This window comes from Agrobacterium sp. NPDC090273 (genome assembly GCF_044772305.1).
GTDB lineage: Bacteria > Pseudomonadota > Alphaproteobacteria > Rhizobiales > Rhizobiaceae > Agrobacterium.
Genome location: NZ_JBIVYN010000001.1, coordinates 842291 through 899961 on the forward strand (window position 1 = coordinate 842291; position 57671 = coordinate 899961).

The following is a 57671-nucleotide window of genomic DNA, read 5'->3' on the forward strand; positions in this document are numbered from 1 at the left end:
GTACCTTCTCAGAACCGGCGCGGCGAACCATTGCACCAAATCAGGGGAATGACCCCGGCAATCAATCGCCTGCCTCAGGGCTGCAGCTTTCGCACTCGCTGCGATCGCTCCACGGAAGGCTGTCTCGTCATGCCGCTACTTGTTCCTGACGAGGATCGTTCCTTCCGCTGTATTCATCCCGTATTGAAAGCGACTGCATGATGACGGCAACAAACGCGCCCACGATCAACGCGTCCACCGACGCCTCTACGGCCAGTTCTCCCCTGATCGAAGCCCGCAATGTCTCGCAACGTTTCGGCCCCAAGCCAGACCTCGCCGCGAAGATCGCGCTCAAGCTGAAGCTCGCCAAACCTGCGCCAATCGTTCACGCTCTAGATGATGTCAGCGTGACAATTCGAAACGGCGAGGTTGTCGGTCTTGTCGGGGAGAGCGGCTGCGGCAAGTCAACGTTAGGCAGAGTTATTGCCGGCATCACTTCGCCGAGCGACGGTCAGGTGCTCTGGAAAGGCGTTGATCGGAACACCATGCGCGCGGGAGAGCGTCATGAACTTGGCCTTGCAACCCAGATGATCTTTCAAAACCCGATGGCAGCGCTCAATCCCCGCATGACTGTCGAGGAGCTTCTCTGGGAAGCACCAAAAGCCCATGGCCTTGCGCCTTCATCCGAACGCAACGCTTACGTTGACAAGTACCTGACACTCGCCGGCTTCGATCCGGCAATGAAAAAACGTTATCCGCACCAGTTTTCCGGCGGACAGCGGCAACGTGTCAACATAGCAAGGGCACTCGCGGTACAGCCGCAGTTTCTTGTCTGCGACGAAAGCGTTGCAGCTCTCGACGTTTCCATTCAGGCACAGGTCATCAACCTTTTCATGGAATTGCGCGACAAGCTGGATCTGACCTATCTCTTTGTCAGCCATGACCTTGGCGTCGTCGAACACATCTCCGACCGGGTCGCGATCATGTATCTCGGCCGGATCGTGGAAGAGGCGCCGGTTGAGGAAATTTTCAGGCGTGCCAATCACCCCTACACACAGGCGTTGCTTTCCGAAGTACCACGCATCGAACCCGGGAAACGCCGTTTCAGGCCTGTGGAAGGCGAATTGCCAAGCCCGCTCAACCCGCCGAAGGGCTGCCACTTCCATCCCCGCTGCCCATTCGCGATGGATCGCTGTCGCATCGAAGCACCGGTGAAGAAGCAGGTCGCACCGGGACACCTTTCTGCCTGCCATCTTAACGATCAATGACTGCAGGAGCAAAACCAAAAGCCGCCTGGTCGTAGACTCTAGCGGCGAGCGCCTTCGCCAATTCAGCAGGTGGGACCTTTATCATAGGGATTGATGCGAAGGACGGCCAGACTACACTCGACGACGGCTGGCAGGGACAATCCAAACTGGACTGGATTTATCGTGCCATTGCGGGGGGGGGCTGACTGGCAGAGCCAGTGCCGCGTTTCTAACTGGCTGGCCGTGTCGCAGCCGTATCCAGCTTTGATATTGTGTGCACAGGGTACGCTCTATTTAGAGATGCGACATTCGTCACCTATTGGGATACTGGCGGTCAATGGCTGTCCGAGCATGCCGCACAATGGCATCGTGCGAACAGCCAAAACGGCAGGCATCGACCCCAATGATCGGCCTGAATGAGCAGCAGTCTCAAGCGGTGATCGCTCACAGCCTTAATCAAGAATGCTTATGCAAATTCTATTATTTCAATATATTTCAATTCACTATGATCTATATTTAATCTGAATTCTATATGACATATCGCTCATTAGTCCAGCAATTGCGACGGGTCTTGAGCCGCACAGGACCCATCAGGACTTGCGGGCGGCGGCGATGAGGCCGTCCAGCCAGTCCTGATGACCGTTGATCATCGGGTTTGGTCTTGCTCTGGCGAGATCTTCCGCTGGCTTGCCCTTCTGGGTTTCCTGGGTGAGGATGCGCACGCGGCCGCCATCGAGATCTTCGACGAGCCAGGCGTGATGGACGTCAAGGCGTGTGTCGCCCTCACCGGCCCAGCCATGCCAGGCAATGCGACCCGGATTGCCTTTTACCGGCGCGACATATTCGACGACTTCTGCTTCGACGGGAAAGCCGAAGGTTTCGAAATAGAAACGGCGACCGGTTTCAAGCTGTGGCCCCATTTCGTCGTAGAAGCGCACATTGGCCGAGTTGCTGTAATATGTCGGCCATGCCGTGGCGACACTCAGCAGTGGCCATATGGTCGCGGCAGTCAAACCGGCGACAATGACTTCGTTCGAGCAAAAGTTGTCCGTGAAGCCGGGAATGTAGTCTTCGGGCCATTCAATCGCGCTCATGCTGGTCAAATCTCTCTCCTCGTCTCAGGTGCGTGCAGAACCGTTGCGGTTCGGTTGCCTCCTGATGCCAGATGTGCAGAAATAAGAATAATCGTGATTTGTGATTACGGATATAAGTATGCGCGATATCAAATCTCTCGACATCAATCTTCTGAAGGCATTTGACGCGCTTTTTGACGAACGAAGCGTCACACGCGCAGCCGATCGGCTTGGCCTGACGCAGCCCGCCGTCAGCGGCGTTCTGGGCCGCCTGCGCGACAGTTTTGATGATCCTCTTTTCATCCGCACACAGCGCGGCATCATCCCGACAGCCAGGGCAAACGAACTTGCCGCCCCTGTTCGCCAGATCCTTGCAGACGTCGAAACATTGCTGCAGCCGCCGGTTTTCGACCCTGCGACGGCGCAGTTCACCATGTCTCTGGCGGCCACGGATTACGCGCTACAGGCGGTCGTTTTGCCGTTCCTGCCGAGGCTGCGTGCCGCCTCACCCGGCATCCGCGTTTCGGTCAGCCCCGTCGACAATGACAATGCGCAAGTACAGTTCGAGCGCGGAGAACTCGACCTCGCTTTGGTGACACCGGAAACAGCGCCGCAGGACCTGCATGCCCGCCGGCTTTTCCATGAAACATACGTCTGCGCACTGAGACGCGATCATCCAGCCGCGCGAAACGGCACAATCGATCTTGATCGCTTTTGCGATCTCGACCATGTGCTCGTTTCCTTCTCCGGTCAGCGTTTTCGCGGCGTCACCGATGATGCGTTGGCCGCCATCGGGCGAAAGCGCAGGGTCGTGCTGTCGATCACCAGCTTTCTCGCCTTGCCCGAGCTATTGAAAACGACGGATCTGATTGCCGTTGTGCCGAGCCGGCTCGTCAGCAACGACCCAACCCTGACGACAATGGCGCCGCCTGTCGACATTCCGGGCTTTTCGAAGATCGCCATCTGGCACGAACGGACCCATCGCGACCCCGGGCATCAATGGTTCCGGGCGCTGCTGTTCGACACGCTCCAGGCTTGAAGCTCAAGGCACGTGCGAGAGGATGTTTATGATCTTTCCCATCGGATCAAGCACGTAGAAACGACGCACGCCCCAGGGTTCGTCAGATAGAGGATAGACGATCCTGAAGCGGTGGATGGATAAAACCTTCGGTTGGGAGAAGTCAAAGAAGTGTCCAAAAGTAAAAAAAATAGTTTAGGTCAGCAATTGAATTATTTTCGACAATAGAAAAACTAAAAGCCAGACACAAAATATACGGATAAAAAATCCAATGATAATTCGGAAAGCCATAACAACAATCCAAGTCATTATACAAAGTAATTTAGACTGAATACTGTTCATTTGACGCATTCTCCAAATAAACTTTGCCGCACCTTTACGCGCTTGGCATCGCCATCCAGATCACGTGTCTGGAAATGTCTTTTCTTCTCGTTCTGCATGCGTCTCTGCCCGCAAACTTCAGCTCGAGGTAGCATATATCACTGATGCAAGCCATTATTGCGATCCGGAAATGCTGGAGAGAATGATATTGTTTTGTATGCGCACGCCATGAAAGACGAGCTTATTTTTGAGTTGTGGCTTGATCCAGAACCAGATGGTCAGGTGCTTCCCGGACTTTGCCTGGCAACACCATGATTAAAAGGTCGAAAGCGTGGGAGTTACTCCCTGCCCTTGCCCCCTGCTTTCCCTTGCTATGGACGGGTTAGTGACCTGTGGCGTCGCAGGTCATCTGGCTGACGGTGCAGCCTCGATCCGGCACAAGGCGATCGGCCGGGCGTCGAGCAAGCGGATTCCGCATGGCGCCCAGCATTCTCTCGCCGTATGGCCTTGCCCTCCTGCGCACCATGTCATTCATGACCTTGAACGACGGCCTGCTGTTTCCCAAATACAGGATCAACCCGCTGGTCCGGGCCCCTCTGGTGAAAGTCCCGGCGCTTTCACGATGTCGGACCTTATACCGACAATGACGCCGCACCACGAGGATGGATCATGATTGCAGATATTGCTGCATGGTTGTTCGCCATATTTGTTGTCGACCCGCTTCAGGCTGAAATGAAACAGCAGCTTGATCGCGGCAATGTCTCCATGGAGGCTGTTCAACAGTCACATCAGTGTTTGGCGACCCAGGTACCCCGTCTTATCGACAGAGCCGGAAATGAGCCGGGTTGGGCAATCACAACGGCTGTCGGCATTTCGACGGGATGGACGTCTCCAGATAACCTCTTTGAGGCAAACGACCCCAAATGTGCGGCGCTGCGCGCACTGATCAAATCCGATAACAACCGCGAAGCTGAAGGCTGACCAACAGGCGAAGTCATCGCGCTCTCAAGCGCAGTGCTTCGCCGTTGGCTTGCAAGACGGATCGCTTTGAACGCATTCGCCGGTCCAGACAGATGGACCGTTCGCGTCAGTGTGATGCCGACTTCGAGATGAGGTTCATGATCAACACGCCGCCCACGATCATCGCGATCCCGATATAGGCTGCGATATCAAGCGTCTGCCTAAAGATCACCACGCTGACTGTCGCAGTCAATACGATGCCCAAACCACCCCAAATCGCGTAGGCAATTCCCAACGGAAGCGTTTTAAGCGCGACGGACAGACAGTACAACGATGCACCGAACAACACGCACATAATCAGGGTCGGAACTGGACGGGTGAATTGTTCGGTCTTCATCAGCATTGACGAACCCGCAACCTCAAACACGATTGCTCCGGCGAGAGCTGCATAAGAAATAAGTGGAGACATCGAGATTTTCCTTCCTTTTTTTGCCGGGAAGGATGGAAACTGCCACACCTCGCCCGACCATATGGTCAAGTTGGTGCCATGGTAGTTTCAGGGACCGGAGTACCAACCGGTCATCAATTTAGGCGCTCGAACCATACCCGTTCGCAAAATGATTATCAATTCCGAACTCGTATGGAAGCAGCTCATGAAAGGGATCTGAACCTGCAGGCGCCACCCCAAGTCGATCGGCCCGGGTACGTATCCGTTTTCATAAGCGGATAGCGAAAGCAAGGCGCTCTGTACCCTCCCCTTGCCCCTACTCTATCTTGCCGTGGAAGGTACAGACAACCTGCGACGTCGAAGCTTATCTGGCGGCTGGTGCTTTGGGAAAACGATGCGCGTTACTGGTCATCAGCGCGCAAAAATCCTCTGTAACAGCGCATCCACTTCGGCCGTTTCCTTCGCACTGAACTCGCGATCCAGACTTTCGCACAGGGGGCGTGCCTTTTTCATGGCGTCAGGCAGATTGCTGACGGCCTCAAGCAGCTTGGTCGTCTTCACCGCGATGCAGCCCGCATAAAGTTCGACACTGCTGACGGCTTTTCCGGTTTTCCGGTCGCGGCCGGTCTCTTCGGAGCCGGCGGTTTTATCCTCCCCGTCTTCTTCCGATTGCTCACGATAGATATCGTGCGTGGGTGTGCCGATCGCAGTGAAGGTGACGCTGCCCTGGCCTTGGCCGACGGTTCCGGCCTTGCTGCCCGGCTTTCCGACCTGAAGGTAGGCGCCAGCCTTGAAATAGAGGGATTTGCCCGGCCAGAAGCTGCTGATGGGATCGACGCCGACGTAATCAACACCTTTGTACGAGACCGTTACGCTCAGCCGTTCGGCATTCGCGTCTATGACGTAGGAAAAGCTGGCGCCCAGCGGGATTTTCGGTTCTTTGCCTTTGGCCGATACCAGCCTGAAAACTGTTTCTTCGTGGTCGTCGCCCGCCTTGTCGTCGATGAAATAAAGCTCACCCTTGTCGGTATAATAAAGGCGGCAAAGCTCGTCGTCCGGTCCATGGATCTGGCCGATAACCACTCTGGCGGGCAGATCGCCATTGGCCTTCGGCAATTGATCGACCTTCAGCGTTGCCGAAAGCCGCCCGCCATCGCCGACCTGCCACTCGTACTCATCACCCTTGCCGTCCATCTCCCGTAATTCCGAGCGTGGGTAGTTCGAACCCTTGGTGCGCGCACCATTGGTTGGCGCCACGAAGGTGATCGAGTTCTGCTGCACATCGAAATAGGGCGGTACGGAAAGACCCTTCAGCATCTTGAGTTCGACAGCATCGCCCTCACCGCTTCTCACGCCCTGCTCGTTCACCGGCAAGGTCACCTTCCACCGGCTCAGATCAATTGCGGTGGATCGGCCCGACAGGATGCCCGGCAGGCGTTCTTCGATCGGAATCTTCTTCTTTTTCGGCCTGTCATCGCCATCGACAGCCCCTTCCTGCGCCCTCGCATGAGGCGCCGCATTCAGCAAAAGAGCCAGTGTGGAGAGGCCGAAGATCAAAAACGCGCGCGCCGTAGCCAGAAGCATGGGATATCTCCGATTATCAAATCAAAAATTGGCAGCATCTGGTGTCGTCATGACGACGACTGAATCTGTGGGCAGGAGTCGCGCCATTGAGCCACGCAGGGTGGCATCGGTCAATTGGCTTTCGCCCGAAAATTGCACCCTGCCCTTCGCCCCCTCGTTGCCCCGGCTGGCAACATGCGATGCTGCAGCATCGATCTGCGTTTTTGCGCAGTACCGAATCCGTGGGTTTCGTGGTCTGTGTCGCGCAACCAGAAGGTCCGGGCAAAACCTCGTCCCGACCGTTACCTCCAGACATCGACAGCAGAACAGCCTTGGAACAGAAACTCAATTCCCACATGTCGCGCAGGTCGCTGCTTACCCTTGCCGCCAGTTCGGTGCTGGCAGTCGGTTGTGTGCAGGCTCCAAAGGCAAAGCTTGAGACCGACGCCGGCTTCCTGCCCGAGAAGAAGGAAGAGCCGCAACCCCTCGTCAAAACGGCGAAAGAGAACAAGCCTGGGGATAAGGCTGCCGGTCTCGATTACGATATCATCTATGCCGCTTTGACAGATGGCGGATTTGATGTGCCTGCGGTCAACCACCGCGCCATCGATCCGCAATATCTGCGCCAGGAGGTCGCTTACGCCACGACCGAGCCGGCCTATTCCATTGTCGTCGATACCCGCGAGCGGTTCCTTTACTGGGTGCTGCCAAACGGTCGGGCCATACGTTACGGAGTCGGACTTGGAACACAGGGGCGCTCCTGGAAGGGACGTGCCGTCGTGCAATGGAAGCAGAAGTGGCCACGGTGGAAGGCACCTGACGACATGATTGCGCGCAACCCCGAACTTAAACCATACGGTGTTGAAGCCGGCGGAATGGCCCCCGGCCCGAAGAACCCGCTTGGTGCGCGCGCCATGTATATTTTCCAGAACGGCAAGGACACGCTTTACCGCATTCACGGATCACCAAGCTGGCGCACGATCGGCAAGAATTCCTCGTCGGGCTGCGTCAGAATGCTGATGCAGGATGCCATCGATCTCTACGACCGGGTAAAAGGCAAGACGCCTCTGCTGGTGATCTGATGGCGCCAAGGGTCAAACTTACGCCATAAACGGCACCATATCTCACGTCGTTCACGTCTGCCGGGTGCCGGCGATGGACAAAACATATCGAGCAGCGGGAGAGATCGATGTCTCCCGATATCGGCGCCGACGGAGCAACCACCCCGGAAACTCTCAGGCAAAAGGACCGCTGCAAGATCCTGAAAACTCTGAAAAGCGGGCCGAGGCTCGCGCCGATGGTGTAAGTTCGCCCTGATGTGGTGAGCGAATCTCTCAGGCCAATGACAGAGGGGGTGCCAGAGGCCCGGAAAGACGGGCAAGGAGCACCTATGCCTGGAAGTCACCCTTCCCCATCGACAATCATGCGCGTCATCGCCATCTCAAGACATCGTTCGTGGAAAGCTGCTGCGCGGGCATTAACCCTGCATGCTTTACGCACGCCGGCTGAAAGCCAGCCAGCCTATGCGCATGGCGACCTGAAACAGCCACGGCGTTTCACCCCGCTTCCCTTCAAGAACTGAACGGCCCCGCGGCGTCCCGCGATAACGGCACCGGACTGGCGTGGCGCAAGCCATGCCGTGACCCTGCCCTGTCGTGACGATGCCGACGCGCCCTCCCGTTCCACAATCTCGCTGTCAGGAATATCAAAATGGTCGATTGGGAAGATCTGCGCTTTTTCTCCGCCTTCGCACACCATGGCTCGATTACGGCAACCGCCAAGGCGCTGCGCGTTGACCACACCACCGTCAGTCGCCGCATCGCGTCACTGGAAACAGCGCTGTCGGTCAAGCTCGTAGATCGCAGGCCGCGATCTTATGTGCTGACAACCATGGGCCGCGACGTAGCGAATTTCGCCGAGGAGATGAGCCAGTCGGCCTTTGCGCTGAGCCGCTGCGCCTGCAGCGGCCAGAGTGGCATAGAGGGGGACGTCGTGGTATCCGCCCCGCCCTCCCTGCTTTACAGTTTCATTGCGCCACACATTGCCACGCTGCAGATGCAGCACCCGGACGTTCGGCTTCGCCTGGTCGGCACCATGGAGGCCATGTCGCTTTCCAAGGGGGAAGCGGATGTTTCCATCAGCCTGAAGCGACCGAGCGAAGCCACGCTTGTGACGCGCCGCCTCGGGCAACTGTCCTATTTCCTCTATGCCAGCCCCGCCTATCTGACGCGAAACGGCAGCCCGCTCTACATCAGCTATGACGACACGATGCGCGGGTCGGACCACCATCGCTGGCTGGATGACAGGCTTTCCGCCGACGAGGTGTTCATGTGCAGCAACGATCTGCGCATCCAGGCGGCCGCTGCCGCCGGTGGGGCCGGAGTGGCGCTGCTGCCCGCTTATCTCGCCGCCGAACACGGCCTCGTCAGGTTTGACGCGCTTGATCCCGGCGTCAGCATCGATGTCTGGCTGGTGATCCATGAAGACGTGCGCGACACGCCGCGCATCCGCGTTGCCATGGACTTCATCAGCGAAAGCCTCAAGCCGTTATGGCGTTCCTGATTATGCGCAGACTGGGGCTGCGCGATTGCCGAATTCTGCGCGATTTTCCTCCGTGTAGAATGCCTGATGACAGACCCTGTCAGGCGCGTGTGCAGATGCCGGTTCGAGTTGCCCACAGGCCCAACCTGCCCCCGATGCATGAGCGTGGAGTAATTTCATGTCGCTGATCGCCCGCACCCGCAAAGGTGCCATTGGCAAGCTTGTTCTATCGCCCGTTCGGCATCGTCAGCGTGTGGCGCTGCTGTTTGCCGCTTTCGCCATCGGTTACGGGGTGATTGCGGCGCGGCTTGTCCACTATGGCCAGGTCTCCGAGAGCGACATGACCGCAAGCATTCCGCGATCGCCCGGCGCCATTGCCTCACGCCCGGATATTGTCGACCGGCACGGCCAGCTCATCGCAACGGATGTCAATCTCGTGTCGCTTTATGCGGAACCGCGCCGCGTGGTGGACCCGAATGAGGCAATTGAAAAGCTTGCTTCGGTCATTCCCGGTCTCGACTGGGCGGATCTGCACCGCAAGCTTACCTCCGACACCGGCTTTCAGTGGATCAGGCGACAGCTCACCCCCCGACAGCAGGCCGAGATCATGCGGCTTGGCATTCCCGGTGTCGGCTTCAGGCCGGAGAAGCGGCGCTTCTACCCCGGCGGGCCGGTGGCGTCGCATATTGTCGGTCACGTCAACATCGACAATCAGGGGCTGGCAGGTATCGAGCGTTATCTCGACCGGCAGGGTCTGGCGGATCTGCGCGATATCGGCCTGACGGATGCTACGGACCTGAAACCCGTCAGGCTTTCCATCGATCTGCGTGTACAGAGCATCGTGCACACCGTGGTTGTCGATGCCATGAAGAACTATCGGGCGGAAGCGGCAGGCGCGGTTGTGATCGATGTCGACACCGGCGAGGTGCTGGCGATGGCCTCCGCCCCCGATTACGACCCGAACGAACCCTCACGCCGCCTTGTGGATGGCGCAATCGACAAGGACTACGAAAAGGGGTGGTTTAACCGCATGAGCAATTCCGCGGTGGAAATGGGCTCGACCTTCAAGGCCTTTACGCTCGCCATGGGGCTGGATGCCGGTGTGGTGTGTCTCAATTCGGTGATCGATGCCTCCCGCCCCTTGAAAATGGGCGGTTTCCTTATCCGCGATTTTCACGGTCGCGGCCGACCGCTGACAATTCGCGAGGTGTTTCGGTATTCCTCCAACATTGGCACCGCCAAGGTCGCCGATCTGGTGGGACTGGACAATCACCAGCGGTTTCTTTCCAGGCTGGGCCTGCTGTCACGCCTGCAGACGGAATTGCCGGAGGTGGCCTCGCCCGCGGCGCCCAGACACTGGAAGAAGATCAATTCCGCGACGATTTCCTTCGGGCACGGTCTGGCGACAACACCGCTGCAGACGGCCGCTGCCGCTGCGGCACTCGTCAATGGCGGCATGTTCCGTCATCCGACCTTTATCGCCGGCAGCAATGCCCGCAGCCAGATGGACGGGACACGGGTGATCGAGGCCGCCACCAGCGCCAAGATGCGTGAGCTCTTCGCCTATAACGGCACGCAGGGCTCCGGCCGAAACGCGCAGGTCTCGGGATTCGATGTTGGCGGCAAGACCGGAACGGCGGAAAAGGTCATCAATGGCAGATACGCCAAGAACCTGAACTTCAACACCTTTCTTGCCGCCTTCCCCATGCACCGGCCCCGTTACGTGGTTCTCACCATCGTCGACGCGCCGCTTTCCGGCGAGCGCGGCGGGCGGCTGGCCGCTTACAACGCCGCGCCCATGGTGCGCGATATCATCACGCGGGCCGCGCCACTTCTCGGCGTTCGCCCCTCATTCGGAGACCAGAAGGCATCTCCGCTGATGAACTATTGAGGGTATCTGCAGACATGAGTGAATTTTCAGGTGGTTTTCGATGAGCGCGTCACCCACCAGCGACATCGTCCATATTCTCTATCTCGTTGCCATCGTCGCGGAGGCGATGACCGCAGCCCTCGCCGCCGGGCGCCGCGAAATGGACTGGATCGGTGTCTTCCTGCTCGGCTGCATCACTGCTCTTGGCGGCGGCACGGTGCGGGATGTGTTGCTGAACCACCATCCCTTGTCATGGGTGGCAACCCCCAGCTACCTGCTGGTCACGGGCCTGTCGGCTCTGGCGACGATACCGCTGGCGCGCTACATGCATCATCTGCGCAAGATGTTCCTGTTTCTCGATGCGATAGGACTGGTGGTCTTCACCGTCATCGGTTGCCAGATTGCGCTGACCATGAACCAGCCGCTGGTTGTTGTGGTGGCGGCCGGCATGCTGACCGGGTGCCTTGGCGGCGTGTTACGTGACATCCTTTGCAACGAGGTGCCGCTGCTGTTCCGCTCGCAACTTTATGCCACCGTATCGGTGTTCACCGGCCTGGTTTATCTGGCCGCACCGCATCTCGGGCTGTCGCACACGCTCACCACCCTCCTCGCCATGGGGCTTGGCCTGGTGTTGCGTCTCCTCGCCATCCGCTTTGGCTGGAGCATGCCAAAATTCGTCTACACCAGGGATTTGCATTGACTGACGGCCTCACCGGTTTAGGGTCCGGCCATTCCGATATTCTGGCCAAAAAGGATGCAGGTCTTGGCGCCATTGATGTTTCGCAAAGCCGTAGAGACCGATCTGCCGGCGATTATCGACCTGCTCGCCAATGACGTGCTGGGCGCCAGCCGGGAATCGACCCAACCAGAAGATATGGAACGATACCGCGCAGCGTTTCGCGACATCACCGGCGATGCCAACCAGTTCCTGTGTGTTGTGGAAGACGGCGACGAGATTGTCGGAACGTTTCAGCTCACCGTCATTCCCGGCCTGTCACGCGGCGGCGCAAAGCGCGCCCAGATCGAAGCGGTGCGCGTTGCCCAGAGCAGGCGAAACGAGCAGATTGGCGAAGCGATGTTCAAATGGGCCATCGATTACAGCCGCTCGCAAGGATGCGCGCTGGTGCAACTGACAACCGACAAGGCACGCCCCGACGCGCACCGGTTCTACGACCGGCTGGGCTTTGAACCAACCCATATCGGTTACAAGCTGCGTCTTTTGTGAGCGACCACCCTATGACCTCAAATCTGACTGGGTCAGTGCAATCGATTTCGTCCCGGCCCTATGTTCTTGAAGACAGTGTTGCTTGCCTTGCTGTCTTCGACAGCAATGTCCCGCATTTCTTCGCCGAAGAGGAACGCCCGCAGTATGCGGAATTCCTGACGGGACTTGCCCTGCAGCGGCCGTATCTGGTGTTTGAGGATGCCACCGGCATCATTGCCTGCGGTGGACTGGAGACCTTACCGGAGAAGAGGACGGCGTTTCTGTCGTGGGGCATGGTGGCGCGCGATCATCACGGCAAGGGTGTCGGGCGACTGCTGACGCAGGCGCGGCTTGAGCTTGCCAGAAACCTGCACGATGTCGACAGCATTACCCTGAACACCAGTCAGCACACCAAAGGCTTCTATGAGAAGTTCGGCTTTGTCACGACCAGGGTTACGCCGGATGGCTATGGCGTGGGGCTGGATCGCTGGGATATGGTTCTGACGTTGAAATAAGAGCGACGGCTGAAGTCTCTTCTCGGTCGCGCAAGCAAACCTCGCCATGAAGGCGCTTGCCACGAGGGAGGCGCATTCCCTGCCCGTTCTTTCTCCCATGCGGGGACGGAGCCATCGCATTGGACGCGGATTTCCACGTCCTCGCTGTGGCGTTAATGCTGTACGCGATCGTCGGCCTGACGGTCAGGCCCCGGATGGATTGTCCAGAATGAACAGGTCGTGCCTGTCGTTTGGAACGTCAGGCACAACTGTTGTTTTGCATCACCAGACGATGCGGGCGCCTACGCGGCCGGAGAAGAGGCGGAAGTCCTCGCCGCCGAGGTTGAACTCGTAGGATGCGTTCGCATAGATCGAGGTGTTTTCCGAGACCTTGGTGGTGAAGCCTACGCCGAGTTCCAGGCTGGTTTCTTCCCAGGACGGGCGAATGGCGGTTTCGTTGAAGTGGATCGTGTCGCTGGCCTTGAACTGATGCCAGACATTGGCCAGCACGAAGGGGCTGAACGGCCGCTCGTTGATCGTGTAGTCGCCTTCCAGACGCATGCCGACACGGCCCGTCCAGGAATCGTTGTTATCGTAGCTGATCCGGCCTCCCGGATCGTTGGCCTCGTTGAAATTCTGGTACTGCCAGTAGATCTGCGCCTGGGGTTCGATGACCCAGTTTTCGGAAATATCGAACTTCTTGCCGGCCTCCAGCGAAGCCGTCCATTCCCGGCCGTGGAAGCTGGTGCTGTAGTCGGCAACCGAGTCCGTATCGATGCTGAGCCAGGAGTGCATGAGAATGGCGTCGATGTAGGACTCGTCTTCCCAGGTGTGCGTCCAGTAGGCACCAAGGCTATAGGCGTCGACATCGATGTTGCCGATTTCGATGACCCGGTCGTAGATGTTTCGGGCGCGCATATCGCCCCAGCCGCGCGCATAACCGGCCATCACACCGAAGGTATCAAGCTGGCCATCATCATGCTCGGCACGATAGACCGGCGCACCGAACTGCAGGCCCCACTGGTTGCCCTTGAAGCGCTGATCGGCAAAGGAGCTGAGGTCCTGACGGTATTGATCGCCGAAGAAGCGGGTCCAGACGATATTCTTGTCCGCCTCGTCACCGAACCAGGCCTGTTCGCCGTGACGCTCATGGAACGTGCCAAGCGCAACACGCAGCAGGCCGCGAACAACCGTCGGCGTCGCGCTGAGGATCGGGACTTCAGGACGGATCAGTGTGATGTCGCCGTCGTCACCGCCGCCGCTGCCGCCTCCATCACCATCACCGCCGCCTTCTTCACCGCCGCCGCCGGGCAGCAGCCATTCGGGTAAATCCGGGTTGGTGGTATCAATGCCCTGGAAGTTGTTGCGCAGGTACCAGTTGTTTTCAGTGCCGGTGGTCACGCCGCCCTGAACGAGCTGGTATTCATAGATACCGGCAGAGGCACGGCGGGCGAGATTGAAGGTACCCGAGCCCGTGGTCGCACCGTTAATGGCTTCCACGACGAGAATACCGTTCTGCGTCGTCTCCGCACCGGCGCCACCGACATTGGTAACGACGAGGCCGGTGGTGCCTGATGTCGTGCCGTTGGAAATTACCAGCTTGTCGGAGGGGGAGCTGTCGCTTGCCAGCACGGTATTGAGCCAGAGCTGGCCGCCAAAACCGCGATAATTGCCGACGATGGTGAGGCTGTCCGATGTCGAGTTGGAACCGTTGGTCAGATCGATGAAACCGGAGTTTTGCACCTGAACCAGATTGCCGCCAACCGCCGGGTTGATGCTCCACGTGCCGCTACCGGCTCGCAGATAGCTGGAACCGTCAATGACAAGACCACCTGTCAGGGTTCCAGTGTCCCCCAGTGTCAGGGTGTTGTTCATCGTCAGTTCGGAGCCGTTCGTCAGTTCGATACGCTCCCAGTTGATCAGCCGTCCCGGATTGCTGCCCTTGGTATTCGACCAGGTCAGAATGTCTGTACCGAGACCACCATCGATCTGAATGCCGCGGAGATGTTCATCGGTGAGACCGGAGAAATAGGCCGTGTCGTTTTCGGTACCCATGTCGATACCGCCGATCAGGCCACCGACCCAGACCATCGCATCGGCGCCGGAGCCCGCTACCAGCGATCCCGTGACTTCGCCGCCGGACAGCCGAAACTGGTCGTCGCCATCGTCCTGATTGACCGTTGCGCTGACGCGGCCGCCGCGCATGTCGAAAATATCGTTGCCGGAGCCTTGCGAGACGCTGCCGTTGATCTGGCCCGGATCGTAGTTGATGATCGTATCATTGCCCGTTCCGAGCGAGATGTTGCTCTGGATCGTGCCGTAGTTCTGCACGTAGGTCTGGCTGGCGCCGGTCACGAAGATGCCGCTGTTCAGCGATGCACCAGTATTGTTGGTGATGTTGGTCTGGCCATCGCCATTGATGGTGATGCCATTGTTCAGCGTGCCGTCATTGGTGATGACGTTGGTGCTGTTGCCGGTGAAGCTGAAGGCCGAATTGATGAAGGAGTTGGCGTAGTTGTGGACGATGTAGGTGCCATCGCCACTCACCACCAGACCACCGTTGATGGTGCCGCGGTTATCGAAGACGAGTCTACTGACATCGGTAATGCCGACGCTCTGCAGATTGCCCGAGGAGTCGACCGTCAGAGTGCCCATCGTGCTGGCCGTGAACGGACCATTCAGGTTGGTGCCCTGTTGTATCTGCACATTCAGGCTGCCTAGGCCGGTTGTGGTGAAGCCCGCCGGATTGCCATCACAGACAACCGTATCGCCAGAAGACGGCGTGGTCGGCGTACAATCGGCAAGTGCCGTTCCCGTGTAGGGAAAGAAGAGCAAGGCGCTGGTAAGCGGCAGTCCAAGCTTCAACTGAAATGCACCGGAGTGCGAAAAGGAAAAGAAACCGGGTATTCTGTTCTGTCTCGAACTACGCATCAAACGTGCCCCCGCACAAGACTTGCAAATAATTGAAAAAGCAGAATTTTATCTGACCTAAAATCTCCCGTGCAAATCGGTGGACGCTTCAAAAACATCCCATGAATTTTCCGTCGGCAAGTCTCGATCCTCGCTGGTGAGGCGAGGCAGGCATGCCGACGATCTTCAATTTCCAGCCGATGAGGCTAAAGCGGGAGGAGAATTTTTCGCATCTCCCCTCCAGTCTTGCGCCACCCGGACAATCATGTCGGGGGTATGCGTGATCCGTGTGACGTCTCGTCGGAAAGGCCGTCTCAACACGGAAATCGGAGCGTGGCGCCCCTATGTTTGTTATTGTTTCCGAATGTAAGTGACTGATAATAAAACGCAACCAAAAGACTATACGACTTATTCTAGATTGTTTTTCGCAACTTGACGATGGGGTGATTTGAAAGATTCGCGCTAACGTTTATATGCTGAGCAATGTTGCGTTGCTGTAAGACAGATGCGAGCGATCGAGAACTGCGTCCGCGTTGCTACCGAGACGCAACACTCTTAGGTGGTACAGCGACTGAGTTGGTGGAAAATAGATGAGTTCAAACGATTGCCAAATTCCATCAGAAGCCCTGCATATCTGCTGGGAGTTCGCGCGTGGCGACAGGGACGTGAAAAGCTTTGAAGGATGGCTCTACTCTGCTGCTGAGGCCGAACCGGCGTTAGGTCCTGACAGGTTCCTAGAGGCTATCTCAATCAATTTTGCAGACGCAAAACAGGTTGCAGAGTTTCGCCATTCTCTAACGGAAACATTGCCAGCACCGGGAGCCTGCAAGTGTCATACATTTTCCAGTCCTAAGTGCGTTTCTTTGGGCGGTATTTCCCTTGGCACCTTTGAACATGTGGAGGACGGCGTCGGCCATATGTTCTGGTTACACCATTTTCACTGCAAGGCTTGCGGGACGGACTGGTGGCTGGCAAACGAACAAAGAATTTTCGATGTCTGGATGCTGTTTCGGGGCAAGAACAACCAACCGAGTGTCAGCACATATAGAGAGCTTTTATCGCTCGCCATTCAAATGGGCGGATCGGTAAGATATGTACAACCGGAAAATTCTCTCGAAATTCCTTTTACGATAGAAGACCTCGCAACAGAGCAACCAGGCATTCCACTCAGTGAAATTGCTAAACTACTTCCTATCCCGTTCGATGTAGTCCGCCGACATGCTCTGCAAGTCGTCACGGACAAGGGCGTTCGGATAGACCTCGAAAACTGAACTGCGGCTCACAGACGCCGCCGTCCATAGTCACCCCAGCAGAATGCCCCCTGCTCCCATCAGCACCACCACCAGCCACGGCGGGGTTTTCCAGATGACGAGGAGTATGAAACCCGTGAGCGCCAGCGTGAAATCGTAGGCGTTCAGGATGGCGCTGGTCCAGACAGGGCTGTAGAGCGCGGCACCCAGAATGCCGACGACAGCGGCGTTGGCGCCGCGCATGGCGGCCTGGGCCATGGGGCGTTTGCGAAAGCTGTTCCAGAATGGCAGGGCACCGACCAGCAGAAGGAAGCCCGGCAGGAAGATGGCGACAAGACAGATGATCGCACCGGTGACGCCGTTCGGTTGCGGCTCCATGGCCGCGCCGAGATAGGCGGCGAAGGTGAAGAGCGGTCCGGGAACGGCCTGCGATGCGCCATAACCGGTCAGAAAGGCATCGTTGCCGAGCCAGCCGGGATTGACGACCTCGGCCTGCAGCAGCGGCAGCACGACATGGCCGCCGCCGAACACCAGTGAACCGGACCTATAGAAGGCATCGAAAAGGTCCAGCCCTTGCGAACCTGCCACGGAGGCGATGACCGGCAGGCCGACGAGGAAACCGAAAAACGCAACGAGCGAGGCAACGCCGACGCTGCGGGACACCCGAAACGCCAGATGCGGCGTGCCGGTAACGACGCCATCACGACAAAACACCAGACCCGCCAGCGCGCCAAGACCAAGGGCGGCGATCTGGCCGATGGCGCCTGCGGCAAACACCACGATAGCGACGGCGGCAAGCGCGATGCTGGCCCGTTGCCGATCCGGCGCCAGGCTACGCGCCATGCCCCAGACCGCCTGCGCCACCACGGCAACCGCGACGATCTTCAGGCCGTGCAACAGACCGGTGCCGATGGGACCGTCAAAGGCTGTGGCCAATAATGCGAAGGCCACCAGCAAGATCGCCGATGGCAGGGTAAAGGCGGCCCAGGCGGCAAAGGCACCAAGCGGCCCGCCGCGCAAAAGACCAAGAGCAAAACCCACCTGACTGGATGCCGGGCCGGGAAGAAACTGGCAGAGCGCAACGAGATCGGCATATCCGGCTTCATCGATCCACTTGCGGCGCACCACAAGCTCGTCGCGAAAATAGCCTAGATGGGCAATCGGGCCGCCGAAAGAGGTCAGACCAAGTTTGAGGAAGGCAAAAAATACCTCCGCCGGCGTGCCATGCGGCTGTCCTGCCATGCCTTCACTGCCCGTCTCTGCCGAAGATGTCACCACTGCCCCTCGCCCATGCTGCCCGCAACGCTATGCGGATGCCCGATGACAGTTTTATGAAGGCAATGGCTGTAAATGCAAAGCGGCACTGGCAGATCAGCCGGCGCGCACCTCTTTTATGGCATTCTGCAACGGTGCGGGGTTGGTAATCCCTTGTAATGACGATAAAAGCGCCTGAAACGCCAAAAACAGCGAAGAAGTATCCATGCCGCAAATCTATGTCGATGCCGATGCCTGCCCGGTGAAGCCGGAAATTCTGAAGGTTGCGGAACGGCATGGGCTGGAAGTGACCTTCGTGGCCAATTCCGGCCTGCGCCCGTCACGCGATCCGATGGTGCGCAATGTCATCGTTTCCAGCTCTTTCGATGCGGCCGACGACTGGATTGCCGAACATGCCGGTGAAGACGACATCGTCGTGACCGCCGACGTGCCGCTGGCGGGGCGCTGCGTCGCCAAAGGCGCGCTCGTGACCGGACCGACAGGACGTGTGTTCGACAAATCGAATATCGGCATGGCCACAGCCATGCGCGATCTTGGCGCGCATCTGCGCGAAACCGGCGAAAGCAAGGGTTACAACGCGGCATTTTCACCGCGCGACAGATCGGCGTTTCTGGAGACGCTTGACCGGTTCTGCCGTCGTGTCAAAAAATGACCGGCAAGCCGGAGCGCGCCCATGACAACAACCACCCAGAAGAGCAGTTCGTATCGTCGGCACCAGCCGTTTTATGTCGCCTTTCTCGTCGGCATTGTCGGGCTCGTTCCAGCGGTGATCTTCATGCCGTCGCTGGCGGTTGAAATTGCCGCAATCCTGTTTTTCCTGACCTATCTGGTCATGATCGCCGTGCGGCTGCCGCAACTGACGGCACGGCACCTGAAGGCGCATGCCGATACCGATGACCTGCCGGCACTTGCGATTACCGGCGTCACGCTTCTCGCTGTCGGTGTTGCCGTGGTCTCGCTGTTTCTGGCATTGAACCATGCGGCCGGACAGACCGTGTGGACACTCTGCCTCGCCTTTGGTTCGGTAATCCTCGGCTGGCTGACCATCCACACCATGACGGCGCTGCATTACGCTCATCTCTACTGGCGCCCGACGACCGTGGACGGCAAGCCGCAGCACCGTGGCGGCATGGATTTTCCCGATACCAAGGAACCCTGCGGTTTCGATTTCCTCTATTACGCCGTGGTCATCGGCATGACGGCGCAAACCTCCGACGTCGCGCTGACCACGACCTCCATGCGCAAGGTGACCTTGCTGCATTCCATCGTTTCGTTTTTCTTCAACACGATCCTCGTCGCCGCTGCCGTGAATGCGGCCGTCGCGCTGGCGGGCTGATCTTTTTTACATTCAAGCATCATCAAGGACTGATCTCATGAATATCATTTCGCAAAATACGGCGTTCGGCGGCATGCAGGGCGTCTTTTCCCACACGTCGGAAGCCTGCAAGAGCGAAATGACCTTTGCCGTTTACGTGCCACCGAAAGCGATCAACGAGCTCTGCCCGGTTGTCTGGTATCTTTCCGGCCTGACCTGCACCCATGCGAACGTGATGGAAAAGGGCGAGTACCGCCGCATGGCATCCGAACTCGGCCTGATCATCGTCTGCCCCGACACCAGCCCACGCGGCAATGACGTGCCGGACGAGCTGACCAACTGGCAGATGGGCAAGGGCGCGGGCTTCTACCTCAACGCCACCGAAACGCCCTGGGCCGAGCACTACCAGATGTATACCTACATCACGGAGGAGCTGCCGGCTTATATCGCCACGCATTTCCGTGCGGACATGAACCGCCAGGCGATTTTCGGTCACTCGATGGGTGGACATGGCGCGATGACGATTGCGCTGAAGAACCCGGAGCGCTTCAGGAGCTGCTCGGCTTTCGCACCGATCGTCGCACCGTCTTCCGCCGACTGGTCGGAACCGGCCTTCGAAAAATATCTCGGCGCTGACCGTGCCGCATGGCGCCAGTACGATGCCTGCTCGCTGGTGGAAGACGGCGCGCGTTTCCCCGAATTCCTCATCGATCAGGGCAAAGCCGATGGCTTCCTGGAAAAGGGCCTGCGTCCGTGGCTGTTTGAAGAGGCGGTGAAGGGCACCGATATCGGCCTGACGCTGCGCATGCATGAGCGCTACGACCACTCCTATTACTTCATCTCGACCTTCATGGACGAACATCTGAAGTGGCACGCCGAACGTCTCGGCTAAGACGCCAGAGCGGAGCGCTCTTTTTCACGCGATTTTCGAATTGTCAGGGAAAGAGCGCGGTTGCCAGAGTTGCCGGACCGGGATGATTGAGGCGGAATTCGCGGATCACCCGTTCGGCAACGCCATAGGCCAGCTCCTGCTCCAGCGACTGGCCGTTCAGCCCCACCACCGTTGCAGTGAATTTTGCCTCGGCAATCACCTCGCCCGTCGAGACGGCCGCGGCGCGAACGATGACGCGGGCGGATGCCCTTTCGCCAAACAGCATCGAGGCGCGGGTTACCGATGCAAGCCGGATGGTCAGCACCACGCGGGGCCGCATCTTTTCGCGCGCCGTCATCTTGATGGCGTTCAACACCTGCGCATGAATGGATTGCATGAGAGGCGCGGAGACATCGGGCTTTGCCGCCACGAACGCACCGCGCACATCGTAAAGAAGCCGCCCAGCGTCGGTCGCTTCCGGCTCCAGCCGGAAAGACATGAGCGCGAAACACGCCAGCACAAAAATGCCAAGGCGCCCTGGACGAATGGACATGACCTGCGGCTCCCCTAACGTAAGGTAGCCACATATTCGATCATCAGGGTTAAAAAAGCGTCAAGCAGCCGCTTTCAGCGCCGCCAGAAGCCCGGCAGCAGCCCGCATCTCCACCAGCTTGTAGGCGCGGCGTTCAAGCGCTTCTTCGTCTTCGCCCCACTGTTCCGCCGTCCAGTCCTCGTCGAGATGGGCGAGCGCCCAGGCTTCTTCGAGCGTCAGCTCCTCTTCCGCCACGGCCAGCGCCAGAATGGCGGAGCCGGTCAGCGTCGTCATGGTGTGGAGAGCGGCAAGCGCGATCGGCGTATCGTATTTGCGCAGCGTGAACGCGAAGGCCGACACAGCCTCTTTCGGCTGCTCCTGATGCATGACACCTTCGATCAGGATGAAACGTGCGCCAAGCGTGTTGGCCGCCCAATCCAGAACCGGGTCCCAATGCGTGGCCTGACGTTCCACCAGACGGGCGGGATCGCTGGCGCGGTAGCAGAGGAGATCGCTGGAGGAAAACCGCAGGATATCTTCGAACACGGCCTGTGTGTCGCTGGCAATGCCGTCGATTGCCGTATTCACATGGCGCGAAATCGGCATGATCGCCGGATTAACGACCTCCGTCTGCGCATCCCATTCGTCGCGCAACAGGTCGGCCGCAGCCTTCGTCGGCACGGTCAGGCTGTGCTTGGCGGGTGTGCGCAGGGTCTTGCCATCGAGAAGAATGGCAAAACCGCCCTCTTCCGCCTCGGCAATCGTCACGTCCTTGTAAAAACGCTTCGGCAAGGGGCGCTGCATCTGCTTTTGGGCGCGCAGGATCGGATCGGGGTGGCTCAGCCCCTCGGAAAGATCGTTCAGGAGATCGCGCATAACACGTCCTTCTTGGTCTCTGGTATCGGCTTAGTCGGGAACATAGGCCGGAATTTCATTGGGATGGCTGACGACAGCGTCGGCGCCGGCTTTCCAGAGATCGTCAACCGAGGCGTAACCCCAGGCAACGCCGATCGCCGTTGCGCCCGCAGCCTTGGCCATCTGCATGTCGTAGATGGCATCGCCGATGACGATAGTATCGGCCGGAACCATGCCGGTTTCATGGCAGCATTCCGTGACCATGCCCGGATGCGGCTTGGACGGGCAATCGTCTGCCGTGCGAGACACGATGAAGTGCTGGCGCAAACCGTGCGTGTCCATGATGAGATTGAGGCCACGCCGCGACTTGCCGGTGACAGCGCCCATCAGCACGTCATCACGGGTTGCCAGCCGGTCGATCATCGGAGCGATGCCGTCAAACAGCGGCTCCTGAAAACCGGCTTCGGCGCGGGTTTCCTGAAAGATCGCCTTGTAATGCGCGGTCATCGCCGTTGCCTCTTCATCGACATGCGGTTTGCCCTGCATGCGGGCAATGGCGATATCGAGGGTGAGGCCGATGATTGCCTTCGTCTCGGAAATATCCGGACGATCGTAACCGAAATGCACGAAGGTGCGCGCCATGACCTCGTGGATCAGGCGCGCGCTGTCGACCAGCGTGCCATCACAATCGAACAGGACCAGTTTCATTGATCGTCCCTGTCGCCATCAGCCTGATCGAAACCGAGCAGGTTCCAGGTCTGCACCATGTGCGGCGGCAAAGGTGCCGTGATGCGCAGACGCCCGCCCGAAGGGTGCGGAATGTCGATGTGGCGCGCATGCAGATGCAGACGCTTCTGGACGCCACCGGGGAAATCCCAGTTCGGATCGTCGATGTAATATTTGGGGTCGCCGATGATCGGGTGGCCCATATGCAGCGCGTGTACGCGAAGCTGGTGCGTGCGGCCGGTGTAGGGTTCCATTTCCAGCCAGGCAAGGTTCTGCGCGGCGGTGTCGATGACCCGGTAATAGGACACGGCATGATCCGCACCGTCTTCGCCATGCTTGGCGATACGCATGCGGTCGCCATCCGGCGTCTGCTCCTTGACCAGCCAGGTCGAGATCTTGTCCTGGTGCTTGCGCGGCACGCCCCTCACCAGCGACCAGTAGGTCTTCTTGGTGTCGCGTTCGCGGAAGGCAGCCGTCAGCTTCTGCGCAGCACCTCGGGTGCGGGCAACCACCAGCACGCCGGAGGTATCACGGTCGAGACGATGCACCAGACGCGGCTTTTCGCCCTTCTGGCTTGTCCAGGCTTCCAGCAGGCCGTCAATGTGGCGGTTCACACCCGAGCCCCCCTGCACGGCAATGCCGGCCGGCTTGTTGAAGACGAAGACCTTGTCATCTTCATGCAGCAACATGCGCTTCAGGAGATCGCCGTCTTCGGAGTGCTTGAGGTCCTTCGAACCGATCGGGCCGGTCTTGACCTTCGCATCTGATTCCAGCGGCGGAACACGCACCATCTGCCCCGGCTGCACGCGGGCGTCGGTCTTGACGCGGCCGCCATCGACACGCACCTGTCCGGATCGCATGAGCTTCTGCAACTGACCGAAGCCCAGCCCCGGATAATGTACCTTGAACCAGCGATCGAGGCGCATACCGGCCTCATCGGCCTCGACCTTGATATGCTCGATACCTGCCATAAAAATTCCAGTCTTTCTGTCTGATCGCGCGCTCACGTCATCGGCGCGCCGTTTGGATCAGCCTTTAGAGCAAACTGCGTCCCAAGGCCAGCCCGGCAAAAACAGCAACGATCGAAACAACCAGTGTGGCGATGACGTAAACAGCCGAAAGGCTGAGGGCGCCGCGTTCGAACAGGGCAACGGCATCGAGCGAGAAGGACGAAAATGTCGTGAAGCCACCGAGCACGCCGGTAACGATGAAGAGGCGCATTTCCGCCGATGCATTCAGCCGCCGCGCGATCAGTTCGACGAGAAAGCCGATCAGGAACGATCCCACGACATTGACCACCAGCGTGCCCCAGGGGAAGGCAGGCCCGGCAACGCGCATGCTCCACACGCCGACGAGGTAGCGAAAAACCGAACCGATGGCGCCACCTGCAGCGACGAGTGCGATATTCAGCATCGATAATGTCTCCGGTCTAAAAAAAGAGCCTAAAGGATATGGCACGCCCGGACCATGGATGGAGAGAGCGAAAGGCGCCAACGACTTACCGTGCCGACGCGCCGATTTCACTAAAATTCAATTAAACAACCGCCTCCCGATTTAGCTTCACGGCAAGAGGTCATCGGTATTGTTAAGCTTTCATGACATCGGCAGCAGGGGCCGGAGGGTGAATGACACAGGTTCTTTCAGTTTCGGCGACCACGGCCGCCTATGCTCTTGAAGCACAAAAGCCCGTACAGCGCGTGTCGCGCAAAAGCGAAGTAGAGCACGCCATTGAAGAACTGGCGCGCAAGGCCGAAACGGGCGACGACTTTCAGCTCAGAGGATTGATGACAGCCGTGCGCCCACCGGCGCTGACGCTCTACTTCCTCACCGCCGCCAGTCAACGGCAGGAACCGCAGACGACGCTCTCAGAGGCCGTGGAGGCTTACGACGACAACAGCGGCAACAAAAATCCCGAAAGCGACGGCTCCAATCGGGATATCGCAGAGATCCTATAGCCCGACCTCCGGGCACTGTCTGACGTCACAATCGCCAGGATCGAGACCGCCGCAGCCATGCTCCGGCGGTCGTTTTGTTTCACTCAGTTATGCTGATGCTGGTGTTCATCGCCACGCTTGGCCGAACCGACAGACAAAATGACCTCTGCCTTGCCTGCCTTTTCAAAGGTCAGCGTCAGCGGGATCTTGTCGCCATCGGCGAAAGGCTTCTGCACGTTGAAGAACATGAAGTGCAGACCGCCGGGCTTCAGCTCCACCGTCTGACCGGCCGGGATGACGATACCGTCGTCGAGCTTGCGCATCTTCATGACGTCATTGACCATGGCCATTTCGTGCATTTCCGAGCGACCGGCTGCAGCGGTTTCGACCGCAACCAGCTTGTCATCGGCCGTGCCGGTGTTCTTGATGGTGACGTAACCGCCGCCGACCGGCTGTCCCGGCAGCATGGCCCTGGAGACGCCGCCCGACAGTTCCAGGCTGCCGACGGTGACGACATCGGGTGCTGCCGCCATCGCCGCGTGGTCATGGTGCCCCTCGCCTTCGGTCTTCGCGGTCACGCGGATCACCGGTGCCGGATTCTTCAGCGAATGGGGATCGACGCCCGCTGCCGCGACCTCATCCCAGGCTACCTTACCCTTGTCGCCGCAAAGCTGCGTGACCTTGAAAGCGAGGTTGCCGCCAGCCTCTACGCCGGAAACCTTACCCTGCACATTGAAGGTGTCGTAAAACTCATCCAGCAGTTCGCCGCCCTTCCAGCGGATTTCCACCGGACCGCTTTTGATCTCCTGCCCATGGTTCTTATAGGCCTTCTGGTAATCGCCCTTGATGATTTCCAGTTCCCAGCCGGCCTTGGGCTGCGGCTTTGCGGCAATGAAACCTTCCGGCAGCACCATGCGCACTTCCGTGGTGGCAAGGCCGCCATCGCAGCCATGCGGCACCTGCAGCGCCGCAACGATGGTGCTTTCCTGCTCTGCCGAGCCAATGACGAAAGACGTGTGCGCAAATGCCTGCGCGGTGGAGGCTGCGGCGACAAGTGCTGTGCAGGCGATGATCTTGTGTGTTCTCATTTTCCGGTCCTTTGACTGCCGCCACATCAAGGTTCTGGCAGTCTCCCCTTTGCCGCAAACGGGCGGCGTTTCTGATCGTTATGCGAGGTCAGGAGAGGAGAACGGGAGGGCCGCGCGCTTTTGGCGTTTCCAGGTTCTGATCATTGCGGACACCGCGCTCGACGGAGAGGCCGTTTTCAAGCCAGGCGAATTCGGTCTTCAGCCAGCTCTCGCCATCCGGCACGGGAACGAGAATGGACGAGGCGAGAAGGCAGGCTTCGCAAAACAGGATTGCGTCGCCGGAGTGATCGCTTTTGCCGTGGTCGACCTTGACGCCTTCATCGTGCCCGAAGCAGATTTCGGCGAACGTGCCATCCGGCAGTCTGTAGGTCTCATCCAGCACCGGCTGGGCTGGCGGAAGGGCGAACGACTTGTGGGCAAAACCGAGCGACAGCATCAGCACGGCGCAGAGGATGCGCAGCACCTTTTCCGTCGATGTCAGCCGAGCGTTCCATCCCATCGTCATGATCAAGGCGATACAGCGCTTTGCGGCGCGGAGCAAAGGGGAAATTGCCGCAACGGACCTGTCGGCGTGGGAACAATCGTCGCAGGGGAGCATTTTAATGGCGGCATCGCTCTTTCAGAGGAGGCAGACACATGCCAGCAAAATCCAAGGCACAACAGAAAGCCGCAGGCGCGGCACTGGCCGCAAAACGTGGCGAAACCAGCAAATCCAGTTTACAAGGTGCTTCAAAAGACATGGCTAAGTCCATGACAGAAAAAGAACTTGAAGATCTGGCATCGACCAAGCGCAAGGGCCTGCCGGAGCGAAAGGGCGACTGACCATAAAGCGCCTGCGAATGGGGCATTCGCCGTTTTTTTGGGCGATGGCGCAGATGGAGCAAGAATCTGTTCAGTTGCGGCATTTGGTCCTTGCCAAGAGAGGGCCTTCGCAGATAATGAGCGTCGCATCATCGTTGGGAGAAACCGCTTGAGTGCGGTGCCGAAGGAGCAACCGCCCCGGAAACTCTCAGGCAAAAGGACCAGCGAAGATGACGGAACTCTGGAGAGAAGCCACCTTTCACAAGGACGGCTCGCCGAAGGGATAACAATCTCAGGCGACAAGGACAGAGGGGGCTCTTGAAACCGGCGCTTTTGCGTCACGACCTGAGCCCGCGCGTTTTCCGCGCAACCCTGGAGGCGTCCTTGGACGATACCGCCGCTCTTAAAGTTACCCCGCTTCATTCGTTGCACCTGTCGCTTGGCGCCCGCATGGTTCCATTCGCCGGTTACGACATGCCTGTGCAGTACCCGGCTGGCGTTTTGAAGGAACATATCCAGACGCGCACAGCCGCCGGTGTGTTCGATGTGTCCCACATGGGCCAGGTCATCGTCAAAGCCAAGTCCGGCAACAATGCCGACGCGGCGCTGGAGCTCGAAAAGCTGGTACCGGTCGATATTCTTGGCCTGAAGGAAGGCCGCCAGCGCTACGGTTTCTTCACCGAAGAAAACGGCTGCATTCTTGACGACCTGATGATCACCAATCGCGGCGATCATCTGTTCGTTGTCGTCAATGCTGCCTGCAAGGACGCCGATGTCGCCCACATGAAGGCGCATATGAGCGAGACCTGCGACATTACCCTTCTCGACGACCGGGCGCTGATTGCGCTGCAGGGACCGCGTGCGGAAGAGGTTCTGGCCGAACTCTGGGCCGGCGTTTCGGAAATGAAATTCATGGACGTGCAGGAAGTGCCGCTGCATGACGTTGCCTGCATCGTCTCGCGCTCCGGTTACTCCGGCGAAGACGGCTTCGAGATTTCCGTGCCGGCCGACAAGGCCGAAGAAATCGCCAGGGCGCTGCTCGAACATCCCGATTGTCATCCGATTGGCCTTGGCGCGCGTGACAGCCTGCGCCTTGAGGCCGGTCTTTGCCTTTACGGCAACGACATCGACACCACGACCTCGCCGATCGAAGCATCACTCGAATGGGCGATCCAGAAGGTGCGCCGCCTCGGCGGCGACCGTGAAGGCGGCTTCCCCGGTGCCGAGCGCATTCTGGGCGAACTGACCAGCGGCACAACGCGTCGCCGTGTCGGCCTGAAGCCGGAAGGCAAGGCACCGGTGCGCGGCCATTCGAAGCTGTTTGCCGATGCGGAAGGCAAGATCGAAATCGGCGAAGTGACCTCCGGCGGCTTTGGCCCCACGGTCGAAGGCCCGGTTGCCATGGGTTACGTGCCCACCGACTACGCTGTTGCCGGCAAGGCGATCTTTGCGGAAGTGCGCGGCAAGTATCTGCCGGTGACCGTTGCCGCCCTGCCCTTCATCACGCCCACCTACAAACGATAGTCTTTCTTCAAAACTCCCGGAGATTACCCGATGCTGAAATTTACCGAAGAACACGAATGGCTGAAGATCGAAGGCGATGTCGCCACCGTGGGCATCACCAGCCATGCCGCCGAACAGCTCGGCGACCTCGTATTCGTCGAACTGCCGGAAGTCGGCTCCACTTTTGCCAAGAACGGCGAAGCGGCCACTGTTGAAAGCGTCAAGGCGGCATCCGACGTCTATTGTCCGCTTGACGGCGAAATCACCGAAATCAATCAGGCCATCGTTGACGATCCTTCTCTCGTCAACTCCGATCCGCAGGGTGCCGGCTGGTTCTTCAAGCTGAAGCTCTCCAACGTTGCGGATGCCGATGCGCTGCTCGACGAAGCAGCCTACAAGGAGCTGATCGCGTAATGACGACGCCCACCGAATTCCATTTCACCGACTATCAGCCCTATGATTTCGCCAACCGGCGTCACATCGGGCCGTCGCCGTCGGAAATGGCCGAGATGCTCAAGGTTGTCGGCTACAAGAGCCTCGACGCCCTGATCGACGCGACCGTGCCGGCTTCCATCCGCCAGAAGACGCCGCTCACCTGGGGTGCGGCTCTGACCGAGCGCGAAGCCCTCGACCGCCTGCGCGAAACGGCCAACAAGAACCTCGTCCTGACCTCGCTGATCGGCCAGGGCTATTACGGCACCATCACGCCGCCGGTCATCCAGCGCAACATTCTGGAAAACCCGGCCTGGTACACGGCCTACACGCCCTACCAGCCGGAAATCTCCCAGGGTCGTCTTGAAGCGCTGCTGAACTATCAGACGATGGTATGCGACCTGACCGGTCTCGACGTTGCCAACGCATCGCTTCTCGATGAGGCGACCGCGGCTGCCGAAGCCATGGCCATGTGCCAGCGCGTCGCAAAGTCCAAGGCGACCGCCTTCTTCGTGGATGCCAACTGCCACCCGCAGACCATTGCCCTGATCGAAACCCGTGCAGCACCGCTCGGCTGGAAAATCATCGTCGGCAACCCCTTCACCGATCTCGATCCGGTGGACGTGTTCGGCGCGATCTTCCAGTATCCCGGCACGCACGGCCATGTCAGCGACTTCTCCGGCCTGATCGCCCGTCTGCACCAGACCGGCGCCATCGCTGCCGTCGCAGCCGACCTTCTGGCCCTGACGCTGCTCAAGTCCCCCGGTGAAATGGGTGCGGATATCGCCATCGGCTCGTCGCAGCGCTTTGGCGTTCCCGTCGGTTACGGTGGTCCGCATGCGGCCTACATGTCGGTCAAGGACGCGCACAAGCGCTCCATGCCTGGCCGTCTGGTCGGTGTTTCCGTCGATGCACGCGGCAACCGCGCCTATCGTCTGTCGCTGCAGACCCGCGAACAGCACATCCGCCGCGAAAAGGCGACGTCGAACATCTGCACCGCACAGGTGCTGCTGGCTGTCATGGCCTCGATGTACGGCGTGTTCCACGGCCCGCAGGGTATCAAGGCGATTGCCCAGCAGACCCACCAGAAGGCGGTTCTGATGGCCAAGGGTCTGGAAAAGCTCGGGTACAAGATCGAGCCGGAAACCTTCTTCGACACCATCACCGTCGATGTCGGCCACATGCAGGGCGTTATCCTGCGTTCGGCCGTGGCGGAAGGCGTGAACCTGCGCAAGGTCGGCGCCACCAAGATCGGCATGAGCCTTGACGAGCGCACCCGCCCGGCAACGCTGGAGGCCGTCTGGCGTGCCTTTGGCGGCAACTTCGAGATTGCCGATTTCGAGCCGGATTATCGTCTGCCGAAGGATCTGCTGCGCACCAGCCAGTACATGACGCATCCGATCTTCCACATGAACCGCGCCGAAAGCGAGATGACCCGTTACATCCGCCGTCTTTCGGACCGTGACCTGGCGCTTGACCGCGCGATGATCCCGCTCGGTTCCTGCACCATGAAGCTGAACGCGACAGCGGAAATGCTGCCGATCACCTGGCCGGAATTCTCCGACATCCATCCCTTCGTGCCGGCCAACCAGGCGCTCGGCTACAGGGAAATGATCGATGATCTCTCCGAAAAGCTGTGCTCGGTCACCGGTTACGACGCCTTCTCCATGCAGCCGAATTCCGGTGCGCAGGGCGAATATGCGGGCCTTCTGACCATCCGTAACTTCCACCTTGCCAATGGCGACACGCACCGCGACGTCTGCCTGATCCCGACCTCGGCGCATGGCACCAACCCTGCCTCCGCACAGATGGCCGGCATGAAGGTGGTTCCGGTCAAGGCACGCGAAAACGGCGACGTCGATATCGACGATTTCCGTGCAAAAGCAGAGCAGTACGCAGAAAACCTCTCGTGCTGCATGATCACCTATCCTTCCACGCACGGCGTGTTCGAGGAAACGGTGCGCGAGATCTGCGACATTACCCACAAGTATGGCGGCCAGGTCTATCTGGACGGCGCGAACATGAACGCCATGGTCGGTCTTTCCCGTCCCGGCGACATCGGTTCGGATGTCTCGCACCTTAACCTGCACAAGACCTTCTGCATTCCGCACGGCGGCGGCGGTCCCGGCATGGGGCCGATCGGCGTCAAGGCGCATCTGGCGCCGTTCCTTCCCGGCCACCCCTCGACGGACGGACGCGAGGGTGCGGTTTCGGCAGCACCGTTCGGCTCTCCGTCGATCCTGCCGATCTCCTGGAGCTACTGCCTGATGATGGGCGGCGAAGGTCTGACGCAGGCAACCAAGGTTGCGATCCTCAACGCCAACTACATCGCGGCACGGCTGAAGGGCGCTTACGACGTGCTCTACAAGTCGGAAACCGGTCGCGTGGCGCATGAATGCATCATCGACACCCGACCTCTGGCCGATAGCTGCGGCGTGACGGTGGACGATGTTGCCAAGCGTCTGATCGACTGCGGTTTCCACGCACCGACCATGAGCTGGCCGGTTGCCGGCACGCTGATGATCGAGCCGACGGAATCCGAAACCAAGGCGGAAATCGACCGCTTCTGCGACGCCATGCTGGCCATCCGCGAGGAAGCCCGTGACATCGAAGAAGGACGCGCGGACAAGCTCAACAACCCGTTGAAGAATGCTCCGCACACCGTCGAAGACCTGGTCGGCGAATGGGACCGCCCTTACAGCCGCGAACAGGCCTGCTTCCCGCCCGGCTCGTTCCGCGTCGACAAATACTGGTCCTCGGTCAACCGCATCGACAACGTCTTCGGCGACCGCAACCTGATCTGCACCTGCCCGCCAATGGAAGCTTACGCCGAAGCGGCAGAATAAGGTCTGTAACCTTCACCATGAAAGGCCCGGAGCGATCCGGGCCTTTTTTGTTGCGGCGCGGACGAAAACGTGCGGGCCGAACTCACTTCATCTGGCCGGGCCGTTCTTGGTACCCCTTTAAATTCAGTGGTGCAAAAAGGCCGCTTGCTCGCATTTATTGAAATGCACCCGCATATGGACGACAGCCAAGAGGCAAGGAAAACGCTATTGCTGCGTGCAGTTATTCCAGAGAATCGCACCATCTCAAGTTGATTCACCAAAAGATGATATCGACGGCCAGCAAGACCGCAGCAGAAAAAATGAACAATAAAATCAGCAATATACCGTCGAAATTCCTGACATTCGGAAAGAATGGAGAAGGAGAGCCATCATTTTCCGGGACTAGATTCTCAGTCTTTTATCTGTCGAGATTCATCGCCTCACTTTTATTTCTGCTCTTTGCTTCCTGGACATCCAATGCCTACGCGCTGTCGGCGTCATGTACGACGCTAAGCTCGCTGGATACCAACTCTTTCAGCCAGATTTTTGCAGCGTCTTCCTTCAACAGTGATGAAACAGTCACAGTTTCCTATACAGACAATGGTGGCGACCCGAAAAATTCGCCTATCGAAGCAACTGATCGCGTTTTCGTGCAGGCTGCCAACTATTCCGATCCGTATGACGGGACGTATTACAGCAGCGCGAAAGAGGCAGGTCCCCACTTCTACACAATCACATCCAGCCAACTGACCTCAACCGGTCTCAGATTGCAGATTTCGACTGGAACCTACATCAGTACGGTTGCCGTACGCTGCACCGGCACATCCAGTGCACCGACATTGACATCCGTAAGTCCGTCCCAGGGGCCTGCATCAGGGGGTACGACGGTGACGATCACCGGGACGAACCTGACGGGTGCGACATCGGTGACGATCGGCGGCACGGCTGCAACAGGCATCACTGTCAATAGCGCCACATCGATCACGGCCACCACGCCGGCCCACGCAGCTGGTGCGGCTGACGTTGTGGTGACCACGCCCGGCGGCACTGCAACGCTCGCCGGCGCATTTGCGTATCATGCGCCGACGATCACCCTTTCTCCCGCGACATTGACCAACGGAACGGTTGGTACGGCCTATAGCCAGACGATGACCGCTTCGGGTGGCGCTGCACCCTATTCTTTCGCCATAACGGCAGGAAGTTTGCCGACCGGCCTTTCCCTGAATACGGCCAACGGGATCATCAGCGGAACGCCAGCCGCCTCCGGCCCCTTCAATTTCACTGTGACCGCAACCGATGCCAACAGTTTCACGGTGTCGTCGAGTTATGCGCTTCAGATCTCGGCTCTCGAGCCTGTTGCTCATGACGTCTCAGCGACGGTTGCCGCAAATTCGACTGGCAATACGATCACGCTCGATATCAGCGGTGGTGCGGCAACCTCGGTCGCAGTCGCCTCGGGTGCATCGCATGGTACCGCAACGGCAGCAGACACCTCAATCACCTACACGCCAGTCAGCGGATACTCCGGCCTGGATAGTTTCACCTATACCGCCACCAACGCCAATGGCACATCGTCACCCGCGACGGTGACGATAACCGTTTCCGCACCGACGATAACGCTGTCTCCAGCATCAGGCACACTTCCAGCCGCGACGTTCGGAAGCGCCTACAGCCAGTCTCTCTCAGCCTCGGGCGGCATGGCTCCCTATCTGTATTCCGTCACATCAGGCAGCTTGCCTGCCGGTCTGACGCTATCGGGTGACACGATTACCGGAACGCCAACCACATCTGGAACCTTCAGTTTCACCGTGACCGCAACCGACGCCAACGGTGTTACGGTTTCGGGGGCTTACGTATTCAATGTCGCTGCCGTACCAGTGACACTGACCTTGTCGCCTGCGGCGGGTACGCTGAAGGATGCGATGGTGGGCGAGGATTACAGCCAGACGATCAGCGCCAGCGGCGGGAACGGAACACTTGTTTACAGTTTGACGTCAGGTGTCCTGCCGGACGGCCTATCGCTCAACCCCGCGACGGGCGAGCTTACCGGGCCTGTCACCGCCAATGCCGAAGCCAAGGATTACAACTTCACCATCCAGGTCGCCGACCAGAACAACGGGATTGGAACGGCAACCTACACATTGACCGTCAAACCGCGTTCGGTCACTGCCACGGATACGACGATCGAGGTCGCGGCGGGTGCGACACCCAACAACGTAGACCTGACACGCGGGGCAACCGGTGGGCCCTTCGTCTCTGCCGATATCGTGTCGGTCTCACCGGCCAACGCCGGTACGATCTCGATCGTGCGCGGCGAGTTCGCGCAGTCCTCCACACCGACAACGCTCGGGTGGTATCTGAAGTTTACTCCCAATCCAGCCTATTCCGGCAGGGTCCAGGTGAATTTCAGCCTGACCAGTGCGCTCGGCATATCAAACACCGGCACGGTTACTTACAACATCAACTACGACCCTGCCGAGGTCGCGAACGAAATCGACGCGCTCGTGCATGACTTCGTGCGCAGCCGGCAGAGCATGATCTCTTCTGCGATCAACGTTCCTGGTCTGCTGGAGCGCCGCCGGATGGCGCAGGCTTCCGACCCGGTGACCGCCAACATGACGCCGTCTGAAAACGGCATGACGGTGAATTTCTCCACGAGCCTTGCACAGATGGAATCCGCCCGTGACCGGTCTGATGGTGTTGGCGGCGGCTATGCATCGCCCTTCAACATCTGGATCGACGGCGCGTTCCTTGCTCATAACGACAAGGATATCAACGGTTCGAAGTGGGGCCGTTTCGCCATGATCAACATGGGCGCCGATTATCTTGTCAGCGAGAGGGCTCTTGTCGGCCTGTCGTTCCACTATGATTACATGACCGACCCAACCGATACGGATGCGGAACTGACGGGCAACGGTTGGCTGGCTGGTCCCTATACATCATTTGAAATCGGCAAGGGCGTGTTCTGGAATGCCAGCCTGCGTTATGGCGGATCGTCGAACACGATCGACACGCAATTCTGGGATGGCGATTTCGACACGACGCGCTGGATGGCGGATACGTCGATCGAGGGCCAGCTCGATCTCGGAAACGACATGAGCCTGACGCCGAGACTTCGTGCCGTCTATTTCTCCGAAAATGTCGACGATTACACCGTCAGAAACGAGGCCGGGGATGCCTTGACCATCGAAGGTTTCAACGAGGAACAATTCCGGGTCAGCCTTGGGGCAGAAATTGCCCGCTCCTTCACGTTTGACGACGGCGCTAAGCTGACACCGAAGATCGGCCTGACGGGCGGTTATTCGGGCCTCGACGGCTCCGGCGCGTTCGGATCTGTCTCGATCGGTGCCGCCTGGCAAACCGACGATGCCTGGTCGGTCGAAGGCAGACTGCTATTCAACATCGAAGGCGATGGCGAAAGATCGGCGGCCGCCAAGGCTGGCATCTCGCGAAGGTTCTGACCCTTATGTTCGAGGCCCGGAGCGATCCGGGCCTTTTTCGTTCTGGATGGGCATTCCGTGCTACAGGTGACTTCGGGAGTTTTGCGGTGATGGAGGGGGAATGCGTCTGATTTGCCTGAACGGCTGGGGTGGAAAACTGCATGGGGAGATGATTGCCTATCTCGCGGCGGCCGATCCGGATATTCTCTGCCTGCAGGAAGTCATTCATACGCCAGCGGCGACGCAGGCGTGGTTGATGTATCGCGATCATGGCACTGATCTGGTGCAGCGGGCCAATATGCTCCGCGATGTGGCCGCTACCCTGCCCGATCATCTGGCCGTGTTTTGCCCGGCAGCACAGGGCGATCTCTGGGAAGGCGAGACGCGATATGACTCGCAATGGGGCCTGGCGACCTTCGTGCGCAAATCCATTGCCGTGATCGGACAGGCACAGGGTTTCGTGCACGGGGCGTTTTCCGCCGATGGATATGGCGCGCATCCGCGCTCACGTACCGCACATGCCATTCGTGTTTTCGATTTTGCGACGGGACGGCCGGTCGTGATCGCCCATATGCACGGGCTCCGGGATCTCCAGGGCAAACAGGACACGCCGGAGCGACTGGCGCAGGCACAATGCCTCGTCCGGCTCGTGCGGAACGTCGCAGAGGGGGGCGACCGGATCATCGTCTGCGGCGATTTCAACGTTCTGCCAGACAGCGAGACCTTCGCCGTGCTGAAAGAACTCGATCTGGTGGAACTGGTAACGGGGCGTGGTTTTACGAGCACGCGCACCTCCCACTACACCAAACAGAACCGTTATGCTGACTACATGCTGGTCAATCCGGCCGTAAACATCGACAATTTCGATGTCGTGACCCGTCCGGAAGTCTCGGATCATTGTCCTCTACTGATTGATTTCACTTAGAAATCATCCGTCTGCTCTGCGCGTCATTGACGCAGGACAATACTGTGAACAGAGAGCGGATTGTCATTCGCCCGGGTCTGACGATATAAGGGCGCCTCGCTACGGCGTTTTTCCCATTTACAACCTGTCCAACGGCTTATGCTTTCCACCGTCGTCACATCGCTGAGCATTGTTGTCGTGAGCCTGCTTTTTGGCGTCGCGCTTCTGGTCGCGTGGCGTCAGTTCGGGTTGAAGCAACACGCGATGATCTGGGCGCTGTCCTTCATGTCGTCGGCCATCGGCCACGGTTTGCGTATCGTTGGCGGGCTGATGCCGGAGCAGCAATATCTGACGGCGATGCTGGCCTGCCATGCCTCCATCGGCAGTTTCGCGCTGCTGGCCTGGGGTTTCCGTCTCAGGGCTGGCAGGGATAATCGCGGTGTCGCGATCACCTGGATCGTCTCGACCCTGTTCATTCTCGTTGCCTGGGCGTTCCAGCTGACCGAATGGCGCATGTTTTCGCGCATGGCGACCGCCATTGCCGACGCCGCCTTCGTGGGCATCATCGTTTACACCCTGCGCGGCGCCACCGGCATTGCGCTGACCGTCCGGCGCATTCTCACCGTTTACGGCCTCTACATCAGCAGTGTCGCAATTGCCGCCTGGCTTGCGAGGGCGGGCGGCGAAATCGCCGACGCCAGCTTTATCGTCGTATTGTCGATCGGCACGCCGACCGGCATGATCGGAACCGGTATTCTGACGCTGATGATCGTGGCGGCCGATCTTGCCAAGGAACTGAAACGCCAGGCCCGCCATGACTACCTGACGGGTGTGTTGAACCGGCGTGGTTTTGAAGAAGAAGTGGAAAGGCGGATCGCACTTCGCCACATTCCACGCGGAATTGTCGTCGTCACCGATATCGACCGGTTCAAGACCGTCAACGACCGCTTCGGCCACGCGGCCGGTGACACCGTGATCAAGCGTTTTGCCGACCATATTGATAGCTTTGCGGGCGTGGATCACCTTGCCGCACGTATGGGTGGGGAAGAGTTTGCGCTGTTCCTGTCCAGGGCGGACATGAAGGATGCCCTGAAACTGGTCGAGACGATCCGTGAAGGTGTTCCGGCGCTGTTTGCCGATTGCGACAGCGATCTGCCGATTACCGCAAGCTTCGGTCTGGCCTTCATCAATCCCGGAGAAAGCTTTTCCTCCGCCTATGCCCGCGCCGATGTTGCGCTTTACCAAGCCAAGAACACCGGCCGCAACAGGACAATGGTTGCGGACGCGCTTGCCGCATAAGGCTTACCGCACCAGTCGGATATCGCTTGTCACCACCGTCTTGCCGGTCTTGCCATCCTTGTCGGTTGTGCGCAGTCTGAGGCCGTTCGCACCGACCTTTTCGATGGTCATTGCGGCCACGCGGTCACCATTGATATCGCGGTTCCAGCGCACAGTCAGGTTGATGGCATTTCCCCGGCGATTGCCAGACAGCGCCGAAGGACGGCCGGACGGACCGGTATAGGTGCCGGTGTAGCGCGCCCCGCTGGCGGTCAGGTCGGCCGCGATGGCGCGGTTGACAACAACCAGTCCACGGCAATTGCCTGACATGCTCAGGGCAGCACTTCGGGCATCCGAATTCAACGTGCAATTCACCGAAATGGCCGGTGCACCGATGCGGGTGATGACCGTTCCCTTGCCCGTCCACGTGCCTTCAAGGGACGAGAGAAATGCGCTTTCGTCAGCGGCGGCGGGCTGGGCTGCCACGATACCGGCGAGTGATAACAGGACTGCGGCTGTGCGTTTCATGGCGTCGATCCGTAAGTTTAGACGGACGGTAACTCGCTGAGCCGGAGAAATGTTCCTGTGCCACGGCAGGCTTTTCACCGGTTTTCACAAGCAACATGCGCGATCAGGCTTTTTAGTTTTCCAATGCAACCAAATCCGGCGGCATCTGTTCTTCGCGAACCTCGATGACGCCAAGCATCACCACCGCTATATTTCCGGAGCACTTCTCATGACGGCCCTCAGCGTTTCTGCGCCGCAAGGCAAGCCCTCGGCCGGTCATTCCTCCGGCGGTGCGCCGCGAGCCGGCGGCCTATCCGACCGCACCCTGTTTGCGCTTGCTGCGCTGAACTTCTTTCTGGCCGATGCGCGGGATGGGCTCGGTCCGTTTCTCGATGCCTTTCTTGCCACGAATGGCTGGTCCTCGCTGTCTCTCGGTCTCATTGCCACGGTTGGCGGCCTGGTTGGCCTGATCGCCACGCCGCTCTGCGGCGCACTGGTGGATGGCACGACCTGGAAACGGATGCTGATTGCCGTGCCTGTGGTGCTGGTCACCATCGGCGCCCTCATCACGCTGATTTTTCCCGATGTCTGGATCGTCTGGACCGGGCAGATCATGACCGCCGTGGTGGGTGCTGTCGTCGCACCTGCCCTTGCCGGCCTCACGCTTGGCCTTGTCGGTGAGCGCCTGTTTTCACACCAGATATCGCGCAACGAGTTCTGGAACCATGGCGGCAACTTCGCTTCGCTGTTTGCGACCTATGTCGCCGTGTCCTTCTTCGGCCTGCATGGGGTCATCGGCCTAATGTTGCTCACGGCTGTTGGCGCGCTCATCGCCACCGCCGCCATCGATCCGCACCGTATCGATCACAAGGTGGCGCGCGGTCTTGGCGAGGACAAGGGCGAGCCCGGCCCTTCCGGTTTCAAGGTGCTGCTGCAGGAACGCGGCCTGATCTTCCTCGCCATCATTCTGCTGGTCTTTCATTTCGGCAATGCGCCAATGAGCCGGCTGATCGCCCAGGACTTCGCCATCGAGCTGCAGACGCCGTTCCGCACCACCGCCATCATCACCGGCGTCGCGCAATTCGCGATGATCTTCGTTGCTGCCCTGGCACCCTGGCTGATCCGCCGTTTCGGACTTGCAACGGTGTTTCTGATTGCGCTGATTGCCCTGCCGATCCGGGGTTTTCTGGCATCGTCACACCTGTGGCAGCCGAGCGCATTCTCAAGGGTACCGGACGCTTCAATGTCGGCCTTGCCAGCGTCATGACAGTGCAGGGCATCGGCGCGTCGCTCAGCAACGTGGTGGCAGGCTGGCTGGTGACGCAGGGGGGCTACTCCCTGTCCCATCTCGTCGGCGGCGGCATCTCGGCCATCGCCATCGGCCTCTTTCTCATCTACCGCAACGAAATCGCACCGAAGGAGCATGATGAGGCGGCAAAGGCTTCACACGGCCAATAAAAAAGGAGGCCGTTGGGCCTCCTTCAAAATCTCGGTCTGTGGCGCGACTTAGCCGACGAATGCACGTTCGATGACGAATTCTGCCGGCTTGTTATTGGCGCCTTCCGTCAGGCCTGCCTTTTCGAGCAACGCCTTGGTGTCCTTCAGCATCGCCGAGGAACCGCAGATCATGCCGCGGTCGATCGCCGGATCGAAAGCAGGCACGCCAAGATCGGCGAACACCTTGCCATTTTCGATGAGGTCGGTAATGCGGCCGGTGAAGGCGTAATCTTCACGGGTGACCGTGGAATAGAGCTTCAGCTTGTCGCCGACGATTTCGTTCAGGAACTCGTGGTTCTTGATTTCTTCGACCAGATCGAAACCGTATTTCAGTTCGGCCACATCGCGGCAGGTATGGGTCAGAATGACCTCATCAAACTTTTCGTAGGTTTCCGGGTCACGGATCAGGCTTGCGAAGGGCGCAATGCCAGTACCGGTGGAAAGCATGTAAAGACGCTTGCCGGGGGTCAGCGCGTCGAGAACCAGCGTGCCTGTCGGCTTCTTGCGCATCAAGACCGTGTCGCCGGGCTTGATGGCCTGCAGGTGCGAGGTCAACGGACCATCGGGAACCTTGATCGAGAAGAATTCCAGTTCCTCATCCCAGGCCGGGCTTGCGATGGAGTAAGCACGGTAGATCGGCTTTTCGCCAACCATCAGGCCGATCATGGCAAACTCGCCGGAACGGAAACGGAAACCGGCCGGCCGCGTCATGCGGAAGCGGAACAGGTGATCGGTGTAATGCTCCACCGAAAGAACCGTCTCGGCGTAAACACCATCAGGTATCTTGATCGCGAAATCTTCCGTCTTGGCTGGCGCGTTCATTTCTAGTTCCGTCCATATTCGATAAGCGACATTCTCCGACCGGGCAATTATACCATTTCTGCCCGGTTTTGAAGGCATGAGAATGCCAATACTGCCATGCATTCAGGAAATATGTATCTAAAACTCATATTTCCATTGCGACGCGTCACACAGCGACGCGGCGTCGCCAGCTATAGGTCTCGTTACCGGTCGCGGCACGGGCCGTCGGCTGGTAATAGACGTCGATCGCCGGAAGCCGGTTTTCCGACAGGCGGCGGATCGCAGTTTGGTTGGTCACTGCAAAGCTGGTGAAGCCGGTGCGCAACATCAAGGGCACCTGGTCGATCAGCACATCGCCAACCGCCCTCACCTCGCCGGTAAAGCCGAGACGGCTGCGCAGCAGCGAGGCATGGCTGAAACCACGCCCGTCGTTGAAGGCCGGGAAGCTGACCGCCACCAGGCCGATACGGTCGAGATATGGCTCAAGCTTCGTCACGTCGTCGGCGGGCGCAATCAGCACGCCGAGACCAACATCGTTGCTTTCACCCACGCGCGTCAGAAAGGCGTCGAGCGGCAGAAGAGCCTTCTGGCCGTCCTCGGCCTTCACCTCTTCCGTTTCGATCACCCAGGGATCGTTTTCGACGAAACCGCTTTCGTTCCAGATCTTTGTCATCGTCTCGGTCTCCTTAGGCGGCTTCGGCGGCAGAGCCATAGAGCGCATCCTTGAACGGCTGCGGGCCCACACGGCGGTAAGCTTCGAGGAAGGTTTCTTCCTTCGACTGGCGAAGACCGAGATAGGTATCGACGATGGTTTCCACCGCGTCGGTGACCTTTTCCGGTTCGAAACCGCGACCGATGATTTCGCCGATCGACGTGTTTTCGTCTCCGGAACCGCCAAGCGTGATCTGGTAGAGTTCAGCACCCTTCTTCTCCACGCCAAGCAGGCCGATATGGCCGACATGGTGGTGACCGCAGGCATTGATGCAGCCGGAAATCTTGATCTTCAGTTCGCCAATTTCAGCCTGACGCTCCGGTGCGCCGAAACGCAGCGAAAGCTCCTGGGCAACCGGAATAGAGCGTGCATTGGCAAGCGCGCAATAGTCCAAGCCGGGACAGGCAATGATGTCGGTGATGAGACCAGCATTGGCGGTTGCCAGATCCGCACCGACCAGTGCGCGATAAAGCGGCTCCAGATCGGCGAGCGCCACATGCGGCAGGATGATGTTCTGCTCGTGGCTGATACGGATTTCGTCGAAGGCATATTCTTCGGCGATATCGGCCACCAGATCCATCTGCGCATCCGAGGCATCACCCGGAATACCGCCGATCGGCTTCAGCGAAATCGTCACGATGCCGTAGTCGGGATGCTGGTGCGGCGCGACGTTCTGCTCGACCCAGCGTGCGAAACCTTCGTCGGCACGCTTCCAGCGGGCCAGACTTTCCCAGCCTTCCGAACGGTCCTTCAGTTCCGGCGGCGCGAAATAGGTGCTGATCGCGGCGATATCGGCGTCGGGCAGCTTGAGTTCGCCGTTCTTCAGTTCGGCAAATTCAACCTCGACCTGGCGCGCCAGTTCTTCCGCACCGGTCTCATGTACCAGGATCTTGATGCGCGCCTTGTACTTGTTGTCGCGGCGGCCGTGCAGGTTATAAACGCGCATGATGGCCGTGGTGTAGGACAGCAGGTCTTCTTCCGGCAGGAAGTCGCGGATCTTCTTGGCGATCATCGGCGTGCGGCCCTGACCGCCACCGACGTAAACGGCAAAGCCGATCTCGCCCTTGTCGTTCTTTTTCAGATGCAGACCGATATCGTGGACCTGAATGGCGGCGCGGTCACGCTCCGCACCCGTGACGGCAATCTTGAACTTGCGCGGCAGGAACGAAAATTCCGGGTGAACCGACGACCACTGGCGCAGGATTTCGGCGTAAGGACGCGGATCGGCCACTTCATCGGCGGCTGCACCAGCAAAATGGTCTGCGGTGACGTTACGAATGCAGTTTCCGGAGGTCTGCAGCGCGTGCATTTCCACACTGGCCAGCTCATCAAGAATATCTGGCGTGTCGGCCAGGCGCGGCCAGTTGTACTGGATGTTCTGGCGCGTGGTGAAATGGCCGTATCCACGGTCATACTTGCGGGCAATGTGCGCCAGCATACGCATCTGTTTTGAATTCAACGTGCCATAGGGAATGGCAACACGCAGCATGTAGGCGTGCAATTGCAGATAGACACCGTTCATCAGGCGCAGCGGCTTGAAGGCATCTTCAGCGAGTTCTCCGGACAGGCGGCGGGCCACCTGATCGCGAAATTGCTCAACACGGCCCTGAACGAAAGCGTGGTCGAACTCGTCGTAACGGTACATCGTATTCCTCAGACTGCGATAAATGCTGCATCGGCCGGCTTGAAGCCGGTGGCGTATTGAACGGTAGGGCCGGCCGCGCGGATGCGTTCGCGCAGGCGGGTCGGCCACAGGCGACCATTTTCCTCGACGACATCGACAATGTTGACGTCAACGACCTTGTTGGCGGAAAAATCGCGTTTGCCGATTTCCTCCAGCGAAGCAACGGCTTCCGCATGGCGCGCCACCAGGGAGTTCTGGAGGTTTTCCGTCCATTCTCCATTGGCATCCAGCCAGACGGCAATGCCATCGTCCAGACGGTTGGCGGTCAAAACCTTGTCAGCCATTCTCATACTCCCGCTTAAGGTCCCTGGTTCTTGCCGAAAGAGCAAGAGCCTCAGACCTGTCAAAATTGGCGCCCGCGACGGCATCGCCGATGATAACCATGACCGGGCCGGTCAGTTCATCACGATGTTCCAGATCGGGCAAATCCTTCAATGTGCCATGCAGCAGCTTGCGATCGGCACGGCTGGCGTTTTCGATCACGGCAACCGTGGTTTCAATGCCAAGACCGGCATCCATCAGGCGGGTCGCGACCGAAGCGGCAACGCTGCGGCCCATGTAGACAGCAATCGTCGCACCCGAAACGGCCAGTCGTGCCCAGTCGGGCAGCACGTCGCCGGTCAGGTCGTGACCGGTGGTGAAGATCAGCGACGAGGCAACGCCACGCAGTGTCAGCGGCAACTCGAAATCGGCAGCCGCAGCAAAGGCCGAGGTGATACCGGGTACGATCTCGTAACCGATACCGGCATGGCGCAGAGCCGCCATTTCTTCACCTGCACGGCCATAGACCAGGGGATCGCCGGACTTCAGACGGACGACGCGTTTGCCTTCCTGTCCAAGGCGCACCAGCAGGCGATTGATCTCGTCCTGCGACTTGGTGTGACAGCCCTTGCGCTTGCCAACAGAAAGACGCTCCGCGTCACGGCGACCCATATCGACGATGGCCTGCGGAACCAGCGCATCATAAACGATGACGTCGGCTTCCATCAGAACGCGCTGGGCGCGCAGCGTCAGAAGATCTTCCGCGCCCGGACCTGCACCGACCAGCCAGACATGGCCTTCGCTGCGCTCAGGCGACTGCAGCAGGCTTTCCGCGCTACGGCGAGCGGCGGCTTCATCACCCACGGCAACCGCATCCGCGACGCGACCGGAGAAAAACCGACGCCAGAAGTTGCGGCGAAGAGCACCCTTCGGAACATTGTCTTCGGCTGCATCGCGATAATCGACGGCGAGGCGTGCGAGTCTGCCAAGCGACGGTGCCAGCATCTGGTCGATACGCGCCCGGATCATCTGCGCGAGAACCGGGCCGGCGCCTTCCGTGCCGATGGCAACGGCAACAGGTGCACGTGTGACCAGAGCGGGCGTGAAGAAATCGCAAAACGCGGGCTGATCGACCGCATTGGCCGGAATTTTCCTGCCGCGCGCTTCCGTCACGATCTGGCGGTCGAGGCTTTCATCGCCGGTCGCGGCAAAGACCAGCGTTGCGCCATCGATCAACTCGGCGGAAAAGGCGAGCGGGCGATGGTCTATGCCGTTCTCCACGAGATAACGCTTGAATGCGTCCTCAGGCTGATCGGCAAAAGCGACGATATGCGCGTTGGTGTTGGAGAGCAGCCGGACCTTGGCGAAAGCTTCATCGCCATTTCCGAACACGATAACGACCTTGCCTTCAACGCGGAAAAACGCGGGGAAAGTGGAGAGCCGTTCATCAGCTTGCGGAAAGCGGGTATGATTATTCATGCCACATGTATCCCGCATTTGCCGCTAGGAATGAAGAAACAGAAATTCATGCCGTTCGCGCGGTTGGATTTTTATTTCTCGACCGGTGGGGTTTTTGAGGAAATCCAACCGCAAGGTTTTTTACCTAAGACGAATCCCGCCTTGCATCCCTTGACAAAAGCGGCTTCGAGCCAAAAAAGAGGACATTGTTTTCTAACGGCATTCCGCTCGGAAGCCGCTTTCCATTCCGCCGGCACAAAGGACGATCACCGTGGCCAGCAACACCATCGCCGCCCGCCTTCTCGACGTTATCGAACACGACATCCTGCCGCTGACGGCGCGCGGTGTCAGCCTTGGAAACAAGGTTTTCGGCGCCGCCATTTTGCGCAAGTCCGACCTGTCTCTGGTCATTGCCGAGACCAACAACGAGCTGGAAAATCCGCTCTGGCACGGTGAGGTCCACACCCTCAAGCGCTTTTATGAACTTGGCGAAAAGCTCAACACCAAGGACCTGATCTTCCTGTCGACGCACGAACCCTGCACCATGTGCATGTCGGCGATCACCTGGGCCGGTTTCGACAATTTCTACTCGTTCTTCAGCCACGAAGATTCGCGCGACGCTTTCGCCATTCCGCACGACCTGAAAATCCTCAAGGAAGTGTTCGGTCTGGAGCCCGGCGGATACCGCCGCAACAATGCCTTCTGGAACTCCTATTTCATTTCCGACCTGGTGGAGAGCGAAGCCGACCCGCTGAAAAGCGAACTGAAGGCGCAGACGGCCCGCATCAAGGCCGCCTATGACGATCTTTCGAACAGCTACCAGGCATCGAAGACCGACAACAACATTCCGCTCAACTGAACCGGGAAGTAAAGACATGCCGATGGAAGCCTCGAAGGATATTTCCCGTCTGATCGAGATCATGGAGGCCCTGCGCCAGCCGGAAACCGGCTGCCCGTGGGACATCGTGCAGACCTTCGAAACGATCAAGCCCTACACGATCGAAGAGGCTTACGAAGTCGCTGACGCCATCGAGCGCAAGGACACGGACGATCTTTGCGAAGAATTGGGGGACCTGCTGCTGCAGGTGGTTTTCCATGCCCGCATCGCCGAGGAGATGGGTGAATTCTCCTTTGGCGACGTGGTACATGCCGTGACTTCGAAAATGATCCGTCGCCATCCGCATGTCTTCGACGTTTCGGATGCCGACACGCCTGACACCGTGAAACTGCAGTGGGACCGGATCAAGGCCGAAGAAAAACGCGAACGTGCCGAAAGGCGCCTGCGCCGCGGCATTACCGAGGATTTCAAGGCCGGTTTTCTCGGCGGGGTGCAGCGCAGCCAGCCCGCCCTGACCGAAGCGCTGAAACTGCAGGAACAGGCCGCACGCGTCGGCTTCGACTGGTCGGACCCTGCCCCGATCCTCGACAAGATCGAAGAAGAGATCGCGGAGCTGCGCGAGGCGCTGGCGGAAGGAAAACCGGAGAAAGTCTCCGATGAGCTCGGCGATCTGATTTTCGCGCTCGTCAACATCGGCCGTCACGTCAAGACCGACCCGGAAAACGCGCTGCGCGGCACCAATACGAAATTCCGCAGACGTTTCAATCACATCGAAACATCGCTCACAACAAATGGCGAAACCCTGGAAGCGGCGACGCTGGAGCGAATGGAAGATCTGTGGCAAGCGGCCAAGCACATCGAGCGTTCGCTCGCAGGCTGAGCTGGCCTATGACCTTATCCCGCCTGGCGCACGGCCTGCGGGGTGATACGGTTGAAATCTTCCGGGCGGTAAAATGTCAGTCGATCGCGGCCCGCAGCCTTCGAGGCATAGAGCGCCGTATCGGCCATCTTGATCAGGGCCTGTGCTGACAGGCTTTTTTCCTCACAGACCGCCAGCCCGGCGCTCAGTGTTACGGCGACAGCCTGTTCGTCGAGGTCGTGGGTGATGGCGCTGACTTCGGCGCGCAGCTTTGCGACGAAGGCCATCGCATCTTCCTTGCCGATGCCCGGCATGAACAGCACGAATTCCTCACCGCCGAAGCGGGCGAGAAGATCGTTGGCGCCGACCCGTTCGCGCAATCCGGCCGCAACCGATGCCAGCACGTCGTCTCCGGCCAGATGGCCGAACCGGTCATTGATGCGTTTGAAGTGGTCGATGTCGATCATGGCGATCGCGTCGCCCGGCAGCATGGTGTCGCGCAGCCGGGTGGAAAAGGAACGCCGGTTGGCTATGCCGGTCAGAAGGTCGAGATCGGCCAGACGGCGCAGCCCCTCTTCCGCCCGTTCCTTGACCAGCGCCAGAACGAAGACGGCTATGGCAAAGTGGCAGATGATGGACAGGAAGAACGCATTGCGCGGCGCGATGATGGCGACGGTCGGAAACTGCAGGCCGATGACCACGACGAAACTCAAAAATGCCGTCAGCCCGATGGTGACGCCAAGCGGACGGCGGACAGGGAGCGGCTCCTTCTTGCGGTCGGCGATAACGGTGTAGGCGGCTGCGGCCAGCAGCAAACCGGCCGTGAACTGGAACACGGAGGCTCGTGCCACCAGGTCGCCATACCAGCCCGCCAGTGCAAGGATCGCACCGACGAGGACCGGCAGAAGCAAGATCCACCACTCGCCTGCCCTTTTGCGCTGACTGCTGATGCGGCACATGCCGATCCAGAAGATTGCATAACCGCACATTCCGGCAAGATTGCCGGTGACGATCAACGCGCAGTTCAGGCCGGGAACGATCTTGCCGAAACCAATGAGGGTGGAGGATGTTGCGACCAGCAGGAAGCCGAGGGACAGAAAGCCGAGACCGACACTCTCTTTCGATTGCGAACGGGCATAAAGGAAACAGACGGCGGCAACGAAAAACGACAGTTTATGCAGCAGCAGGACAGTTTCGAGATCTAACGGTGGCAACATCGGCTGGCTCATCATCTAGGATGAGCACTATCCCATCAACAGACTGAGGAAATGCTAACAGTGACCATCACGAGCCGTTCTTTCGCGCATATCTGCCATGCGCGAAAGCCGTATTTTGGGGTATTCGGTTCTATAAAGTGATGTTTTTGCGCAAATGCGCTTCACTTTTCCCAGTCTTCAGGCTCAACTTTTGCAGAGATGCCCAGCTTGCGGTTCAGCTCCGCCGCCTGCGTTTCCGACAGTCTGACATCCAGCGAAACCGAACCGTCCTCGTTGTCTTCACGGCCATCGACGATGGAGTTGTTGTAGACCCACGAGAGCAGCGGCAGCTTGTCGACGGGCAGCGTCACAGTGGTTTCCGTCAGCACGCCGGAAAGACGACGGGAAATTTCGTCCATCAGGGCATCGACACCCTCACCCGTGATTGCTGAAACTGCACGGATGTCGGAGCGGCCTTCGGCCCGCTGCATGATGGCGTCATGGGCTTCCGGCTCCAGCCGGTCGACCTTGTTCCAGACCTCGATGATGCGCTCCTGCGCTTCCTTCTCACCGATGCCGAGATCGCCGAGAATACGCAGGACATCGGCCGACTGTGCGGCGTTGTCGGGATCGGCCATGTCTCGAACATGCAGAACGAGATCGGCTTCCAGCACTTCTTCCAGCGTTGCGCGGAAGGCGGCAACAAGGTGGGTCGGCAGGTCGGAGATGAAACCGACGGTATCCGAGAGGATGACCGTTCTGCCGTGCGGCAGCTTCATGCGACGCAGCGTCGGGTCGAGCGTGGCGAAGAGCATGTCTTCAGCCAGAACGCCCGCGCCGGTGATGCGGTTGAACAGCGTGGATTTGCCGGCGTTGGTGTAACCAACCAGAGCAACAATCGGGTGCGGCACCTTGCGGCGCTTGGCGCGGTGAAGCTGGCGGGTGCGGACAACCTGTTCCAGCTCACGCTCCAGCCGCACGATACGTTCCTGCAGCAGGCGACGGTCGGCTTCGATCTGCGTTTCACCCGGACCACCCATGAAGCCCGCACCGCCGCGCTGACGCTCAAGGTGGGTCCAGCTTCGGACCAGACGGCCCTTCTGGTAGTTCAGATGCGCAAGATCGACCTGCAGCGTGCCTTCCTTGGTGGAGGCGCGGCGGCCGAAGATTTCGAGAATGAGACCCGTGCGGTCGATAACCTTCGAGTTCCACTGCTTTTCGAGATTGCGTTGCTGCACCGGTGTCAGCGGGTGATCGATAATCACCAGACCCGAATTGGTCTCTTCCAGGAGATGACCGATTTCCTCGATCTTGCCGGTACCAAAAAGGGTGGCCGGACGCGGCTGGTTGACCGACACGATCAACCCCTGCGTGACCTCGAGATCGATCGCCAGTGCCAGACCCTTGGCCTCTTCCAGCTTGGCCTCGACGGAACGAGACGGTGCTGCGGGCGCCTGAGCGGCATCGCGATTTTCACGCGTGGGCTTGAGGACCGGGATGATAACAACCGCGCGCATGTCGTCGCGGTGCTTTTCCAGCTCCGGAATGATCGATTCGTTTGAGGTGTCGCGCGTCGAAATGGGCTCAGCCTTATCCAGAAACACAGGTAACACCGACCGCAGCGATGCGGGCGGTGTATCAATCAAAACTTGGTAAGATCACAAACGTTCCCGACATCATCAAGAGAATATCGGAAAACGAGCGTTACCCTCAGGCAGCGTTCTCTTCGCTTTCGAACATCTGCATCGGCTGGCCGGGCATGATGGTGGAAATCGCGTGCTTGTAGACAAGCTGCGAATGACCGTCGCGACGCAAGAGGACACAGAAATTGTCAAAAGAGGTGACAACACCCGTCAGCTTGACACCGTTGATAAGAAAAATCGTCAACGAGATCTTCTGTTTGCGAACGGTATTGAGAAAAAGATCCTGAAGGTTTTGAGAACGTTCCGCCATGGCGCCGCTTCTTTCTTTTTTGCCGGTCGGGATACCGGAAAATAATCAATCAATAATCAACCAGCCAAGTCTCGTCCCCAGCTTGGCAGGCCAGAAAACTCTGGTATCAAATCGCGCCTAGTTCCGCAACGATGAAAACACCCGAACATGCGCAAGTATTGAACGATCGCGCTGATTTCGAAACAGTCAGAAATATTGTATCGAGACGCGGAAAAGCTGTTCCACATCGCGAACCGCCTCGGCGGCGGCAAACAGCACGACACGGTCCCTCGCCTTGATTTTGGTATTGCCGTCGGGACGGATGACCACGCCGTCGCGGAAGATCGCGCCGATGCGGATTCCATCCGGCATGTCCATGTCGCGGAAGGCAAGACCGACCAGCGGCGAGGTCTCCATCGCTTCCGCCTCGATCACCTCGCCGGAACCGCGCTGTACCGCGTAGACCGAGCGGATGCGGCCCTTGCGGACATGCTGCAGCACGCGTGAAATCGTCACCGCCCTGGGGTTGATATAGGCATCGAGGCCGAGTGACCGCGACACATCATGGAACGAGATGCTGTTGAGCAGCGCCAGATTCGACTTGCAGCCCAACTGCTTGGCAATGACCGAGGCCAGGATGTTGGTCTGGTCGTTGTTGGTCAGCGTAACGATTAGGTCGGCATCCTGAATATCGGCCTGCTGCAAGATTTTCTGATCCAGCGCCGAGCCGTGCATGACAATCGTGCTGCTCAACTGTTCGGACGCGGCGATTGCCTTGTCGCGGTCGGCCTCGATGATCTTGACCCGGGTTTTCGGCTGCAGTTCCTCGATCTTGTGGGCGACATACTGGCCGATATTGCCGGCGCCCGCGATGACGATACGCTGCGCTTCCTGTTCCTCATGGCCAAACAGGCTGAGGGTGCGGCGCGCGTGCTGGCGCTGACAGATGACATAAGCAAGATCGCCGACCCGCAACTGTTCGGAGGAATTGACGACCTTGAGGATGCCGTTGCGATAGATCGCCACCACCGTGGCAATCAGGTCGGGAAAGAGGCTGGAAAGCTGCTGCAGCGGCGTGTTGATGACGGGGCAATCTTCCATGCATTCAATCGCCAGCATGGAGATGTTGTCATCGGCAAAACGCACCACGTCGGTGGCGCCTGGAAAGGCGATGCGTCTCAGCACCATCTTGCCGACTTCGATTTCCGGCGAAATCGTCACGTCGATCGACATGTTCTCGCGGCTGAACAGATCGGCATATTCCGGCTTCAGATAACTCTGGTCGCGGATACGGGCGATCTTGGTGGGCACGCTGAACAGTGCATGCGCCACCTCGCAGGCAACGATGTTGATTTCGTCATGCAGCGTCACTGCAATGATCATGTCGGCCTGATCGGCGCCCGCCTTCGCCAGCATGTCGGGATGCGCGCCGTGGCCGACGTAACCGCGAACGTCGAGCGTTTCGGTAATCGCGGTAATCAGAGATGCTGCGGTATCGATGACCGAGACTTCATTGTCCTCGCGCGACAATTGCTCGGCAATGCCGTAGCCCACCTGTCCTGCACCGCAAATAATGACCTTCATGACGTCTCTCTGACCGGAAAATGGGGCGTGCGGCGCGGCTCACCCGGCGTTTACACGCCGAGCGATTTCAGTTTGCGGTGCAGTGCGGAGCGTTCCATGCCGACGAATTCGGCGGTACGCGAAATATTGCCGCCAAAGCGGTTGATCTGCGCCACCAGATAGTCACGCTCGAACATTTCGCGCGCTTCACGCAACGGCAGGGTCATGATGTGCTGGTCGCCCTGGGCTGCGATCTTCGGCAGCATGTCGCCGATATCGGCGGGCAGCATGTCGGCCGAGATTGCCGCATCGCCGCCTTCCGGACGGGCGAGGATCATCAGACGTTCGATGTTGTTGCGAAGCTGGCGAATGTTGCCCGGCCAGTCATGCGTCTGCAGGACGGCCATCGCGTCGTCGGCAATCTTGCGCGGACGGATACCCGCCTGCTCGGAAATCTGCCGCATGAACATGTCGACCAGGAAAGGAATGTCCTCACGACGTTCCGACAGTGCCGGCACCTTGACCGGCACGACGGCCAGACGGTGATAGAGGTCCTCACGGAACTGGCCCTCGGCAATCAGGCTTTCGAGATGGTGGGCGGTGGACGAGATGATGCGAACATCGACCTTGACGCGCTTGCCTCCGCCAACGCGATCAAACTGCTGATCGACCAGCACGCGCAGGATCTTGTTCTGCGTTTCACGCGGCATGTCGCCGACTTCATCGAGATAGAGAACGCCGCGATGGGCCTCTTCCAGCGCGCCGACCTTGCGCGGCTGACCCGGCAGGCCTTCGGTGCCGAACAGGGCAATTTCCATGCGATCCGGCGTGATCGTCGCGGCATTCAGGGCCACGAAGGGACCCGTCGCACGCGACGACTTCTTATGGATCATGCGCGCCACCAGCTCCTTGCCGGAGCCGGATGGGCCAAGAATCATGATGCGGCTGTTGGTGGGGGCGACACGATCGACTGTCTGGCGAAGCTGCGACACGGCAAGCGACGCACCGATCAGCTCACTCGCATCGCCCGTCCGCTTTTTTAGCTCCTGTACCTCGCGCTTCAGCTTCGAGTTTTCGAGCGCGCGTTCGGCGATCAGGATCAGACGGTCGGCCTTGAAAGGCTTTTCAATGAAGTCGAAGGCGCCGCGCTTGATGGCGTTGACGGCCGTTTCGATGTTGCCGTGACCGGAAATCATCACCACGGGAATGTCGGGGTGGCGGCTCTTGATTTCGTCGAGCAGAGCCAGACCATCGAGCTTGGAGCCCTGCATCCAGATATCGAGGAAAATAAGGCGCGGTACGCGCTCGGAAATCGCTGCCAGAGCGCTATCGCTGTCATAGGCCATGCGGGTTTCATGACCTTCGTCAGAGAGAATACCCGCCACGATTTCGCGAATGTCCGCCTCGTCGTCCACGACCAGAATATCAGACGCCATATGCTGCTTCCTTGTTATTTTCGCTGCCAGCCGCCTCAACATAGGGCAGCAGCACTCTGATCATGGCGCCGTGGCCATGATCGAAATCCGACGGGGCATCGTGCAATTCCAGATACCCGCCATGTTCCTCAATGATCTTCTTGACGATGGCCAGACCAAGGCCGGTGCCCTTGTCGCGCATCGTCATATAGGGCTCGAGAATGCGGTGACGGTTTTCGACCGGCAGACCACGACCGTTATCGATGATATCGGCCACGAAACGCGAATTGGCTTCATCGAAGGAGGCGCGCACCAGAATCTTGCCCGGTCGCTTATCACCCTCGATCGCCTCGATGGCTTCCGTCGCATTCTTGATGAGATTGCCGAAGGCCTGTCCCAGCATGCGGGCATCGAACATGCCCTCCAGCGGCAGATCGCCGAGTTCTGTGGTGAACTTCGTATCGGCGGCGCTGATTTCCCGCAGGAAGGCGGCATCCTTCAGGATGGCACGCAGGTCCGAACGTTCCTTGGTCGGCTTCGGCATACGCGCAAAGGCCGAGAACTCGTCGACCATGCGGCCGATATCGCCGACCTGGCGCACGATGGTGTCCGTACACTGATCGAAGATGGCGCGGTCGTTCTCGTCGATCTGCTTGCCGAAGCGGCGCTTGATGCGCTCGGCGGACAGCTGGATCGGCGTCAGCGGGTTCTTGATTTCATGCGCAATGCGACGTGCCACATCCGACCATGCAGTCGAGCGCTGGGCGATGACGAGATCGGTGATGTCATCCAGCGTGATGACGTAGGAATCGCCGGAGTCACGCGCATCCTCACGCGTCACCTGCACATTCAGCGTGCGCTCCTTGCCGCGTCGCATGATGTTGATCTGCTTGCGGAAGTCGCCGCGCGACCAGACGCGTGCCTCGGTCACCACCTGCTCAACCTCGGGGGCGATCTCGGAGAGTTGCGCCCCGATCAGCTTGTCCGCTTCCAGCGCCAGAAACTCCTCGGCAGACGGATTGACGATGGTGATATTGCGGTTCTCGTCAACGCCGATGACGGCAGCCGTGACACCCGACAGCACCGCTTCGATAAAGCGACGGCGGTTGTCGATATCGTCTTTCGCCTCGATGATCTGGCCCTGCTGGCTGCGCAGCTCCGACACCATCTTGTTGAAGGTCCGCGACAGGCGGCCAACGTCGCCGTCGATGGCGCGAACCGGCACCAGCACCTGCATGTTACCAGAGGCAACGCTGTCGGCGGCGCCGATCAACAGGCGGATCGGGCGGACGATACGGTCGGCCACGGCAATGGCCGTCCAGATCGCCGCCAGAAGCACGATCAGCGCAAAGCCGAGATAAAGAATGGCGAAGGCAATCTGCAGCGGTGCGCGGCCAGCTTCCATCGCCTTGTATTCGGCACGGTTTTCTTCCATCAGCCGCATCGCCTGCATGACCTTCGGGTCAACGGCGCGCACGGTGTAAAGGAAGGTGCCGCTGATGCCCTCAAGCTTGATGATGGCGCCAACGAGGTTGGTTATACCCGGAGGAATGAGCGTCGGTTGACCGGCTGCAGCCTTCTGCAGCGCATCCTGCGGGATGGCGGGCAGCGGCTTTTCGGTCTTGATATCGGCCTGGGCAACGGCATCGCCATCATCCTGAACGAGAAACGCGCCAAGCAGGCCACGCCCCTTGGCCTGACGGGTCATCATATCCACGAAGCCGGTGCGGTCGAGATAGAAAAGTGCCCGGTTGCTGTCGAGAACGGTCGCCATCTGCAGGGTCTGGCCCTGAAGATAACCGGCATTCTCCATCATATAGGCTTCAGCGATGTTGCTGGAGGAATCGACGATCGACTGCGTGCGCAGCGCAAACCAGCGGTCGAGGCCGACATTCAGCGTCAGACTGGCGAAAATCGCCACGAGTACGGCAGGCGTGATTGCCACGATCGAAAACAGAACGACGATGCGCACGTGGAGGCGGGCAGCGGCCCTGCCCTTCTTGCGCGCTTTCAGCAGCCGGTTGATTTCGCGGCCGATGAGATACATCAGGCCGATGACAAACAGCGCGTTGATGATGCCGGATGCGACGACGACATTCGAGGTCGGCGCAATCGGTGTCAGGCCCAGGAGGACGAACAGCGTCAGCGTCGCACAGATCAGCGCAATGCCGGCAAGAACCAAACCCGGCAAGGCAAACGACATTCTGCGATCGGCGACCACCATTCCCGTTGCATCTTCGGCAACGGTTTTTTCCGCGGCGGTTTTCCGCATTCACGTCTCCCAGTTGCCGGCGAAGCCAGCGTCCCATTTCATTGTCTTTGAAAACATCCGTGGGGCGGAGCGAATCTCTCCGGGCCCCCTAGTGTTTTCCAAGCAACATAATGTGGCGAAAATGCAACGGCAATCCTGAGGTTGTCAATATTGTCAGGCAGGACGCGAACTGCGGTAAACCGAAACGCCAAGCTCGCGAATTTTCTTGCGCAGGGTGTTGCGGTTGAGGCCGAGAAGATCGGCTGCCTTGATCTGGTTGCCGCGCGTTGCCGTCAGGGCAGCGAGAATCAGCGGATATTCCATTTCCCGCAGAACACGGTCGTAAAGACCGGGTGGCGGCAGGTTGTCGCCGAAACCGGCGAAATAATCGCGCATGTTTTCTTCGACCGCCTGCGAGATGGTCAGCGAACCGGTGCGAACCGCCATCTTGTCAAGCGGGCTGTCGGGCACATCCGACTGCAATTCCTGCTCGATGATCTCGCGGGTGATGACTTCCTGCGGATAAAGCGCCATCAGGCGGCGGATGAGGTTTTCCAGCTCGCGCACGTTGCCCGGCCAGGCATAGGCCTTCATCACTTCCAGCGCTTCATTTTCGAAACGCTTGCCTTCCAGGCCTTCCTTTTCACCCTGCTGGATGAAATGGCGGACGAGATCTGGAATGTCTTCGGCACGGTCACGCAGCGGCGGCAGGCGCAGCGGCACGACGTTCAGGCGATAATAAAGGTCTTCACGGAACAGGCCCTGATTGATGGACTGCTTCAGATCCTTGTTGGTGGCGGCAACGATGCGGACATCGGTGCGGATCGGCGTGCGGCCGCCAACGGTGGTGTATTCACCCTGCTGCAGCACGCGCAGCAGTCGGGTCTGCGCATCCATCGGCATATCGCCGATTTCGTCGAGGAACAGCGTGCCGCCCTCGGCCTGCTCGAAGCGGCCGGTCGAACGGTTCTGCGCACCGGTAAAGGCGCCCTTCTCGTGGCCGAACAGTTCCGACTCGATCAGGTCACGCGGAATGGCCGCCATGTTGATGGCCACGAAGGGGCCGTTGCGGCGCTTGCCGTAATCATGCAGGGCGCGCGCCACCAGCTCCTTGCCGGTACCGGATTCACCGGTGATCATCAGCGTCAGGTCGGTCTGCATCAAACGCGCCAGAACGCGGTAGATTTCCTGCATGGCCGCCGAACGGCCAACCAGCGGCATGCCATCCTGCATGTCGTCGTCCAGCTTGGCAGGCTTGCGCTTCGGTTCAGACAGGGCGCGGCCAATGATGGCGATCAGCTCGGTCAGGTCGAAGGGCTTCGGCAGGTAATCGTAAGCACCCTTTTCAGATGCCTTGATGGCGGTCATGAAGGTGTTCTGGGCGCTCATGACCAGAACCGGAAGCTCCGGACGGGCCTTCTTGATGCGCGGCAGAAGATCGAACGCATTCTCATCCGGCATGACGACATCGGTAATGACGAGATCGCCCTCGCCCGCGGAAACCCAGCGCCAGAGCGTGGCCGCATTGGAGGTGATACGCACATCGTAACCGGCACGGCTAAGCGCCTGGTTCAGCACGGTACGGATGGCCGCATCATCATCGGCGACGAGAATCGTTGCTGTCATGGGTTATTTCCTGTCGTGTTCGGCAAGATGTTGTCGTCCAGCGCCACTTCCGGCGAGACGGGCATCAATACGCGGAAAGTCGTTCTGTGGTTCTGGCTGTCGCATTCGACAATGCCGCCATGCGCGCCGATCAGCTTGGCGACAAGCGCCAGGCCAAGCCCGGAACCATTGGTTTTGGTGGTGATGAAGGGATCGAAGAGATGCGGCAGCAGGTCAGCCGGAACGCCGGGACCATTGTCATGCACGCAGAATTCGAGCGGCAGAGAAATGCGTTCACGGCTGCCCGCCACCGACAGACGCATACCGGGACGATACGCGGTGGTCAGCACGATTTCGCCATCCGGCTGGTTGCTCACGGCTTCGGCGGCGTTCTTCACCAGATTGAGGAAGACCTGCACCAGCTGGTCGCGATTGGCATAGACCGGCGGCAGCGACGGATCGTAATTTTCCGAAATCTTGATGTTGCGGGCAAAACCGGCCTTGGCGATGGCTTTGACGTGATCCAGCACCGAGTGGATGTTGATCGGCATGCGATCCACGGGGCGCTCGTCGGAGAACACCTCCATACGGTCGACCAGCGAGACGATGCGGTCCGTCTCGTCGCAGATCAGCCGTGTCAGGGCGCGATCTTCATCTTCGACCGAAGTTTCCAGAAGCTGGGCTGCGCCGCGAATACCGGACAGCGGGTTCTTGATTTCATGCGCGAGCATGGATGCAAGACCGGTGACGGAGCGGGCTGCGGCGCGATGGGTCAACTGGCGGTCGATCTTGTCGGCCATCGACCGTTCCTGGAAGACGACGACGACAGAGCCCGGCTCGCTGACGACAGGCGCAACATAAAGGTCGACCAGCTTCTCCTGGCCGAGACGCGGCGAACTCAGATCGACGCGATATTCATTGACCGGCGCGCGGCGTTCGCGCACCTGATCGATCAGCGCCAGAAGCGGGCTGCCGAAGGGAATGAAGGTCGAAACGCGATAGCGGGCCAGGTGCGATGCGCTTGCACCAAAAAAGGCTTCCGCCTCCCAGTTGGCGAAAGCGATGAAGCCTTCGGCATCCACCAGGATAACCGGGTTCTGCACCGCGTTGAGAACGGCCATGGCCAGCGCGTTCGTATCGACCGGTGTTGATTTGTCAGCGCTCATGCCGCCTTCCTTGCGGCATTGCTGGCCGCGTCTTCGCAAAGCGCGGCGCGGAGGAGATCCGTCACCTGCGCCGTATCACCCGATGTCATGATCGTAGCCTTGTCCTTGGCGGCAGTCCCGGGCGCGAAGCGATCGAGATACCAGCCCAAATGTTTGCGGGCATGCCGGAAACCGGCTTCCCTTCCGTAGAATTCCAGCATCATGCCGTAATGTTCGACAACGATGTCTGCGATGTCACTGCGCTCTGGTGCCGCATGTCCCGCAAGAACCGCAGGCAGCCAGGGCTGGCCCTGCGCGCCGCGCCCGACCATGACGGCATCCGCGCCGGAGCGGGCCAGAATTTCGCGGGCATCTTCCGCCGTTTCCACGTCGCCATTGGCAATCAGCGGAACCGAAATGACATCGCGAACGGCGCGGATCGCATCCCAATCGGCGCGGCCTTCGTAAAACTGCATGCGGGTGCGGCCGTGGATCGTCACGAGCTGAACGCCCGCCTCTTCGGCACGCCTGGCAATATCAGGTGCATTGAGAGAGTTCTCGTCCCAGCCGAGACGCATCTTCAAGGTGACCGGCACATCCACCGCCCTGACGGTGGCCTCAATGAGCGACAGGGCGTGATCCGGATCACGCATCAAAGCGGAACCGGAATAACCACCGGTGACCTTCTTGGCCGGACAGCCCATGTTGATATCGACGATGCCAGCGCCATTGTCGGCGGCGATTTTTGCCGCTTCCGCCATAAAATGCGCCTCGCGGCCGGCAAGCTGCACCACATGGGGAACCATGCCCGCATTTTTCAGTCGCGCCCAGGACTCACCCTTGTTGGCGACCAGTTCGCGACTTGCGACCATTTCGGTGACGACGAGGCCGGCGCCGTAACGCCAGGCAAGCTGCCGGAACGGCAAATCCGTGACACCCGACATGGGTGCCAGCACAGCGCGGTTGCGGATTGCAACGGAGCCGATGCTAAACGGGTCTGACAACTCCGGAAGGGGCAATTGATGATCTTTCATGCAGAATGATTGCGTGCATTATTTTTAGCCAGTGTTTATGCTCTTGCCAAGCATTTTTACTGGCCTGCACGTTTTATTTGCCATTGCTTGCCCGCCTCTTTTGCGGACGATGGCAATTTGTGCAAATTGTTGGCGAGGGAAACGTTCCCTCTGGAAACAACATGCGTCCTGTGCGCATGTGGCCGGGCTGGTCTTTCGGGTTTTGGAGCGCTAAAGCCTGACTGTCAACCATCGAGAGTTGCACCAGCAGCATATG

Annotated in this window: 51 protein-coding genes, 2 pseudogenes and 2 riboswitches (1 of these 55 cut by a window edge); of the genes and pseudogenes, 25 read left to right on the forward strand and 28 right to left on the reverse strand. The window is 59.2% G+C overall.

Translation table 11 applies throughout. From position 1 onward, the window contains the following. Together ACIQT8_RS04200 and ACIQT8_RS04205 are read left to right on the forward strand one after the other, a co-directional pair. Positions 1-201, forward strand: partial view of an ABC transporter ATP-binding protein gene (locus tag ACIQT8_RS04200; protein WP_400963843.1) — the 3' end only. Its footprint begins 777 nt before the window's first position; only the last 201 of its 978 coding nucleotides appear in the window; its start codon lies beyond the left edge, outside the window; the stop codon is at positions 199-201. Further along, on the forward strand, positions 201-1247 hold the full coding sequence (locus ACIQT8_RS04205; protein WP_400964376.1) for an ABC transporter ATP-binding protein: 1047 nt from the start codon (positions 201-203) through the stop codon (positions 1245-1247). Before ACIQT8_RS04200 ends, ACIQT8_RS04205 begins: the two co-directional genes overlap by 1 nt. A gap of 569 nt (positions 1248-1816) precedes the next feature. Here ACIQT8_RS04205 and ACIQT8_RS04210 read toward each other — a convergent pair. Beyond that, positions 1817-2320: an SRPBCC domain-containing protein gene (locus ACIQT8_RS04210; RefSeq protein ID WP_138791570.1), complete on the reverse strand. Its 504-nt coding sequence runs from the start codon at positions 2318-2320 to the stop codon at positions 1817-1819. Positions 2321-2438: 118 nt separating this feature from the next. Here ACIQT8_RS04210 and ACIQT8_RS04215 point away from each other — a divergent pair, with 118 nt between their 5' ends. Then, positions 2439-3338, forward strand: a complete 900-nt coding sequence (locus ACIQT8_RS04215; protein WP_400963847.1) for a LysR family transcriptional regulator — start codon at positions 2439-2441, stop codon at positions 3336-3338. A gap of 3 nt (positions 3339-3341) precedes the next feature. Here ACIQT8_RS04215 and ACIQT8_RS04220 read toward each other — a convergent pair. Next, positions 3342-3446, reverse strand: a pseudogene (locus ACIQT8_RS04220) (glyoxalase); the annotation flags it as partial. 861 nt (positions 3447-4307) lie between these two features. Between ACIQT8_RS04220 and ACIQT8_RS04225 the strand changes: the two are divergent. Further along, positions 4308-4619, forward strand: coding sequence for a hypothetical protein (locus ACIQT8_RS04225; protein ID WP_400963850.1), 312 nt, complete (start codon positions 4308-4310; stop codon positions 4617-4619). Between the two features lie 106 nt (positions 4620-4725). On the opposite strand, the gene ACIQT8_RS04230 is transcribed toward ACIQT8_RS04225, so the two are convergent. Next, positions 4726-5067, reverse strand: a complete 342-nt coding sequence (locus tag ACIQT8_RS04230) for a DMT family transporter (protein WP_400963853.1) — start codon at positions 5065-5067, stop codon at positions 4726-4728. A 390-nt stretch (positions 5068-5457) separates the two neighbouring features. Further along, positions 5458-6630, reverse strand: coding sequence for a polysaccharide lyase family 7 protein (locus tag ACIQT8_RS04235; protein ID WP_400963855.1), 1173 nt, complete (start codon positions 6628-6630; stop codon positions 5458-5460). Between the two features lie 335 nt (positions 6631-6965). Here ACIQT8_RS04235 and ACIQT8_RS04240 point away from each other — a divergent pair, with 335 nt between their 5' ends. The 6 genes from ACIQT8_RS04240 to ACIQT8_RS04265 all read left to right on the forward strand — a co-directional run bounded on the left by ACIQT8_RS04240 (position 6966) and on the right by ACIQT8_RS04265 (position 12739). Further along, positions 6966-7691 carry a L,D-transpeptidase gene (locus tag ACIQT8_RS04240; protein ID WP_400964378.1) on the forward strand — a complete coding sequence of 242 codons (726 nt, stop codon included), beginning with the start codon at positions 6966-6968 and terminating at the stop codon, positions 7689-7691. 85 nt (positions 7692-7776) lie between these two features. Further along, positions 7777-7870: riboswitch (glycine riboswitch) on the forward strand. A 449-nt stretch (positions 7871-8319) separates the two neighbouring features. After that, positions 8320-9171, forward strand: coding sequence for a LysR family transcriptional regulator (locus ACIQT8_RS04245; protein WP_400963858.1), 852 nt, complete (start codon positions 8320-8322; stop codon positions 9169-9171). 157 nt (positions 9172-9328) lie between these two features. After that, positions 9329-11041, forward strand: a complete 1713-nt coding sequence (locus ACIQT8_RS04250; RefSeq protein ID WP_400963861.1) for a peptidoglycan D,D-transpeptidase FtsI family protein — start codon at positions 9329-9331, stop codon at positions 11039-11041. Between the two features lie 40 nt (positions 11042-11081). Beyond that, the gene (locus ACIQT8_RS04255) at positions 11082-11720 is read left to right on the forward strand and encodes a trimeric intracellular cation channel family protein (RefSeq protein ID WP_400963864.1); all 639 of its coding nucleotides are present in this window, start codon (positions 11082-11084) and stop codon (positions 11718-11720) included. Between the two features lie 75 nt (positions 11721-11795). Continuing rightward, positions 11796-12245 carry a GNAT family N-acetyltransferase gene (locus ACIQT8_RS04260; RefSeq protein ID WP_400963867.1) on the forward strand — a complete coding sequence of 150 codons (450 nt, stop codon included), beginning with the start codon at positions 11796-11798 and terminating at the stop codon, positions 12243-12245. An 11-nt stretch (positions 12246-12256) separates the two neighbouring features. Further along, entirely contained in the window at positions 12257-12739 is a 483-nt protein-coding gene (locus ACIQT8_RS04265) for a GNAT family N-acetyltransferase (RefSeq protein WP_400963871.1), read from the forward strand. 261 nt (positions 12740-13000) lie between these two features. Here ACIQT8_RS04265 and ACIQT8_RS04270 read toward each other — a convergent pair whose 3' ends face one another. Continuing rightward, positions 13001-15649 carry an autotransporter outer membrane beta-barrel domain-containing protein gene (locus tag ACIQT8_RS04270; protein ID WP_400963874.1) on the reverse strand — a complete coding sequence of 883 codons (2649 nt, stop codon included), beginning with the start codon at positions 15647-15649 and terminating at the stop codon, positions 13001-13003. A 569-nt stretch (positions 15650-16218) separates the two neighbouring features. Between ACIQT8_RS04270 and ACIQT8_RS04275 the strand changes: the two genes are divergently transcribed. Continuing rightward, a complete protein-coding gene (locus ACIQT8_RS04275) occupies positions 16219-16899 on the forward strand; it encodes a hypothetical protein (RefSeq protein ID WP_400963877.1) in 681 nt (226 codons plus the stop codon). Between the two features lie 30 nt (positions 16900-16929). On the opposite strand, the gene chrA is transcribed toward ACIQT8_RS04275, so the two are convergent. Beyond that, on the reverse strand, positions 16930-18120 hold the full coding sequence (gene chrA, locus ACIQT8_RS04280) for a chromate efflux transporter (protein WP_400964380.1): 1191 nt from the start codon (positions 18118-18120) through the stop codon (positions 16930-16932). Between the two features lie 238 nt (positions 18121-18358). Here chrA and ACIQT8_RS04285 point away from each other — a divergent pair, with 238 nt between their 5' ends. From ACIQT8_RS04285 to fghA, 3 genes are read left to right on the forward strand one after another with little or no spacing between them, the layout of a single operon-like run. Next, positions 18359-18805, forward strand: coding sequence for a YaiI/YqxD family protein (locus ACIQT8_RS04285; RefSeq protein WP_138795415.1), 447 nt, complete (start codon positions 18359-18361; stop codon positions 18803-18805). A gap of 21 nt (positions 18806-18826) precedes the next feature. Next, on the forward strand, positions 18827-19489 hold the full coding sequence (locus ACIQT8_RS04290) for a DUF1345 domain-containing protein (protein WP_138795416.1): 663 nt from the start codon (positions 18827-18829) through the stop codon (positions 19487-19489). Between the two features lie 37 nt (positions 19490-19526). Next, positions 19527-20360 (forward strand): S-formylglutathione hydrolase, encoded by an 834-nt coding sequence (gene fghA / locus ACIQT8_RS04295; RefSeq protein WP_400963882.1) that lies wholly within the window; start codon positions 19527-19529, stop codon positions 20358-20360. 43 nt (positions 20361-20403) lie between these two features. On the opposite strand, the gene ACIQT8_RS04300 is transcribed toward fghA, so the two are convergent. From ACIQT8_RS04300 to crcB, 5 genes are all read right to left on the reverse strand, one after another. After that, positions 20404-20892, reverse strand: coding sequence for a hypothetical protein (locus ACIQT8_RS04300; RefSeq protein WP_138795418.1), 489 nt, complete (start codon positions 20890-20892; stop codon positions 20404-20406). Between the two features lie 60 nt (positions 20893-20952). Continuing rightward, positions 20953-21747 (reverse strand): ATP12 family chaperone protein, encoded by a 795-nt coding sequence (locus ACIQT8_RS04305; protein WP_262525507.1) that lies wholly within the window; start codon positions 21745-21747, stop codon positions 20953-20955. A 30-nt stretch (positions 21748-21777) separates the two neighbouring features. Continuing rightward, complete coding sequence (locus tag ACIQT8_RS04310; protein ID WP_138795420.1) at positions 21778-22434, reverse strand: HAD family hydrolase; 657 nt, start codon at positions 22432-22434, stop codon at positions 21778-21780. After that, positions 22431-23423: an RluA family pseudouridine synthase gene (locus tag ACIQT8_RS04315; protein WP_400963887.1), complete on the reverse strand. Its 993-nt coding sequence runs from the start codon at positions 23421-23423 to the stop codon at positions 22431-22433. Before ACIQT8_RS04315 ends, ACIQT8_RS04310 begins: the two co-directional genes overlap by 4 nt. Positions 23424-23487: 64 nt before the next feature. Then, the gene (gene crcB, locus ACIQT8_RS04320) at positions 23488-23865 is read right to left on the reverse strand and encodes a fluoride efflux transporter CrcB (protein WP_400963890.1); all 378 of its coding nucleotides are present in this window, start codon (positions 23863-23865) and stop codon (positions 23488-23490) included. 212 nt (positions 23866-24077) lie between these two features. Between crcB and ACIQT8_RS04325 the strand changes: the two genes are divergently transcribed. Beyond that, on the forward strand, positions 24078-24407 hold the full coding sequence (locus tag ACIQT8_RS04325) for a hypothetical protein (protein ID WP_400963893.1): 330 nt from the start codon (positions 24078-24080) through the stop codon (positions 24405-24407). A gap of 83 nt (positions 24408-24490) precedes the next feature. Here the strand turns inward: ACIQT8_RS04325 and ACIQT8_RS04330 are convergent, their stop codons facing one another. Then, entirely contained in the window at positions 24491-25474 is a 984-nt protein-coding gene (locus tag ACIQT8_RS04330; protein ID WP_400963895.1) for a copper chaperone PCu(A)C, read from the reverse strand. Between the two features lie 88 nt (positions 25475-25562). Next, a complete protein-coding gene (locus ACIQT8_RS04335; protein ID WP_400963897.1) occupies positions 25563-25979 on the reverse strand; it encodes a hypothetical protein in 417 nt (138 codons plus the stop codon). A gap of 131 nt (positions 25980-26110) precedes the next feature. Between ACIQT8_RS04335 and ACIQT8_RS04340 the strand changes: the two genes are divergently transcribed. From ACIQT8_RS04340 to ACIQT8_RS04370, 7 genes are all read left to right on the forward strand, one after another. After that, positions 26111-26296, forward strand: coding sequence for a DUF3008 family protein (locus ACIQT8_RS04340; RefSeq protein WP_138795426.1), 186 nt, complete (start codon positions 26111-26113; stop codon positions 26294-26296). A 125-nt stretch (positions 26297-26421) separates the two neighbouring features. Further along, a riboswitch (glycine riboswitch) is annotated at positions 26422-26509 on the forward strand. A 150-nt stretch (positions 26510-26659) separates the two neighbouring features. After that, positions 26660-27799 carry a glycine cleavage system aminomethyltransferase GcvT gene (gcvT, locus tag ACIQT8_RS04345; protein ID WP_400963900.1) on the forward strand — a complete coding sequence of 380 codons (1140 nt, stop codon included), beginning with the start codon at positions 26660-26662 and terminating at the stop codon, positions 27797-27799. Positions 27800-27829: 30 nt separating this feature from the next. After that, entirely contained in the window at positions 27830-28192 is a 363-nt protein-coding gene (gcvH, locus tag ACIQT8_RS04350) for a glycine cleavage system protein GcvH (RefSeq protein ID WP_138795428.1), read from the forward strand. Continuing rightward, on the forward strand, positions 28192-31056 hold the full coding sequence (gene gcvP, locus ACIQT8_RS04355) for an aminomethyl-transferring glycine dehydrogenase (RefSeq protein ID WP_138795429.1): 2865 nt from the start codon (positions 28192-28194) through the stop codon (positions 31054-31056). Before gcvH ends, gcvP begins: the two co-directional genes overlap by 1 nt. Before the next feature lie 299 nt (positions 31057-31355). After that, on the forward strand, positions 31356-34496 hold the full coding sequence (locus ACIQT8_RS04360; RefSeq protein ID WP_400963904.1) for a putative Ig domain-containing protein: 3141 nt from the start codon (positions 31356-31358) through the stop codon (positions 34494-34496). Between the two features lie 100 nt (positions 34497-34596). Then, positions 34597-35400, forward strand: coding sequence for an endonuclease/exonuclease/phosphatase family protein (locus ACIQT8_RS04365; RefSeq protein WP_400963907.1), 804 nt, complete (start codon positions 34597-34599; stop codon positions 35398-35400). A gap of 177 nt (positions 35401-35577) precedes the next feature. Next, on the forward strand, positions 35578-36678 hold the full coding sequence (locus tag ACIQT8_RS04370) for a diguanylate cyclase (protein ID WP_400963909.1): 1101 nt from the start codon (positions 35578-35580) through the stop codon (positions 36676-36678). Between the two features lie 3 nt (positions 36679-36681). On the opposite strand, the gene ACIQT8_RS04375 is transcribed toward ACIQT8_RS04370, so the two are convergent. Further along, the gene (locus tag ACIQT8_RS04375; RefSeq protein ID WP_400963912.1) at positions 36682-37185 is read right to left on the reverse strand and encodes a hypothetical protein; all 504 of its coding nucleotides are present in this window, start codon (positions 37183-37185) and stop codon (positions 36682-36684) included. A 145-nt stretch (positions 37186-37330) separates the two neighbouring features. On the opposite strand from ACIQT8_RS04375, the pseudogene ACIQT8_RS04380 reads away from it, so the two are divergent. Further along, positions 37331-38622, forward strand: a pseudogene (locus tag ACIQT8_RS04380) (MFS transporter). Between the two features lie 48 nt (positions 38623-38670). Here ACIQT8_RS04380 and ACIQT8_RS04385 read toward each other — a convergent pair. From ACIQT8_RS04385 to cysG, 5 genes are all read right to left on the reverse strand, one after another. Next, positions 38671-39483, reverse strand: a complete 813-nt coding sequence (locus ACIQT8_RS04385) for a ferredoxin--NADP reductase (RefSeq protein ID WP_311111214.1) — start codon at positions 39481-39483, stop codon at positions 38671-38673. 145 nt (positions 39484-39628) lie between these two features. Beyond that, complete coding sequence (locus ACIQT8_RS04390) at positions 39629-40135, reverse strand: DUF934 domain-containing protein (protein WP_400963915.1); 507 nt, start codon at positions 40133-40135, stop codon at positions 39629-39631. Positions 40136-40148: 13 nt separating this feature from the next. Then, positions 40149-41819, reverse strand: coding sequence for a nitrite/sulfite reductase (locus tag ACIQT8_RS04395; protein WP_400963917.1), 1671 nt, complete (start codon positions 41817-41819; stop codon positions 40149-40151). Positions 41820-41827: 8 nt separating this feature from the next. Beyond that, a complete protein-coding gene (locus ACIQT8_RS04400; protein ID WP_262525484.1) occupies positions 41828-42142 on the reverse strand; it encodes a DUF2849 domain-containing protein in 315 nt (104 codons plus the stop codon). Beyond that, a complete protein-coding gene (cysG, locus tag ACIQT8_RS04405; RefSeq protein WP_400963921.1) occupies positions 42135-43598 on the reverse strand; it encodes a siroheme synthase CysG in 1464 nt (487 codons plus the stop codon). The genes ACIQT8_RS04400 and cysG overlap by 8 nt, the downstream gene beginning before the upstream one ends. Positions 43599-43848: 250 nt before the next feature. Here cysG and ACIQT8_RS04410 point away from each other — a divergent pair, with 250 nt between their 5' ends. Further along, complete coding sequence (locus ACIQT8_RS04410; protein ID WP_138795439.1) at positions 43849-44436, forward strand: deaminase; 588 nt, start codon at positions 43849-43851, stop codon at positions 44434-44436. 22 nt (positions 44437-44458) lie between these two features. Continuing rightward, positions 44459-45295 (forward strand): nucleoside triphosphate pyrophosphohydrolase, encoded by an 837-nt coding sequence (gene mazG, locus ACIQT8_RS04415; RefSeq protein WP_138795789.1) that lies wholly within the window; start codon positions 44459-44461, stop codon positions 45293-45295. 14 nt (positions 45296-45309) lie between these two features. On the opposite strand, the gene ACIQT8_RS04420 is transcribed toward mazG, so the two are convergent. The 9 genes from ACIQT8_RS04420 to dusB all read right to left on the reverse strand — a co-directional run bounded on the left by ACIQT8_RS04420 (position 45310) and on the right by dusB (position 57415). Continuing rightward, entirely contained in the window at positions 45310-46491 is a 1182-nt protein-coding gene (locus ACIQT8_RS04420; protein ID WP_400963925.1) for a GGDEF domain-containing protein, read from the reverse strand. Positions 46492-46652: 161 nt separating this feature from the next. Then, positions 46653-47987: a GTPase HflX gene (gene hflX / locus ACIQT8_RS04425; RefSeq protein ID WP_138795790.1), complete on the reverse strand. Its 1335-nt coding sequence runs from the start codon at positions 47985-47987 to the stop codon at positions 46653-46655. 193 nt (positions 47988-48180) lie between these two features. Beyond that, positions 48181-48423, reverse strand: a complete 243-nt coding sequence (hfq, locus tag ACIQT8_RS04430; protein WP_037155370.1) for an RNA chaperone Hfq — start codon at positions 48421-48423, stop codon at positions 48181-48183. 186 nt (positions 48424-48609) lie between these two features. Continuing rightward, on the reverse strand, positions 48610-49986 hold the full coding sequence (gene trkA / locus ACIQT8_RS04435) for a Trk system potassium transporter TrkA (RefSeq protein ID WP_400963929.1): 1377 nt from the start codon (positions 49984-49986) through the stop codon (positions 48610-48612). A gap of 50 nt (positions 49987-50036) precedes the next feature. Continuing rightward, the gene (locus ACIQT8_RS04440; protein ID WP_138795442.1) at positions 50037-51401 is read right to left on the reverse strand and encodes a sigma-54 dependent transcriptional regulator; all 1365 of its coding nucleotides are present in this window, start codon (positions 51399-51401) and stop codon (positions 50037-50039) included. Next, positions 51391-53652 (reverse strand): PAS domain-containing sensor histidine kinase, encoded by a 2262-nt coding sequence (locus ACIQT8_RS04445; RefSeq protein ID WP_138795443.1) that lies wholly within the window; start codon positions 53650-53652, stop codon positions 51391-51393. Before ACIQT8_RS04445 ends, ACIQT8_RS04440 begins: the two co-directional genes overlap by 11 nt. Positions 53653-53805: 153 nt before the next feature. Then, positions 53806-55257, reverse strand: coding sequence for a nitrogen regulation protein NR(I) (ntrC, locus tag ACIQT8_RS04450; RefSeq protein WP_138795444.1), 1452 nt, complete (start codon positions 55255-55257; stop codon positions 53806-53808). Beyond that, positions 55254-56402 (reverse strand): nitrogen regulation protein NR(II), encoded by a 1149-nt coding sequence (locus tag ACIQT8_RS04455; protein ID WP_138795445.1) that lies wholly within the window; start codon positions 56400-56402, stop codon positions 55254-55256. The genes ntrC and ACIQT8_RS04455 overlap by 4 nt, the downstream gene beginning before the upstream one ends. Further along, positions 56399-57415 carry a tRNA dihydrouridine synthase DusB gene (gene dusB / locus ACIQT8_RS04460; protein WP_262525473.1) on the reverse strand — a complete coding sequence of 339 codons (1017 nt, stop codon included), beginning with the start codon at positions 57413-57415 and terminating at the stop codon, positions 56399-56401. The genes ACIQT8_RS04455 and dusB overlap by 4 nt, the downstream gene beginning before the upstream one ends. Positions 57416-57671 lie beyond the last annotated feature (256 nt).

Excerpts from the sequence above, each read along its gene's own strand:
- ACIQT8_RS04235 (WP_400963855.1), bottom strand. The coding sequence starts at position 6,630 with ATGCTTCTGGCTACGGCGCGCGCGTTTTTGATCTTCGGCCTCTCCACA.
- ACIQT8_RS04240 (WP_400964378.1), top strand. The coding sequence starts at position 6,966 with ATGTCGCGCAGGTCGCTGCTTACCCTTGCCGCCAGTTCGGTGCTGGCA.
- ACIQT8_RS04275 (WP_400963877.1), top strand. The coding sequence starts at position 16,219 with ATGAGTTCAAACGATTGCCAAATTCCATCAGAAGCCCTGCATATCTGC.
- ACIQT8_RS04325 (WP_400963893.1), top strand. The coding sequence starts at position 24,078 with ATGACACAGGTTCTTTCAGTTTCGGCGACCACGGCCGCCTATGCTCTT.
- ACIQT8_RS04270 (WP_400963874.1), bottom strand. The coding sequence starts at position 15,649 with ATGCGTAGTTCGAGACAGAACAGAATACCCGGTTTCTTTTCCTTTTCG.
- dusB (WP_262525473.1), bottom strand. The coding sequence starts at position 57,415 with ATGAAAGATCATCAATTGCCCCTTCCGGAGTTGTCAGACCCGTTTAGC.
- ACIQT8_RS04300 (WP_138795418.1), bottom strand. The coding sequence starts at position 20,892 with ATGTCCATTCGTCCAGGGCGCCTTGGCATTTTTGTGCTGGCGTGTTTC.
- ACIQT8_RS04255 (WP_400963864.1), top strand. The coding sequence starts at position 11,082 with ATGAGCGCGTCACCCACCAGCGACATCGTCCATATTCTCTATCTCGTT.
- ACIQT8_RS04265 (WP_400963871.1), top strand. The coding sequence starts at position 12,257 with ATGACCTCAAATCTGACTGGGTCAGTGCAATCGATTTCGTCCCGGCCC.
- gcvP (WP_138795429.1), top strand. The coding sequence starts at position 28,192 with ATGACGACGCCCACCGAATTCCATTTCACCGACTATCAGCCCTATGAT.
- hfq (WP_037155370.1), bottom strand. The coding sequence starts at position 48,423 with ATGGCGGAACGTTCTCAAAACCTTCAGGATCTTTTTCTCAATACCGTT.
- ACIQT8_RS04385 (WP_311111214.1), bottom strand. The coding sequence starts at position 39,483 with ATGAACGCGCCAGCCAAGACGGAAGATTTCGCGATCAAGATACCTGAT.
- ACIQT8_RS04260 (WP_400963867.1), top strand. The coding sequence starts at position 11,796 with ATGTTTCGCAAAGCCGTAGAGACCGATCTGCCGGCGATTATCGACCTG.
- ACIQT8_RS04250 (WP_400963861.1), top strand. The coding sequence starts at position 9,329 with ATGTCGCTGATCGCCCGCACCCGCAAAGGTGCCATTGGCAAGCTTGTT.
- ACIQT8_RS04420 (WP_400963925.1), bottom strand. The coding sequence starts at position 46,491 with ATGTTGCCACCGTTAGATCTCGAAACTGTCCTGCTGCTGCATAAACTG.
- fghA (WP_400963882.1), top strand. The coding sequence starts at position 19,527 with ATGAATATCATTTCGCAAAATACGGCGTTCGGCGGCATGCAGGGCGTC.
- crcB (WP_400963890.1), bottom strand. The coding sequence starts at position 23,865 with ATGCTGAATATCGCACTCGTCGCTGCAGGTGGCGCCATCGGTTCGGTT.
- ACIQT8_RS04360 (WP_400963904.1), top strand. The coding sequence starts at position 31,356 with ATGAACAATAAAATCAGCAATATACCGTCGAAATTCCTGACATTCGGA.
- ACIQT8_RS04225 (WP_400963850.1), top strand. The coding sequence starts at position 4,308 with ATGATTGCAGATATTGCTGCATGGTTGTTCGCCATATTTGTTGTCGAC.
- hflX (WP_138795790.1), bottom strand. The coding sequence starts at position 47,987 with ATGCGCGCGGTTGTTATCATCCCGGTCCTCAAGCCCACGCGTGAAAAT.
- ACIQT8_RS04215 (WP_400963847.1), top strand. The coding sequence starts at position 2,439 with ATGCGCGATATCAAATCTCTCGACATCAATCTTCTGAAGGCATTTGAC.
- ntrC (WP_138795444.1), bottom strand. The coding sequence starts at position 55,257 with ATGACAGCAACGATTCTCGTCGCCGATGATGATGCGGCCATCCGTACC.
- ACIQT8_RS04305 (WP_262525507.1), bottom strand. The coding sequence starts at position 21,747 with ATGCGCGATCTCCTGAACGATCTTTCCGAGGGGCTGAGCCACCCCGAT.
- ACIQT8_RS04315 (WP_400963887.1), bottom strand. The coding sequence starts at position 23,423 with ATGGCAGGTATCGAGCATATCAAGGTCGAGGCCGATGAGGCCGGTATG.
- cysG (WP_400963921.1), bottom strand. The coding sequence starts at position 43,598 with ATGAATAATCATACCCGCTTTCCGCAAGCTGATGAACGGCTCTCCACT.
- ACIQT8_RS04390 (WP_400963915.1), bottom strand. The coding sequence starts at position 40,135 with ATGACAAAGATCTGGAACGAAAGCGGTTTCGTCGAAAACGATCCCTGG.
- chrA (WP_400964380.1), bottom strand. The coding sequence starts at position 18,120 with ATGGCAGGACAGCCGCATGGCACGCCGGCGGAGGTATTTTTTGCCTTC.
- ACIQT8_RS04310 (WP_138795420.1), bottom strand. The coding sequence starts at position 22,434 with ATGAAACTGGTCCTGTTCGATTGTGATGGCACGCTGGTCGACAGCGCG.
- ACIQT8_RS04375 (WP_400963912.1), bottom strand. The coding sequence starts at position 37,185 with ATGAAACGCACAGCCGCAGTCCTGTTATCACTCGCCGGTATCGTGGCA.
- ACIQT8_RS04290 (WP_138795416.1), top strand. The coding sequence starts at position 18,827 with ATGACAACAACCACCCAGAAGAGCAGTTCGTATCGTCGGCACCAGCCG.
- ACIQT8_RS04340 (WP_138795426.1), top strand. The coding sequence starts at position 26,111 with ATGCCAGCAAAATCCAAGGCACAACAGAAAGCCGCAGGCGCGGCACTG.
- ACIQT8_RS04440 (WP_138795442.1), bottom strand. The coding sequence starts at position 51,401 with ATGGCGTCTGATATTCTGGTCGTGGACGACGAGGCGGACATTCGCGAA.
- ACIQT8_RS04455 (WP_138795445.1), bottom strand. The coding sequence starts at position 56,402 with ATGAGCGCTGACAAATCAACACCGGTCGATACGAACGCGCTGGCCATG.
- ACIQT8_RS04445 (WP_138795443.1), bottom strand. The coding sequence starts at position 53,652 with ATGCGGAAAACCGCCGCGGAAAAAACCGTTGCCGAAGATGCAACGGGA.
- ACIQT8_RS04210 (WP_138791570.1), bottom strand. The coding sequence starts at position 2,320 with ATGAGCGCGATTGAATGGCCCGAAGACTACATTCCCGGCTTCACGGAC.
- ACIQT8_RS04330 (WP_400963895.1), bottom strand. The coding sequence starts at position 25,474 with ATGAGAACACACAAGATCATCGCCTGCACAGCACTTGTCGCCGCAGCC.
- ACIQT8_RS04365 (WP_400963907.1), top strand. The coding sequence starts at position 34,597 with ATGCGTCTGATTTGCCTGAACGGCTGGGGTGGAAAACTGCATGGGGAG.
- mazG (WP_138795789.1), top strand. The coding sequence starts at position 44,459 with ATGGAAGCCTCGAAGGATATTTCCCGTCTGATCGAGATCATGGAGGCC.
- ACIQT8_RS04205 (WP_400964376.1), top strand. The coding sequence starts at position 201 with ATGACGGCAACAAACGCGCCCACGATCAACGCGTCCACCGACGCCTCT.
- ACIQT8_RS04335 (WP_400963897.1), bottom strand. The coding sequence starts at position 25,979 with ATGACGATGGGATGGAACGCTCGGCTGACATCGACGGAAAAGGTGCTG.
- ACIQT8_RS04285 (WP_138795415.1), top strand. The coding sequence starts at position 18,359 with ATGCCGCAAATCTATGTCGATGCCGATGCCTGCCCGGTGAAGCCGGAA.
- gcvH (WP_138795428.1), top strand. The coding sequence starts at position 27,830 with ATGCTGAAATTTACCGAAGAACACGAATGGCTGAAGATCGAAGGCGAT.
- ACIQT8_RS04230 (WP_400963853.1), bottom strand. The coding sequence starts at position 5,067 with ATGTCTCCACTTATTTCTTATGCAGCTCTCGCCGGAGCAATCGTGTTT.
- ACIQT8_RS04400 (WP_262525484.1), bottom strand. The coding sequence starts at position 42,142 with ATGGCTGACAAGGTTTTGACCGCCAACCGTCTGGACGATGGCATTGCC.
- ACIQT8_RS04245 (WP_400963858.1), top strand. The coding sequence starts at position 8,320 with ATGGTCGATTGGGAAGATCTGCGCTTTTTCTCCGCCTTCGCACACCAT.
- ACIQT8_RS04395 (WP_400963917.1), bottom strand. The coding sequence starts at position 41,819 with ATGTACCGTTACGACGAGTTCGACCACGCTTTCGTTCAGGGCCGTGTT.
- trkA (WP_400963929.1), bottom strand. The coding sequence starts at position 49,986 with ATGAAGGTCATTATTTGCGGTGCAGGACAGGTGGGCTACGGCATTGCC.